The organism is Saccharothrix carnea, from assembly GCF_003014735.1.
Classification (GTDB): domain Bacteria; phylum Actinomycetota; class Actinomycetes; order Mycobacteriales; family Pseudonocardiaceae; genus Actinosynnema; species Actinosynnema carneum.
Window position 1 is genome coordinate 517,113 of record NZ_PYAX01000004.1, and the last position, 57,671, is coordinate 574,783.

At 72.0% G+C, this 57,671-nt stretch carries 51 protein-coding genes (2 of these 51 cut by a window edge); 27 read left to right on the forward strand and 24 right to left on the reverse strand.

What is annotated here, in order from left to right:
• From B0I31_RS13945 to B0I31_RS13970, 6 genes are all read left to right on the forward strand, one after another.
• Positions 1-538 carry the 3' end of a vWA domain-containing protein gene (locus B0I31_RS13945; RefSeq protein ID WP_245949878.1) on the forward strand. Its footprint begins 1,085 nt before the window's first position, so 538 of the gene's 1,623 nt are visible here — the last part of the coding sequence; the start codon falls outside the window, past its left edge; it ends in the stop codon at positions 536-538.
• A gap of 52 nt (positions 539-590) precedes the next feature.
• Positions 591-1,319: an SDR family NAD(P)-dependent oxidoreductase gene (locus tag B0I31_RS13950; protein ID WP_106615769.1), complete on the forward strand. Its 729-nt coding sequence runs from the start codon at positions 591-593 to the stop codon at positions 1,317-1,319.
• A 124-nt stretch (positions 1,320-1,443) separates the two neighbouring features.
• A complete protein-coding gene (locus B0I31_RS13955) occupies positions 1,444-1,818 on the forward strand; it encodes an SSI family serine proteinase inhibitor (RefSeq protein ID WP_181320157.1) in 375 nt (124 codons plus the stop codon).
• A gap of 190 nt (positions 1,819-2,008) precedes the next feature.
• A complete protein-coding gene (locus B0I31_RS13960; protein ID WP_106615771.1) occupies positions 2,009-2,695 on the forward strand; it encodes a hypothetical protein in 687 nt (228 codons plus the stop codon).
• Positions 2,682-3,167, forward strand: a complete 486-nt coding sequence (locus tag B0I31_RS13965) for a phage holin family protein (RefSeq protein WP_245949879.1) — start codon at positions 2,682-2,684, stop codon at positions 3,165-3,167. Before B0I31_RS13960 ends, B0I31_RS13965 begins: the two co-directional genes overlap by 14 nt.
• On the forward strand, positions 3,143-3,841 hold the full coding sequence (locus B0I31_RS13970; protein WP_106615773.1) for a DUF3618 domain-containing protein: 699 nt from the start codon (positions 3,143-3,145) through the stop codon (positions 3,839-3,841). Before B0I31_RS13965 ends, B0I31_RS13970 begins: the two co-directional genes overlap by 25 nt.
• A 54-nt stretch (positions 3,842-3,895) precedes the next feature.
• Here the strand turns inward: B0I31_RS13970 and B0I31_RS13975 are convergent, their stop codons facing one another.
• Positions 3,896-4,201 carry a hypothetical protein gene (locus B0I31_RS13975; protein WP_106615774.1) on the reverse strand — a complete coding sequence of 102 codons (306 nt, stop codon included), beginning with the start codon at positions 4,199-4,201 and terminating at the stop codon, positions 3,896-3,898.
• Positions 4,202-4,407: 206 nt separating this feature from the next.
• Here B0I31_RS13975 and B0I31_RS13980 point away from each other — a divergent pair, with 206 nt between their 5' ends.
• Positions 4,408-5,610 (forward strand): helix-turn-helix domain-containing protein, encoded by a 1,203-nt coding sequence (locus tag B0I31_RS13980; RefSeq protein ID WP_106615775.1) that lies wholly within the window; start codon positions 4,408-4,410, stop codon positions 5,608-5,610.
• Position 5,611: 1 nt separating this feature from the next.
• Here the strand turns inward: B0I31_RS13980 and pcaC are convergent, their stop codons facing one another.
• The 7 genes from pcaC to B0I31_RS14015 are packed head-to-tail and all read right to left on the reverse strand — an operon-like array spanning position 5,612 to position 10,964.
• Positions 5,612-5,980: a 4-carboxymuconolactone decarboxylase gene (pcaC, locus tag B0I31_RS13985; RefSeq protein WP_281262295.1), complete on the reverse strand. Its 369-nt coding sequence runs from the start codon at positions 5,978-5,980 to the stop codon at positions 5,612-5,614.
• Positions 5,977-6,726, reverse strand: coding sequence for a 3-oxoadipate enol-lactonase (gene pcaD, locus B0I31_RS13990; RefSeq protein ID WP_106615776.1), 750 nt, complete (start codon positions 6,724-6,726; stop codon positions 5,977-5,979). The genes pcaC and pcaD overlap by 4 nt, the downstream gene beginning before the upstream one ends.
• Complete coding sequence (pcaB, locus tag B0I31_RS13995; protein WP_181320158.1) at positions 6,723-8,096, reverse strand: 3-carboxy-cis,cis-muconate cycloisomerase; 1,374 nt, start codon at positions 8,094-8,096, stop codon at positions 6,723-6,725. Before pcaB ends, pcaD begins: the two co-directional genes overlap by 4 nt.
• Positions 8,071-8,688, reverse strand: a complete 618-nt coding sequence (locus B0I31_RS14000) for a protocatechuate 3,4-dioxygenase subunit alpha (RefSeq protein ID WP_106615777.1) — start codon at positions 8,686-8,688, stop codon at positions 8,071-8,073. The genes pcaB and B0I31_RS14000 overlap by 26 nt, the downstream gene beginning before the upstream one ends.
• A complete protein-coding gene (pcaH, locus tag B0I31_RS14005) occupies positions 8,681-9,388 on the reverse strand; it encodes a protocatechuate 3,4-dioxygenase subunit beta (protein WP_106615778.1) in 708 nt (235 codons plus the stop codon). The genes B0I31_RS14000 and pcaH overlap by 8 nt, the downstream gene beginning before the upstream one ends.
• A 38-nt stretch (positions 9,389-9,426) precedes the next feature.
• Positions 9,427-10,149, reverse strand: coding sequence for a CoA-transferase subunit beta (locus B0I31_RS14010; RefSeq protein ID WP_106615954.1), 723 nt, complete (start codon positions 10,147-10,149; stop codon positions 9,427-9,429).
• 17 nt (positions 10,150-10,166) lie between these two features.
• On the reverse strand, positions 10,167-10,964 hold the full coding sequence (locus B0I31_RS14015; protein ID WP_106615779.1) for a CoA transferase subunit A: 798 nt from the start codon (positions 10,962-10,964) through the stop codon (positions 10,167-10,169).
• Between the two features lie 187 nt (positions 10,965-11,151).
• On the opposite strand from B0I31_RS14015, the gene B0I31_RS14020 reads away from it, so the two are divergent.
• The 4 genes from B0I31_RS14020 (at position 11,152) to B0I31_RS14035 (ending at position 15,736) form a co-directional block, all read left to right on the forward strand.
• Entirely contained in the window at positions 11,152-12,723 is a 1,572-nt protein-coding gene (locus B0I31_RS14020) for a DUF4331 domain-containing protein (RefSeq protein ID WP_106615780.1), read from the forward strand.
• A gap of 84 nt (positions 12,724-12,807) precedes the next feature.
• A complete protein-coding gene (locus tag B0I31_RS42570; RefSeq protein ID WP_106615955.1) occupies positions 12,808-14,049 on the forward strand; it encodes a tetratricopeptide repeat protein in 1,242 nt (413 codons plus the stop codon).
• A gap of 26 nt (positions 14,050-14,075) precedes the next feature.
• Entirely contained in the window at positions 14,076-15,356 is a 1,281-nt protein-coding gene (locus tag B0I31_RS14030) for a High-affinity nickel-transporter (protein WP_106615781.1), read from the forward strand.
• A gap of 14 nt (positions 15,357-15,370) precedes the next feature.
• The gene (locus B0I31_RS14035) at positions 15,371-15,736 is read left to right on the forward strand and encodes a hypothetical protein (protein WP_106615782.1); all 366 of its coding nucleotides are present in this window, start codon (positions 15,371-15,373) and stop codon (positions 15,734-15,736) included.
• Here the strand turns inward: B0I31_RS14035 and B0I31_RS14040 are convergent.
• Together B0I31_RS14040 and B0I31_RS14045 are read right to left on the reverse strand one after the other, a co-directional pair.
• Positions 15,718-16,398 carry a maleylpyruvate isomerase family mycothiol-dependent enzyme gene (locus B0I31_RS14040; protein WP_245949880.1) on the reverse strand — a complete coding sequence of 227 codons (681 nt, stop codon included), beginning with the start codon at positions 16,396-16,398 and terminating at the stop codon, positions 15,718-15,720. The two genes, B0I31_RS14035 and B0I31_RS14040, sit on opposite strands and share 19 nt — an antisense overlap.
• A 73-nt stretch (positions 16,399-16,471) precedes the next feature.
• Positions 16,472-17,869 (reverse strand): PP2C family protein-serine/threonine phosphatase, encoded by a 1,398-nt coding sequence (locus B0I31_RS14045; protein ID WP_106615784.1) that lies wholly within the window; start codon positions 17,867-17,869, stop codon positions 16,472-16,474.
• Positions 17,870-17,965: 96 nt separating this feature from the next.
• Between B0I31_RS14045 and B0I31_RS14050 the strand changes: the two genes are divergently transcribed.
• The gene (locus B0I31_RS14050; RefSeq protein ID WP_106615785.1) at positions 17,966-22,423 is read left to right on the forward strand and encodes a hybrid sensor histidine kinase/response regulator; all 4,458 of its coding nucleotides are present in this window, start codon (positions 17,966-17,968) and stop codon (positions 22,421-22,423) included.
• A 103-nt stretch (positions 22,424-22,526) separates the two neighbouring features.
• Here the strand turns inward: B0I31_RS14050 and B0I31_RS14055 are convergent, their stop codons facing one another.
• Both B0I31_RS14055 and B0I31_RS14060 read right to left on the reverse strand, forming a co-directional pair.
• Positions 22,527-23,390, reverse strand: coding sequence for an aminoglycoside phosphotransferase family protein (locus tag B0I31_RS14055; protein WP_106615786.1), 864 nt, complete (start codon positions 23,388-23,390; stop codon positions 22,527-22,529).
• Complete coding sequence (locus B0I31_RS14060; RefSeq protein ID WP_106615787.1) at positions 23,387-23,710, reverse strand: STAS domain-containing protein; 324 nt, start codon at positions 23,708-23,710, stop codon at positions 23,387-23,389. Before B0I31_RS14060 ends, B0I31_RS14055 begins: the two co-directional genes overlap by 4 nt.
• 146 nt (positions 23,711-23,856) lie before the next feature.
• Here B0I31_RS14060 and B0I31_RS14065 point away from each other — a divergent pair, with 146 nt between their 5' ends.
• Positions 23,857-24,243 carry an ATP-binding protein gene (locus B0I31_RS14065; RefSeq protein WP_106615788.1) on the forward strand — a complete coding sequence of 129 codons (387 nt, stop codon included), beginning with the start codon at positions 23,857-23,859 and terminating at the stop codon, positions 24,241-24,243.
• Positions 24,244-24,402: 159 nt separating this feature from the next.
• Positions 24,403-24,639, forward strand: a complete 237-nt coding sequence (locus tag B0I31_RS14070; protein WP_106615789.1) for a hypothetical protein — start codon at positions 24,403-24,405, stop codon at positions 24,637-24,639.
• 54 nt (positions 24,640-24,693) lie between these two features.
• On the opposite strand, the gene B0I31_RS14075 is transcribed toward B0I31_RS14070, so the two are convergent.
• Together B0I31_RS14075 and B0I31_RS14080 are read right to left on the reverse strand one after the other, a co-directional pair.
• Complete coding sequence (locus B0I31_RS14075) at positions 24,694-24,894, reverse strand: antitoxin (RefSeq protein WP_106615790.1); 201 nt, start codon at positions 24,892-24,894, stop codon at positions 24,694-24,696.
• Between the two features lie 505 nt (positions 24,895-25,399).
• Positions 25,400-25,696 (reverse strand): hypothetical protein, encoded by a 297-nt coding sequence (locus tag B0I31_RS14080; protein ID WP_146173842.1) that lies wholly within the window; start codon positions 25,694-25,696, stop codon positions 25,400-25,402.
• Positions 25,697-26,037: 341 nt separating this feature from the next.
• Here B0I31_RS14080 and B0I31_RS14085 point away from each other — a divergent pair, with 341 nt between their 5' ends.
• Together B0I31_RS14085 and B0I31_RS14090 are read left to right on the forward strand one after the other, a co-directional pair.
• Complete coding sequence (locus B0I31_RS14085; RefSeq protein WP_425444361.1) at positions 26,038-26,871, forward strand: peptidoglycan-binding domain-containing protein; 834 nt, start codon at positions 26,038-26,040, stop codon at positions 26,869-26,871.
• Between the two features lie 86 nt (positions 26,872-26,957).
• Positions 26,958-27,929, forward strand: coding sequence for a pirin family protein (locus B0I31_RS14090; RefSeq protein WP_106615792.1), 972 nt, complete (start codon positions 26,958-26,960; stop codon positions 27,927-27,929).
• 36 nt (positions 27,930-27,965) lie between these two features.
• Here the strand turns inward: B0I31_RS14090 and B0I31_RS14095 are convergent, their stop codons facing one another.
• On the reverse strand, positions 27,966-28,298 hold the full coding sequence (locus B0I31_RS14095) for a YnfA family protein (RefSeq protein WP_106615793.1): 333 nt from the start codon (positions 28,296-28,298) through the stop codon (positions 27,966-27,968).
• A gap of 97 nt (positions 28,299-28,395) precedes the next feature.
• On the opposite strand from B0I31_RS14095, the gene B0I31_RS14100 reads away from it, so the two are divergent.
• From B0I31_RS14100 to B0I31_RS14115, 4 genes are read left to right on the forward strand one after another with little or no spacing between them, the layout of a single operon-like run.
• On the forward strand, positions 28,396-29,205 hold the full coding sequence (locus tag B0I31_RS14100; RefSeq protein WP_106615794.1) for a class I SAM-dependent methyltransferase: 810 nt from the start codon (positions 28,396-28,398) through the stop codon (positions 29,203-29,205).
• A 9-nt stretch (positions 29,206-29,214) separates the two neighbouring features.
• The gene (locus B0I31_RS14105) at positions 29,215-29,424 is read left to right on the forward strand and encodes a hypothetical protein (protein WP_106615795.1); all 210 of its coding nucleotides are present in this window, start codon (positions 29,215-29,217) and stop codon (positions 29,422-29,424) included.
• Complete coding sequence (locus B0I31_RS14110; protein WP_106615796.1) at positions 29,393-30,013, forward strand: TetR/AcrR family transcriptional regulator; 621 nt, start codon at positions 29,393-29,395, stop codon at positions 30,011-30,013. The genes B0I31_RS14105 and B0I31_RS14110 overlap by 32 nt, the downstream gene beginning before the upstream one ends.
• Positions 30,014-30,035: 22 nt before the next feature.
• Complete coding sequence (locus B0I31_RS14115) at positions 30,036-32,075, forward strand: ATP-binding protein (protein WP_106615797.1); 2,040 nt, start codon at positions 30,036-30,038, stop codon at positions 32,073-32,075.
• Between the two features lie 218 nt (positions 32,076-32,293).
• Here B0I31_RS14115 and B0I31_RS14120 read toward each other — a convergent pair whose 3' ends face one another.
• From B0I31_RS14120 to B0I31_RS14130, 3 genes are all read right to left on the reverse strand, one after another.
• Positions 32,294-33,784 (reverse strand): extracellular solute-binding protein, encoded by a 1,491-nt coding sequence (locus B0I31_RS14120; RefSeq protein WP_181320159.1) that lies wholly within the window; start codon positions 33,782-33,784, stop codon positions 32,294-32,296.
• A 174-nt stretch (positions 33,785-33,958) separates the two neighbouring features.
• Positions 33,959-35,032, reverse strand: coding sequence for an acetate/propionate family kinase (locus tag B0I31_RS14125; protein ID WP_106615799.1), 1,074 nt, complete (start codon positions 35,030-35,032; stop codon positions 33,959-33,961).
• Position 35,033: 1 nt separating this feature from the next.
• A complete protein-coding gene (locus B0I31_RS14130) occupies positions 35,034-37,367 on the reverse strand; it encodes a phosphoketolase family protein (RefSeq protein WP_106615800.1) in 2,334 nt (777 codons plus the stop codon).
• 340 nt (positions 37,368-37,707) lie between these two features.
• On the opposite strand from B0I31_RS14130, the gene B0I31_RS14135 reads away from it, so the two are divergent.
• On the forward strand, positions 37,708-40,059 hold the full coding sequence (locus B0I31_RS14135) for an HAD-IC family P-type ATPase (protein WP_106615801.1): 2,352 nt from the start codon (positions 37,708-37,710) through the stop codon (positions 40,057-40,059).
• Here the strand turns inward: B0I31_RS14135 and B0I31_RS14140 are convergent, their stop codons facing one another.
• Positions 40,060-42,144 carry a tetratricopeptide repeat protein gene (locus B0I31_RS14140; protein WP_181320160.1) on the reverse strand — a complete coding sequence of 695 codons (2,085 nt, stop codon included), beginning with the start codon at positions 42,142-42,144 and terminating at the stop codon, positions 40,060-40,062. It lies immediately after the preceding gene.
• A gap of 58 nt (positions 42,145-42,202) precedes the next feature.
• Positions 42,203-42,709 (reverse strand): DinB family protein, encoded by a 507-nt coding sequence (locus B0I31_RS14145; protein WP_106615803.1) that lies wholly within the window; start codon positions 42,707-42,709, stop codon positions 42,203-42,205.
• Positions 42,710-42,852: 143 nt separating this feature from the next.
• Here B0I31_RS14145 and B0I31_RS14150 point away from each other — a divergent pair, with 143 nt between their 5' ends.
• The 3 genes from B0I31_RS14150 (at position 42,853) to B0I31_RS14165 (ending at position 48,696) form a co-directional block, all read left to right on the forward strand.
• On the forward strand, positions 42,853-43,983 hold the full coding sequence (locus tag B0I31_RS14150) for an alkaline phosphatase family protein (RefSeq protein WP_106615804.1): 1,131 nt from the start codon (positions 42,853-42,855) through the stop codon (positions 43,981-43,983).
• A 174-nt stretch (positions 43,984-44,157) separates the two neighbouring features.
• Entirely contained in the window at positions 44,158-48,000 is a 3,843-nt protein-coding gene (locus B0I31_RS14160; RefSeq protein WP_245949882.1) for a DEAD/DEAH box helicase, read from the forward strand.
• Between the two features lie 99 nt (positions 48,001-48,099).
• Positions 48,100-48,696, forward strand: coding sequence for an acetoacetate decarboxylase family protein (locus B0I31_RS14165; protein WP_106615805.1), 597 nt, complete (start codon positions 48,100-48,102; stop codon positions 48,694-48,696).
• Between the two features lie 36 nt (positions 48,697-48,732).
• On the opposite strand, the gene B0I31_RS14170 is transcribed toward B0I31_RS14165, so the two are convergent.
• Entirely contained in the window at positions 48,733-49,932 is a 1,200-nt protein-coding gene (locus B0I31_RS14170) for a cysteine desulfurase-like protein (protein ID WP_106615806.1), read from the reverse strand.
• Between the two features lie 198 nt (positions 49,933-50,130).
• Between B0I31_RS14170 and B0I31_RS14175 the strand changes: the two genes are divergently transcribed.
• Entirely contained in the window at positions 50,131-51,720 is a 1,590-nt protein-coding gene (locus tag B0I31_RS14175; RefSeq protein ID WP_106615807.1) for a beta-1,3-glucanase family protein, read from the forward strand.
• Positions 51,721-52,087: 367 nt separating this feature from the next.
• Here the strand turns inward: B0I31_RS14175 and B0I31_RS14180 are convergent, their stop codons facing one another.
• Positions 52,088-52,717, reverse strand: coding sequence for a dienelactone hydrolase family protein (locus B0I31_RS14180; RefSeq protein WP_106615958.1), 630 nt, complete (start codon positions 52,715-52,717; stop codon positions 52,088-52,090).
• A gap of 135 nt (positions 52,718-52,852) precedes the next feature.
• On the opposite strand from B0I31_RS14180, the gene B0I31_RS14185 reads away from it, so the two are divergent.
• Entirely contained in the window at positions 52,853-53,110 is a 258-nt protein-coding gene (locus B0I31_RS14185) for a hypothetical protein (RefSeq protein WP_106615808.1), read from the forward strand.
• 73 nt (positions 53,111-53,183) lie between these two features.
• Positions 53,184-55,712 (forward strand): ABC transporter substrate-binding protein, encoded by a 2,529-nt coding sequence (locus B0I31_RS14190; RefSeq protein WP_146173843.1) that lies wholly within the window; start codon positions 53,184-53,186, stop codon positions 55,710-55,712.
• Here the strand turns inward: B0I31_RS14190 and B0I31_RS14195 are convergent.
• Entirely contained in the window at positions 55,709-56,677 is a 969-nt protein-coding gene (locus tag B0I31_RS14195) for a squalene cyclase (protein WP_106615810.1), read from the reverse strand. The genes B0I31_RS14190 and B0I31_RS14195 overlap by 4 nt on opposite strands.
• 58 nt (positions 56,678-56,735) lie before the next feature.
• Positions 56,736-57,671, reverse strand: partial view of an aminotransferase-like domain-containing protein gene (locus B0I31_RS14200; RefSeq protein WP_106615811.1) — the 3' portion only. It continues 369 nt past the right edge of the window; only the last 936 of its 1,305 coding nucleotides appear in the window; its start codon lies off the right edge, out of view; it ends in the stop codon at positions 56,736-56,738.

Genomic DNA, 57,671 nt, shown 5'->3' on the forward strand with positions numbered 1-57,671 from the left:
CTGGGACGCCCGGCTGGCGCGGTGGTTCGAGGAGCACGTGCCGGCGGTCGAACGCCGTCGCACGTACGCCCGCGCGTCACGCCGCCAGTCCGCCACCCCGCACATCCCGCGCCCGGGGTGGGTGCGGCCGGAGGAGGTCGAGCGGCGGGCGACGTTCGGCGTGGTGCTGGACACCTCGGGTTCGATGGATCCCCAGCTGCTCGGCAAGGCGTTGGGCGCCATCGCGTCGTACGCCCTGTCCCGGGACGTCCCGGCGGCACGGGTGGTGTTCTGCGACGCGGTGGCCTACGACGCGGGGTACGTGCGGGTGGAGCAGATCGCCGGCCGGGTGCGCGTGCGCGGCCGGGGCGGCACGGTCCTGCAGCCGGGCGTCGACCTGCTGGAGCGTGCCGACGACTTCCCCGGCGACGGCCCGATCCTGGTCATCACCGATGGGCAGTGCGATTACGTCCGGGTGCGCCGCGAACACGCGTTCCTGGTCCCGAAAGGCGCGCGCCTGCCGTTCCGGCCCCGCGGACCCGTGTTCCGGATGAGCTGACCGGCTCGTCAGAGCGCTACTCTCCGCGCCTGTGACAGCACTCCTCGCAGGCATGGTCGCTCTGGTCACCGGTGCCGGTGGGCTCGTCGGGCGCGGGATCGCGACGAGGTTCGCCCAGGCAGGTGCCGCCGTGGCCGTCCACAGTCGACACACCGACGTGACGGACCTGGTCGCCGCCATCACGGCGGGCGGTGGCCGGGCGATCGCGTTGCGCGCCGACCTCTCCGACGAGGACGAGTGCCACCGGCTGGTCGAGGACGCGGCCGAGTGGACCGGGCGGTTGGACGCCGTGGTGAACAACGCGGGCGTGCAGCCGGTCCAGGGCCTGGCCGGCATGACGGCCGCGCAGTGGCGCGAGGTGGTGGACGTCAACCTCACCAGCGCGTTCTCCTGCACCCAGGCCGCGGCCGACGTGCTGCCGGCCGGTGGGTCGGTCACCCACATCGCCTCGATCGAGGGCACGCACCCGGCCGCCGGCCACGCGCACTACAGCGCGTCCAAGGCAGCCCTGATCATGCACGCGCGGTCGGCCGCGCTGGAGTACGGGCCGCGTGGCCTCCGGGTCAACACCGTCTCACCCGGCCTCGTCGACCGGCCCGGGTTGGCCGACGACTGGCCCGAAGGGGTCGCCCGGTGGACGGCGGCCGCTCCGCTGGGGCGGCTCGGTCGACCCGAGGACGTTGGTGACGCCTGCGTTTTCCTCGCCTCGCCGATGGCCTCGTGGATCACCGGAAACGACCTGGTGGTGGACGGCGGCATCTCCGCGCGACCCACTTGGTGAGCAATTCCGACCCTGGTGGAAACGTTAATTCACAGATTACGACATCCCGGTGAGATGGGAAATCGGCCGAATAGCGACCGCCCGATCAGGTCACCCCGGTGCCATGCGACGAACACGAACCCTCATGGCGTCCTTGTTCGCATCAGGCCTGTTGGCCGCTCCGCTGATCGCCGCCGGCACGGCGTCCGCCGCGCCGCCGGAGACCGATCTCGTGCTGGCGGTCCACCAGGAGGAAACCGGGGTCCAGACCACCCGGCTGACCTGCGATCCGGCCGCGGGAGACCACCGGGCGGCGCAGCTGGCGTGCGGCGAGATCGAGGCGGCCGACGGTGACTTCACGCAGTTGCCCGGCACCGAGCCGCAGGTGTGCACGTTCGACTACCGACCGGTGACCGCGATCGCGTTCGGCTCCTGGCGCGGTGAGCCCGTGCGCTACGTCCAGGAATTCCCGAACCGGTGCGTGATGGAGCAGGAGACCGGCGCCGTTTTCTCGTTCTGACCGTTTCCCACCACAACCGACGACCCCGCGGCCGATCCCCGGTCGCGGGGTCGTCGCGCATTTCCCACCATTCGGCGGCGACACGCGTACCACGGCCGTGCACGGAGATGGTTGTTGTTGCGAAGGAGGTTAACCGTCCGCCACGGGGGTAGCTCGGTAGGCGAGAGCACTCGACCGTGAGGAGTCCGTCGTGGACGAGAACCAGGTGGGTGCGGTCCGCGAGACCGCCGGACAGGAGGGCACCGCCGTGGCGCAGCACGCCATGCAGGCCGCCGGAGAGGTGCGTTCGACCGCACGTGAGCAGGTCGGACAGGTGGCCCACGAGGCGACGGGCCAGGCCAAGCACGTGGTGCACGACATGCGTGAACGGGTCGCGTCCGAGGCCGAGGAGCAGGCGCGGAAGGTGTCGCGGCAGATCGACCGGATCGCCGACGAGCTGGGCACGATGGCCGATGGCTCGGGCCCCGACTCGCTGACCGCGGGCGCGTTGCGCCAGGTCTCCGACGCCGGTCGGCAGGCGGCGCGCTACCTCGACGAACGCGGTGCGCGCGGGCTGCTCGACTCGGCGCAGGACTTCGCCCGGCGCAAGCCGGGGACGTTCCTGATCGGCGCTGCGGTGGCCGGTTTCCTGGTCGCCCGTGCCGCGAAGAGCATGAGCGGGTCCGACCAGCCGCGCCAGGCCCAGCCGCAGCGCGGCTACACCGACCAGACGCCGACGACGCCGGTGACCACGCCGTCCGCGGTGCCGACCCCGTCGCCCACGCCGATGGCGCAGCCCGCGTACGGCACGGTGGCACCGCAGGCCCCGTCACAGCACCCGACACCGTCGCCGCGCACCCCGTACCAGTCGGAGGGAGCGCCGTATGTCCAGCGCTGAGGCCCGGATGACGGGGGCGCACGTGCCGGAGAGCCGGGTGCCGACCGGAGCCGTGCCGGGCGGTGGCGTGTCGGGCGGTGCCGTGCCGGCCGACGACCAGGCCTCGCTGGGTCAGCTCGTCGGTGAGCTGACCGAGGACCTGTCGCGGCTGATGCGCCAGGAGCTGGAGTTGGCCAAGGCCGAGATCCGCGAGGAGGCGTCCAAGGCCGGCAAGGCGGCCGGGATGCTGGGCGCGGCCGGGTTCGCCGGGTACATGACCGCGGTCCTGCTGAGCCTGGCGCTGGCATTCGCGCTGGCCACGTTCATGGGCCTGGGTTGGGCGACGCTCGTCGTCGCCGTGCTGTGGGGCATCGCCGGCTTCGCCCTGTTCTCCGCCGGCCGGTCACGGCTGCGCAAGGTGAACCCCAAGCCGGAGCGCACCATCGAGACGTTGAAGGAGGACGCGGAATGGGCCCGTCACCCGACCAAATAAGGCACGACATCGACCGGACACGCGCGGAACTGGTGGCGGACGCCAACCGGATCGTCGACCACACCAGGCCGCGCAACATCGCACAACGCCGGGTTGACCGGGTCCGTCACCGGATGAGCACGTTGAAGGAGCGAGTCATGGGCACGGTTCCGGAGACCGCCTCGACCGTGCAGGACCGCACGGCGGGCATGGCGTCCACCGTGGGCGAGAAGGCGCAGGGCGCCGCTGCCACGGTCAGCGACAAGGCCCAGCAGACCGCGTCGGTGGTCGGCGAGAAGGCGCTGGAGGCCGCGCACGCCGTTCAGCAAGCGCCTGAGCAGGCTCGACAACAGGCCCGCGGCAACCCGTTGGCGGCGGGCCTGATCGCGTTCGGCGCGGGTGCGCTGGTCGCCACCCTGATTCCGGCGACCAGGGCCGAGCAGGACGCCGTGCGGCAGCTCAGCGAACGCGCGAGCGGCGCCATCGAACCGGTGAAGGAGGCCCTCACCGAGTCCGCGCAGAAGCTGAAGGACGACGCGAGCACCGCCGTGGGCGAGGCCGCGGAGCAGGTCAAGCAGGTCGCCCAGGAGGCCAAGCAGACCACCGTGGAACAGGCCAAGGGCTCCGCCCAGGAACTGGGCCAACACGCCCGCGAATCCAGCCAACAGGTGAAATCCGAAGTCCGCAACCAGTAACCGACACGCCGGCGGCGCCGACCCTGACGGGCTCGGCGCCGCCGGCGTGCGTTCTCAGCCTTGCCGCGAGGTGGCATCGTCCAGCCACACCAGGTGCACCTGCCGGACCCCAGCCGACCGCGAACTGATCTCGAACAACACCCTCGCGCTCTCGGCACTCTCGGAGCTCAAGCGGAACCCGCCCTCCACCGAGTCGACCTCGACCCGATCGGCGAATGCCAACCCGTAGCCAGCGGCACGGAGCTCACCCTCGCCGCACTCCTCGACCACGGCCAACCTCCGCGGCGCGTCCTCTTCGGCCACTTCTCGCAGCAACATGGCGAACACGTCGTCCTGGCCCACGTCCGTCGACTCGTTCACACACCCTCCAAGTTCTCCTACCTTGTCGCTCGGCACAGTTGTTCCTTCCACTCGGCTTGTCGCGGACGGTGTTCTGTCTTGATCAAGAGTGGGATCACGGTGGCCCGTGCGACAGCGCCAGGACGTTCCCCGGCGTGGCCGGTCTGTGGCAGCGGTACGCTTGACCAGCGATGACAGTCAGCGGGTCAACGCCAGGAGGTCACTCGATGGCAGTACGGCGAACCGGTTTCACCCGCGCCCGGAAGGCGGCCGGTTTCACCCAGGAGTCGTTCGCCGAAGCCATGAACGTCGACCGCTCGACCGTTGCCCGTTGGGAAACGGGGGCACGTGAACCCCTGCCCTACCAGCGGCCGAAGCTGGCCCGCCTGCTCAAGATCAGCGGGGACGAGCTGGACGAACTACTGTCCCCCGTCGCCGCACCGACCGCAGTCGTTCAGCCTTGGGCCGCGCCCTCGACCGCCCACGACGACGAGGAAGACGCGCTCGAACTCGTGCGCCGGATCAACGCGAGCGACGTCGGCTGGGAAACGTTGGAGCGGCTGGAAGCGGCCGTCGACGAGATGGCGATCGCGTACCCGCAGACGCCGCCCGCCGCACTGCTCGGCCGGATTCGCCGACACCTGGGGTACGTCGCCCGGCTGCTCGACGCGCGCAAGACGCTCGCGGAACACCAGCGGCTGCTTGTCGTCGGCGGGTGGTTGTCGTTGCTCGGGGCCACGGTGCACATCGACCTCAACCAGGCGACGGCGGCGAAAGCGCGGCTCAAGACCGCCGAAAGCCTGGCCGCGCACACCGGTCACGACGAGATCCGGGCCTGGGTCCACGAGACGGAGGCGTGGCGCAAGCTGACGGACGGCCACCACGCCGAGGCGTTGGAGCTGTCACGCACGGCCAAAGCCATCGCGCCCGCCGGTGGCTCGGCCGCGATCCAGGCGGCAGCCCAGGAAGGTCGGGCCTTGGCACGCCTGGGCCAGCGGCGTGAGGCATACGCGGCGATCCAGGAGGTGCAGCGGCTTGCCGGAGGCTTGACCAGGCCGGATCGCCCCGAGCACCACTACCGCTACGACCCCGACAAAGCCGTGGCGTACACGGCGACGACGCTGGCGTGGATCGGTGACCCGGCGGCCGAGGGGTATGCGCGCGAGATCATCCGCAGGCTCGGCGGCGGAGACGATCCGGCCACGTGGCCGCGTCGGGTGGCCTCGGCGAACATCGACCTCTCACTGGCGCTGCTGGTCGACGGCCGGCTGGATGAGGCGTGCGGCCACACCATGCGCGCCATCACGTCCGGTCGCGTGGTGCCGTCCAACCGGTGGCGGGCGGCCGAAGTCGTCCACGCCGTCGAAGCCGGTGGCCTGCCCGAAGCCGTGGACTTGCGGGAGGCGTACGAGGAGATGGCGAAGCGGTAGGTCAGTCCGAGGCCAGGATCGGTCGGGCCACGGCGAAAGCGCGGTTCGCGGCGGGTAGGCCCGCGTAGATTCCCACCTGCAGCAGCACTTCCTTGATCTCGTCGGCCGTCACGCCGTTGCGCAGGGCGGCGCGCACGTGCATCGCCAACTCGTGCTCCTGCCCGAGAGCGGCCAGCATCGCCAGCGTGACGCAGGACCTCACCCGCCGGTCGAGGCCGGGCCTGGTCCACACCTCGCCCCACGCGTAACGGGTGATGAAGTCCTGGAAGTCGGCGGTGAACGCGTCGGTGTCCGCCACCGCGCGGTCGACGTGCTCGTCACCGAGCACCTCCCGCCGCACGCGCATGCCGTCCTCGAAGGAAGAGCTCACAGGTGCGCCTCCAGGATCGCCGACACCTCGTCGGCCGCCTCCACGTTCGCCAGGTGCGCCCCCGGCACGAGGTGGAACGACGCGCCGGGGATCCCGGCGGCGATCAACCGACCGCACTCCGGCGGCGTGGCCTCGTCGGACGTGCCCGCGATGACCGCCGTCGGGGCCTCGATCACCGGCAGCACGGACCGCAGGTCCATCGCCGCCAACGCCTCGCAGCACCCGGCGTACCCCTCATCGTCCACTGAGGACAGACCCGCCTCGAACGCGGCCACCACCTCGGGCGACCGCGAGCGGAACGCCGGGGTGAACCAGCGGCCGACCGCGGTGGACCCGAGGGAACCGGTGCCGGTCGACCGCACGGCCGCGGCGCGGTCCAGCCACGGCTGCGCGGTCGGGAACCCGGCCGACGTGCAGCACAGCACCAGCCGCTCGATCCGCTCGGGCGCGTGCCCGGCGAGCCACATGCCGACCATCCCGCCCATCGACACACCGCAGTACGACACGCGGGCCAGGCCCAACGCGTCCAGCAGCTCCAGCACGTCGTCGGCGAGGTCGTCGATCCGGTACGGGCCGGGAACCGCGGCACTGCCGCCGTGACCCCGGTGGTCGTAGCGCAACACCCGGAACCGCCGGTGCAGCACGGGCAACTGCCGGTCCCACAACGCGGTCGTGGTGCCGAGCGAGTTGCCCAGCACGACGACCGGCGCGTCCGGCGGCCCGCTCAACTCGTAGTGCGGCTTCACGGCCGGCCCCTCCCCCGGTGCGCCGCGAGGGCGCGGTCGGTGAACTCGCCCGCGCTGCCGGTGTACCCGGCCGGGTCGAGCGCATCGTCTATCTCCTTCTCCGACAACCCGATCCGCAGGTCGGCCAGCAGCGCCGCGCGCAGCGGCTGCCCGGCCGCCACCGCGGTCCGGCACACCTCGGCCACCAGGTCCTGCGCCTCGGCCCGGCCGATCCTCCTCGCCAGCCGCACGGCCACGTTCTCGGCCATCAACAGCCCACCGGTCAGGTCCAGGTTGCGCCGCATCCGCTCGGGGTCGACGCGCAGTCGCGACAGCAGCTCACGGGTACCGCGCACGGCACCGCCCACCAGCCGCAGCAGCTCGGTGACGGTCTGCCACTCGCTGTGCCACCCGCCCGCCGCGCGTTCGTGCTCCTGCGCCATCGCCGACAGCACCGTGGCCACCAGCCCCGGCACGCGGCGGGTGCCCGCGGTCACCAGCACCGCGCGCACCGGGTTGTGCTTGTGCGGCATCGCCGACGACGTGCCGCCGTCGCCCTCGGCCACCTCGGCGACCTCGGTCTGCGCGAGCAGCACCACGTCCTGCGCGATCTTGGCCAGCACCCCGGACGCCTCGCCGAGCGCGCTCGCCAGCTCGGCCACCCGCGTGCGGTTCGTGTGCCACGGGATCAGCGGCGCGACCAGGCCGAGCTGGGCGGCCAGCTGCCCGGTCAGGTCGACGCCCGAGCGCACCGCTGCCTGCGTGCCCGCCGCGCCGCCGAACTGCACCGCCAGCCGTTGCGTGCGCACGCGGGTCAGCGCGTCCTCGGCCTCGTCCACCGCGACCAGCCAGCCTGCGCACTTGAGCCCGAACGTCGTCGGCAGCGCGTGCTGGGTCAGCGTGCGGCCGGCGATCAGCGTGTCCCGGTGCCGCTGGGCGAGCCGTTCGCACTCGGCGGCCACGCCGCGCAGCCCCGCCATGATCGGCCCGAGCGCGCGGAATGCGACCAGCGACAACGCGGTGTCCATCACGTCCTGGCTGGTGGCGCCGTTGTGCACGGCCGCGCGTCCCTCGGCGGTGACGTGCGCGCCGATCGCCCGGACCAGCGGCACGACCGGTGTGCCCGAGGTGAGCGCGCTCTCGCCGAGGACGACCGGGTCGTAGTTGCCGACGTCGATGGCCGTCACCACCATCCGGGCGGCCTCCTCGGACACCAGGCCCGCCCTCGCCTGCACGATCGCCAGGGCGCGCTCGAAGTCCAGCATGGCCCGCAGCCACGCCCGGTCGCAGGTCTCGTCGTCCACGTCCGGGTCGGTGAACAGCGTGCCCCACAGCGAGCGCGGCGCGCCGGACCGGCCGCCGTGCTCAGAGGTCGAAGAAGACGGTTTCATGCTCCCCTTGCAGGTGGATGTCGAAGCGGTAGCCCGGCGGCTCGCTCCGGGCGATGAGCGTGGCCCGCCTGGCCGGGTCGATCGAGGTGAGCACCGGGTCCTCGGTGTTGGCCTCCTCGTCGGGGAAGTAGATCCGGGTGACCAGTCGCACCAGCATGCCCCGGCAGAACACCGACACGTTCAGGTGGGGTGCCTCCGTGCCGTTCCCGCTGTTCCCGTCGCTGTTCCCGCTGTTCCCGCCGCCGTTCCCCGCTGAACGGCCCCCGACCGCGGGCAGCGGACCGGGCTTGACGGTCAGCAGCGAGTACCGGCCCCCGGGGTCCGTGGCGCTGCGGCCGAAGCCGCGGAAATCCTTCCACCGCACCGCGCCGCGCGGGTCGTCGGGGTGGTCGAACCGGCCGTCCGGGTCGGCCTGCCACGTCTCGACCACCGCGTCCGGCACCGGCACGCCCGCGCCGTCGTACACCGTGCCGCCGATCCGGAACGCGCCGGGCGTGCCCTCGGGCACCACGAACGGCCCGTCCTCCCACACCAGCCCGAACGAGAAGAACGGACCGACTGTTTGCGACGGCGTCGTCTGGAGTTCACTCATCGTCGTCCTCCTCTTCCAGCGGCGTGGGGTTCTTGCCCCGCAGCACGATGTCCCACCGGTAGCCCAGCGCCCACTCGGGCACGGTCGTGCCCAGGTCGAACCGGGCCACCATCGCCGCGCGGGCCTTCGGGTCGCGGACCGAGTTGAAGATCGGGTCCTGGTCGAACAGCGGGTCGCCCGGGAAGTACATCTGGGTGATCAACCGCTGGGTGAACGCGGTGCCGAACAGCGAGAAGTGGATGTGCGCGGGCCGCCAGGCGTTGTCGTGGTTGCGCCACGGGTACGCGCCGGGGTGGATCGTGGTGAACGAGTAGCGGCCCTCGGCGTCGGTGATCGTGCGGCCCACGCCGGTGAAGTGGGGGTCCAGCGGCGCGGGGTGGCGGTCGGCGTCGTGCCGGTACCGGCCGCCCGCGTTGGCCTGCCACACCTCCAGCAGGGTGCCCGCGACCGGACGACCGTCGCCGTCGAGCACGCGCCCGGAGACGATGATCCGCTGGCCCTGCGGCTCGCCGTCGTGGCCGAGGGTCAGGTCGTTGTCGTGCGGACCGACGCGGCCCTCGCCGAGCAGCGGCCCGGTGATCTCGCCCAGGCGCTGCGGCAGCAGCACGAACGGCCGGTGCGGCGCCCGCAGCACGTTGGACCGGTACTCGGGGAAGCTCACGGGCGGGTGCGACGGCGTGTCGGAACGGTAGGTCGGCACCGAGGTTTCTCCTGTTCGTCGTGCCGAGGGGGAACGGGCTAGCGGGTCAGCTCGCGCAGCACCGCGAGTTCGCGGTCGGTCGGCGGTTCGCCCCGGCCGAGGTCGTCGGCGACCTTCAGGTCCCAGCCGGTGCGCTCGCGCGCGGTCGCCAGGTCCACGCCGGGGTGCAACGCGGTCAGCACCAGCTCACGGGTGTCCGGGTCGGGCCGCAGCACGCCCAGGTCGGTGATCACCAACCGCGGCCCGGCGCCGGTCAGCCCCAGCTCCTCCCGCTCACCGGGCCCGGACCCGAAGCCGAACGAGGTGACGAAGTCGACCCGCTCCACGAACGCCCGCCTGGTCTGCCGCACCACCACGACGACCTCGCGGCACGACGCGGCGATCTCGGGCGCGCCGCCCGCGCCGGGCAGCCGCACGCCGGGGTTGCGGTAGTCGCCGCCGATCACGGTGGTGTTGATGTTGCCGAACCGGTCCAGCTGGGCCGCGCCGAGGAAGCCGACGTCGATCCGGCCGGGCTGCAGCCAGTAGTTGAAGATCTCCGGCACGCCCACCACGCTGACCGCCGTGTCGGCCAGCACCCCGTCGCCGATCGACAGCGGCAGCCGGTCCGGTTTCGCGCCGATCGTGCCGGACTCGTACACCAGCACCAGGTCGGGCGCGTGCGTGCGGCGGGCCAGGTTGGCCGCGGTGCTGGGCAGCCCGATGCCGACGAAGCACACCGCGCCGTCGCGCAACGCCCGTGCCGCCGCGACCGTCATCATCTCGTCCGACGTGTAGGTCACGCGATGCTCTCCAACCACTGCGCGAACTCGTCCCGGTCCCGGCTGATCGCGTCCCACGCCACGTAGAAGTCGTTGTCGCGCACCGAGTAGTCGTGCGCGTAGGACGGGTGCGCCCCACCCGGCACCTCGGCGACGTAGTCCACCACCCACGACGGCAGCACCACCGCGCCCGGCCGCGGCTCCAGCTCGTCCACGACCTCCTCGACGGTGACCAGCGAGCGGGTCGCGGCCAGCACCGCCTCCTTCTGCACGCCCGTGATGCCCCACAGCTGCACGTTCCCGTGCCGGTCGGCGCGCTGGGCGTGCACGACGGCGGCGTCCAGCTCCAGCGCGGCCACGGCGGTCAGCACTTCGCCGGTGAACGGGCACGTCACCGACGCGATGTTGGCGGTCTGGGCGGGCAGGTCGGTGCCGGTGTAGCCGCGCAGCACGGCGAACGGCAGCCCGGACGCCGCCGCGACGTACCGGTTGGCCATGCCCGCGTGGCTGTGCTCCTCCAGCTCCAGCGGCCTCGGCCAGCCGTGCTGCACGGCGTCGCGGAACCGGTGCAGCGAACCGACACCGGGGTTGCCGCCCCACGAGAACACCAGCTTGCGCGCGCAGCCCGCGCCGATGAGCTGGTCGTACAGCACGTCGGGTGTCATCCGGACCAGGGTCAGCCCACGCCTGCCCTGCCGGATCACCTCGTGCCCCGCGGCGAACGGGATCAGGTGCGTGAACCCCTCGAACGCCACGGTGTCGCCGTCGCGCACGACCTGCGCGACGGCCTCCGCGAGGGGTGCGATGGTGGCCACTCCGACCTCCCGTTCCGATCGGCCGTGCACCGGCTCTGACGTGCGGCGAACGCTAGGTAGGCGGTCCGGAGCGGGTCAACGGGATCTTCCACTCACCGGAAGCCGCGAACCCCTACCTTCTGAACCGGACGTGCCCGCCGGCCGAATTGCCTGGTGTCAGCTCGTGCGTCCGATGGAGGGATCGAGCATGTCCACACCGCTCACCGGCCGACGCGCCGCCAAGGCGTGCGCCGCGTTGGCCGCGGTCGGCGCCACGGCCCTGGCCACCGGCCTGCTCGGCGCCTCCGGTGCGGGCGCGTCGAGCCACCGCGAGGCGCCGCTGATCGCGGGCGACCCGGCGGTCGACAACACCGACGTCTACGCGTTCGTCAGCCCCGACCACCCGGACACCGTGACGCTGATCGCGAACTTCTCCCCGTTCCAGGAGCCGAACGGAGGCCCGAACTTCTACCCGTTCGCCACCGACGCGCGTTACGACCTGAACGTCGACAACGACGGCGACGCCCGCGCGGACATCACCTACCGGTTCACGTTCCAGAACGACGACCGGCGCGGCAAGTCGACGTTCCTGTACAACAACGGCGCGGTGACGTCGTTGGACGACGAGAACCTGCTGTTCCGGCAGACCTACACGCTGGAGCTGGTGGACGGGCGCGGCGCGTCCACGAAGCTGGTGCGGAGGGGCAGGGTCGCGCCGTCCAACACCGGGCCGAAGTCGATGCCGGACTACCGCGCGTTGCGCGACCAGGCGATCACGCCGATCCAGGGCGGTGCCAAGGCCTACGTCGGGCAGGCCGACGACCCGTTCTTCCTGGACCTGCGGGTGTTCGACCTGCTCTACGGCGCGGACCTGTCCGAGGTCGGGCAGGACACGCTGCGCGGCTACAACGCCAACACGATCGCGTTGCAGGTGCCGAAGGCGTGGCTGGCGTTGAAGGGCGACCCGAAGCGCAACCCGGTGATCGGGGTGTGGGGCGACACCGAGCGCCGGTCGATGGAGCTGAGCCCCGGGCGCTACCGGGCGCACGGCGACTGGGTGCAGGTGTCCCGGCTGGGCAACCCGCTGGTCAACGAGGTGGTGGTGCCCGCGGGGCTGAAGGACAAGTTCAACTCGCTCACGCCCGACCAGGACGGCGAGGTCGAGGAGCTGGTGGACCGGGTGACGAACCCGGAGCTGCCCACGCTGGTGGAGGCGATCTACCGGGTGCCCGCGCCGAAGGGTCGGCGTGACGACCTGGTGGAGATCTTCCTGACCGGCATCACGACCGAGCTCGGCGGTCCGATCAAGGCGGACCTCAACTCGCAGGTCGTCAACGCCGACGTGGACGAGCGGAGGTTCGTGCCTTCGGAGCAGCTGCGGTTGAACATGTCCGTGGCGCCGGCGGCCGAGCCGAGCCGCCTCGGTGTGCTGGGCCGGGACAACCAGGGTTTCCCGAACGGGCGCAGGCTGGCCGACGACGTGCTGGACATCGGCTTGCAGGCGTTGGAGGGCGCGGCGGTGACCGGCGTGGTCGAGGCGCTGGCCGCCGGTGACGAGGTCGACGCGAACGAGAACGCGTTCGAGAAGGCCTTCCCGTACGTGGCGCTGCCGAACAACACCGCGGTCAACGCCGGCGGTGCGGAGGTCGCGATCAAGCCGACCGCGGGTGGCGGTGTGCCGACCGCGCCCCTGTTGAGCGGACTGCTCGCCATCCTGCTGATCGGCGCCGGGGCCTGGGTCCTGCGCCACCGCGGTCGGCAGGACTCCCCGACCGAGTAGTCCTCGTCCCCCTTGGAGGGTCCCCCGCCCTCCAAGGGGGGCATCTCCCTCGTCGGAAGGTCCGCCGTGATCAGGCTCGTCGCCGTGACCGCTGTCGTGGGCGGTATCGCGTTGCTCAGCACGGCCGTGTCGGCACTGTCCACTTCGGACTCGACTGCTCCGTCCGGCGCGGTGGCGGAGGCCGCCACGCACCGGACCGTCTCGGCGTTGCAGGACAAGCTGCGCCGCACGCCGTCCGACGCGGGCGCGTGGGCCGCGTTGGGCTCGGCTTACGTGGAGCAGGCCCGGATCACCGGTGACCCGTCGTACTACGCGAAGGCGCGCGGTGCGCTGGACACTTCGGTGCGGCACCAGCCGGAGGGGAACGGGTTCGCGTCGATCGGGTTGGGCGCGTTGGCGAACGCGCGGCACGATTTCGCGGCGGGCCTGGAGCACGCTTCGCGGGCGCGGGAGTCGTTGCCGGACACGGCCGAGGTGTACGGGGTGCTGGCGGACGCGTTGACGCAGCTCGGCCTGGCGGGTGAGGCCACGGCGGCGGTGCAGCGGATGCTCGACTTGGAGCCCGGTGTGCCGTCGTTCACGCGGGCGGCCTACGACTTGGAGCAACGCGGGGATGTGGCGGGGGCACGTGAGGCGTTCGAGCGGGCGCTGGGTGCGGCGGCGGCTGCGGCGGACGTGGTGTTCTGCCGGTATCGGTTGGGTGAGCTGGCGTTCGACCGCGGTGATTTGGACGAGGCGCTGGCGCAGTACGAGCAGGGGTTGGTGGTCGACCCGCGGGACGTGATGTTGTTGCGGGGCAAGGCGAAGGTGACGTTCGCGCGCGGGTCGGTGGACGAGGCGTCGCGGTTGTTCGCGGAGCTGGTGCGGCGCAGGCCGTTGCCGGAACTCGTGCACGAGTACGCGAACCTGTTGCGTGCGGCGGGAGGTGACGCGGCGCCGCAGTTCGCCGTGCTGGAGCGGCAGTTCGCGTTGGTGCCGGACGACTTGGCGGCGTCGGTGGTGGCGGCGGACCGGGGTGACGCGGCTTCGGCGTTGCGGCTGGCGGAGGCCGAGTGGGGACGGCGGCGGCACGTGCTGGTGGCGGACGCGGTGGCTTGGGCGTTGCACCTGAACGGCCGGCACGAGGAGGCGTTGGCGTTCGCCGATCGCGCCGTGTCGTCGGGGTGGCGCAACGCCGTGTTCCTGTACCACCGCGGGATGATCCTGGCCGCGCTGGGCCGTTCCGCCGAGGCCGTTGCAGTACTGGACGAAACGTTGCAGATCAATCCGCACTTCTCCTTCGTGGACGCCCCTCGTGCACGTGCGACGTTGGAAGGTCTGCGGTGAGGCTCATCGCTGCGGTTCTTCTCGCAATGTTGCTGTTTCCAGTGCACGCCACCGCGCACCCGTTGGGCAGCTTCACGGTCAACCACTACCACGGGATCACCGTGCACCCGGACCGCGTGATCGTGCGGGCGGTGGTGGACACGGCGGAGATCCCGACGTTGCAGGAACGGCCGGCGGAGGTGGGTGATTACGCGGCGCGGGAGTGCGCGGCGTTGGCGCGGGCCACGGTGGTGGAGGTGGACGGCCGAGGTGTGCCGGTGGAGGTGCGGTCGAGTGCCGTGGAGTTCCCGCCCGGTGACGCGGGCCTGCCCACCACTCGGCTGACGTGCGTGGTGGAGGCCGGGGCGTCCGGGGCGACGGTGGCGGTGCGCGCGGGTTACCGGGACGACCGCGTCGGCTGGCGGGAGATGACGGCTGTCGGTGCCGGTGTCGCGCTGCTCGACCCGCCGGTGCCGGGGGTGAGCGTGACGGGTGAACTGCGGGAGTACCCGGACGACCTGCTGTCGGACCCGTTGGACGTGCGTTCGGTGGTGCTGCGGGTCGGTGCCGGGTCGTCCTCGCCGGCGGGCGGTGCCGCGGAGGTGGGTGGGTCGTCGTTGCCGGGTGTGGCTGCGCGGGCGTTCACGTCGTTGGCCGGGGTCGGGGACCTGACGCCGTTGGTCGGGGTGTTGGCGGTGCTGTTGTCGCTGGTGCTGGGTGCTTCGCACGCGGCGTTGCCGGGGCACGGCAAGACCGTGATCGCGGCTTGCCTGGCGGGCCGGGCGGGGACGCCTCGGGACGCGCTGGTGGTGGGTGCGACGGTGACGTTGACGCACACCGCCGGGGTCCTGGCGTTGGGGCTGCTGATCAGCGCGACCAGTGCGGTGGCGGGCGAGGCGGTGCTGCGGTGGCTGGGCCTGGTGAGCGGACTGCTGGTGACCGTGATCGGCGCCACTCTCTTGCGCGCATCCCTGCACCACCGCCGGCCTGCCCCCGCCGGCCATGGGCATGGCCACGGTGTGGGGCGGGTCGGGCTGGTCGGGCTGGGGGTGGCCGGTGGGCTGGTGCCCAGTCCGTCCGCGCTGGTCGTCCTGCTCGGCGCGGTCGCCTTGGGGCGGACCTGGTTCGGGGTGCTGTTGGTCCTCGGTTACGGCCTGGGCATGGCCGCCACGCTGACCGCGGTCGGCCTGCTCCTGGTCCGGTTGCGGGATCGCCTGGTGGCCGCCGAACGCCTGCGCGACCGCTTCACCGCCCTGCCCACCGTCACCGCGGCCCTCGTGTCGATCGTCGGAGCGGGACTGGCCTTGCGGGCGGTACTGGGGTGGTGAGTAAGTTGCGCACTGTGACGACGCCGGTGGTACGCGTGATCGAGTGGTCGGGCAAGTCCTGGGACGGCCCGTCCGAGACAGCCCTGCACGACCTGCTCGCCGACCTGGACCTGACCCATCGACACCTGGTCGTGGAACGGCTCGACCTGGAGCCCGCCGGGCAGCACTTCATGCGGGTGCACCTGAACGACGACCTCAGCCACCTCGTGGAGTACCGCGACGGGGAACGCCGGTTCCAGGCGCAGGTGCCCCTCCAGCCCGACGTGATCGGCGTCGGACCGGTCGCGGCGGTCCTCGCGGACTGGGCGTTCGGCCGCCAGGGGTGGCGCGAGGCCCTGCACTGGGTGCCGCTGTCGCTGGATCAGCCCGCCAAGTCCTGACGGCTCGCCGGGTACGACGGCCACGGCCCCAGTTCGGGCAGCGGCACGGCGGAGGTGGGCGGCTCGTCGGGCACCCGGCCGGCGAGCCAGGCGGCGAGGTCGCGCACCCCGCCGACCACCTCCGTGCCCGTGCCCCACGTCCGCGGCGAGTCGGTCGCCCGCAGGGAAACGCCCTCGGGCAGCCTCGGCCGCAGCACGCCGATGGTGTGGACGGCGAACTCCGCGCTCCACTCCCCCGGCCGAACGCCGAGGTCGAGGTCGAGCAGGTGGATCCACACCTCGCGCCAGCGGGTGAACACCGGCGGCACGGGATCGGGCGCGTCGGCGGGCTCCGACCAGTCCCGGATCCCCGCCCACGCCCGTTCCAGGCGCTCGTTGTGCTCGGCGGTCGCGGCCCGGTGCCCGTCCGCGCCACGGGACGCGGTGGCCTCGATGATCGCGTCCCGCTCACCGGGTGCCCACATCTCGACGTGCTCGCCACGTGACGCGTGCCCGACCACCCGGCTGCGGGCACGGGCCGCGTCGGCGAGGTGCGCCAGCACGTGCCCCCGCGTCCAGCCGGGCAACAGCGACGGCTCCGCGACCTGTTCGTCGGTGAGGTCGGCGATCACGTCGAGCAGCCGGCGGTGGGCGTGTGCGACCGCGTCCAAAGGTGGCTTCACGTCACCTGATCCTAGGGACCGGAGACGTCCGGCGGTCCGCACTCGGGCAGACCGCGGCGGTCGCCGGCGCTGTCTAAGGTGCCGCCTGGAGCACCAAGAGGGTCAGGTCGTCGTGCTCCGCCGAACCCAGCCAGTCGAACACCACGCGCCGCAGGTGGTCGGACACCGCGTCGGCCGACAGCCCGGTGCAGTCGGCCAGCGCCGCCTTCAGCCGCACGTCGCCGAACAGCTCCTGCCGGTCGTCGTACTTGCGCGCCTCGGTCAGCCCGTCGCTGTAGAGCAGCAACGTCTCCCCCGGCGCGAGCGCGACGGTCGTCTGGTTGAACCGCACCTCCGGCAGCACGCCGACGATCCCGCCGTGCACCGCCACCTCGTCCACCCGCCCGTCGGCACGCAGCACCAGCGGCGCGGGGTGGCCGCCCGCGGCCAGGGTCAGCCGCAGCCCACCGGCCTGCACGGGCACCATCGCGCCGACCACGAGCGTGGTGAACAGCCGGCTGCCCGCGGCCCGCAGGGCGGCGTTGAGCAGGTGCAACAACTGCGCGGGCCGCTGCTCGACCACGAGCAGGGCGTGCAGGCTCTGCCGCACCCGGCCGCTGTGCGCCGCCGCTTCCAGCCCGTTGCCCGCCACGTCGCCGAGCACGAACGCCGCGCTGCCGTCCTCACGCGGGTGCACGTCGTAGAAGTCGCCGCCCACCAGCACCTGCCGGTGCGCGGGCTCGTACACGCCGGCCAGGCGGACACCCGGCACCTCGGGCAGCGGGGTGGGCAGCAGGTTGGCCCGCAGCGCCTCCACGGTCTTGCGCTGCTCGCCGAACCGGGTGCTCACCTCGACCGCCGCCGCGGCCCGTTCCGCGAACCGCTTGAGCAGGTCGACGCGCCACGTGCCGCCGAAGCACACCAGCGCGCCACCCTCGGTCAGCGGCACGGCCACGCCCACCCCGGACGCGCCCCACGGGCCGTCTCCCAGTTCGGTCAGCTCGGCGTGCTCGACCCGCCGTTCCAGCACGGCGGTGAAGCCGGGCGCGGTTCCCGCGACCTGACGTGTGGTGCGGGCCACCGCGACGTCACCGGCGGGGGTGCGCCGCCACCACTCCAGCCGGCCGCGCAGGCCCGGCAGCACGACGACGGTGTGCTCGGCGGGCGCCAGCTCGACCACCGTGCGCAGGGCGTCCGCACGGTCCGTGATCGACGCCAGGCGGTGCGCGGCGTCGTCGAGGTAGTCGTCCACACCCCGGTACCAGGCGACCCACCCGCCGCCGAGGTCCTGCCGACGCGCGCCGCGGCCGTCGTCCGGCAGCGCGGAACCCGTCCGCGCCTGCGTGAACAGCACGGATGCGAGAGAGTTGACCAACCGGACGACGCCTTCCGGGTCCAGCACGACGACGGCCTCGTGGAAGCCGTCGACCACACGACGCCACGCGTCGAGGTCGAGGCCCGTGTCGGCGCCTTGCCGGTAGCCCTGGGCCATCACGGCTCCTGTGTGTCGGGTTCGACCCAACCTATCGGACAAGTTGCCTCCAACAGTGGCAGGCTTGGCGCAGTTCCGCTGACATCGGAGGCTCGTGTGACGACCGCCCAGGACGACACGGACGTGACCCTGGCCCGACTGCTGACCGCGATGCGGGAGATGAAGGACGGCAACTTCCGCCGTCGCCTCGTCGTGCCCACACGGGGCGGGCACCGCGACGGGGTGACCGCGGAGTTGGCCGAGGCCTTCAACGAGATCGCCGAGCGCAACCAGTGGCTGGTCGGCGAGCTGGTGCGGGTGCGCCAGTCGGTCGGCCAGGAGGGCAGGCTGGGCGAGCGGCTGGCACCGAGCACCGCCACCGGTGGCTGGGCGACGGCCGCGGACGCGGTGAACGGGCTGATCGACGACCTGACCCGGCCGACCGCCGAGCTGAGCCGCGTGCTCGCCGCGGTCGCCGAGGGTGACCTGTCGCAGGAGATCGTGGTCGACGCGCGCGGTGAGGTCGCCGCGCTGGTCGAGAGCTTCAACTCGATGACGGCGACGCTGCGCACGTTCGCGGGCGAGGTCACCCGGGTGGCGCGCGAGATCGGCACGGACGGGCGGCTGGGCGGCACGGCGGTCGTGCCCGGCGTGGCCGGCACGTGGAAGGACCTGACCGACTCGGTCAACTTCATGTCCGACAACCTGACCAAGCAGGTGCGTGACATCGCGCAGGTGGCCACGGCGGTGGCCCAGGGCGACCTGTCGCAGAAGATCACCGTGACGGTGGCGGGCGAGATGTTGGAGCTGAAGGACACCGTCAACACGATGGTCGACCAGCTGTCCTCGTTCGCCGACGAGGTCACGCGCGTGGCGCGCGAGGTCGGCACGGACGGGCGGCTGGGCGGTCAGGCCCAGGTGCCCGGGGTCGCCGGCACCTGGCGCGACCTGACCGACAACGTCAACTTCATGGCGAACAACCTGACCTCGCAGGTCCGCAACATCGCGCAGGTGGCGACGGCGGTCGCCCAGGGCGACCTGTCGCAGAAGATCACGGTAGACGCGCGGGGCGAGATCCTGGAGCTCAAGTCGACCATCAACACGATGGTCGACCAGCTGTCCTCCTTCGCCGACGAAGTCACGCGAGTCGCGCGAGAAGTCGGCACGGACGGACGGCTGGGCGGTCAGGCCCAGGTGCCCGGGGTCGCCGGCACCTGGCGCGACCTGACCGACTCGGTGAACTTCATGGCCGGCAACCTCACGTCCCAGGTCCGCAACATCGCGCAGGTGACGACGGCGGTCGCCCAGGGCGACCTGTCGCAGAAGATCGACGTGGACGCGCGGGGCGAGATCCTCCAGCTCAAGACCACGATCAACACGATGGTGGACCAGCTGTCGTCGTTCGCGGCCGAGGTCACGCGCGTCGCGCGAGAAGTCGGCAGCGATGGGCGGCTGGGCGGTCAGGCCCAGGTGCCCGGGGTCGCCGGCACCTGGCGGGACCTGACCGACTCGGTGAACTTCATGGCGGGCAACCTGACCTCGCAGGTCCGCAACATCGCGCAGGTGGCGACGGCGGTGGCGCGGGGTGACCTGTCGCAGAAGATCACGGTCAACGCGCGGGGCGAGATCCTGGAGCTGAAGGACACCATCAACACGATGGTCGACCAGCTGTCCTCGTTCGCCGACGAAGTCACGCGAGTCGCGCGAGAAGTCGGCACGGACGGGCGGCTGGGCGGTCAGGCCCAGGTGCCCGGGGTCGCCGGCACCTGGCGCGACCTGACCGACTCGGTGAACTTCATGGCCAACAACCTGACGGCCCAGGTCCGGTCGATCGCGCAGGTCACGACGGCCGTGGCGGGCGGCGACCTGTCGCAGAAGATCACCGTGGACGCGCGGGGCGAGATCCTGGAGCTCAAGTCGACCATCAACACGATGGTCGACCAGCTGTCTTCCTTCGCCGACGAAGTCACGCGAGTCGCGCGAGAAGTCGGCACGGACGGACGGCTGGGCGGTCAGGCGCGGGTGCCGGGGGTGGCCGGCACGTGGAAGGACCTCACCGACAACGTCAACGTCATGGCCGACAACCTGTCCACGCAGGTCAGGTCCATCGCGGCGGTGGCGACGGCGGTCGCGGGCGGTGACCTGTCCAAGAAGATCGCGGTCGAGGCCAAGGGCGAGGTCGCGGCGCTGGCCAACACCATCAACGGCATGGTGGACACGCTGCGCGCGTTCGCCGACGAGGTCACCCGCGTGTCCCGCGAGGTCGGCACCGAGGGCATCCTCGGTGGTCAGGCCCGCGTGCCGAACGTGGCGGGCACCTGGAAGGACCTCACCGAGAACGTCAACTTCATGGCGAACAACCTCACCTCGCAGGTCCGCAACATCGCCCAGGTGACGACCGCGGTGGCGTTGGGCGACCTGTCGAAGAAGATCGACGTCGACGCGCGCGGCGAGATCCTGGAGCTGAAGACGACCATCAACACGATGGTCGACCAGCTGTCCTCGTTCGCCCAGGAGGTCACGCGCGTCGCGCGGGAGGTCGGCACCGAGGGCAAGCTCGGCGGCCAGGCCGAGGTGGAAGGCGTCTCGGGCACCTGGAAGCGGCTGACCGAGAACGTCAACGAGCTGGCCGGGAACCTGACCCGGCAGGTGCGCGCGATCGCCGTGGTGGCGACGGCGGTGACCGCGGGCGACCTGACCCGGCAGATCACCGTGGACGCGTCCGGCGAGGTCGCGGACCTCAAGGACAACATCAACCGGATGATCGGCAACCTGAGGGCGTCCACCCGCGCCAACCAGGAGCAGGACTGGCTGAAGACGAACCTGGCCAGGCTGTCCGGCCAGATGCAGGGGCACCGCGACCTCAACGCCATGGCGTCGCTGGTGATCAGCGAGCTGACGCCGCTGGTGTCGGCGCAGCACGGCGCGTTCTTCCTGGTGGACCCCGAGTCCAACGCCCTGGGCCTGACCGCGGCCTACGGGTACGCGCCGCGCGGCGGGCGGCCCACCCGGTTCATGCGCGGTGAGTCGTTGATCGGGCAGGTCGCGGTGGAGAAGAAGACGCTGCTGGTCACCGACGTGCCGCCGGGGTACATCGAGATCGGCTCGGGGCTCGGGTCGGCGCCGCCCGCGAACCTGGTGATCCTGCCGATCGTGTTCCAGGGCGAGATCCTCGGCGTGATCGAGCTGGGCTCGTTCGGCGAGTTCACCGCGGTGCACCTGGACCTGCTGGACCAGCTCAAGGAGAACATCGGCGTCAACCTGAACACGATGCTGGCCAACGCGCGGACCGACAGCCTGCTGGTGGAGTCGCAGCGGCTGACCGAGGAGCTGCGGGCCGGCTCGGTCGAGCTGGAGGCGCGGGCGCGGCAGCTGTCGTCGGCGTCGAAGTACAAGTCGGAGTTCATGGCGAACATGTCGCACGAGCTGCGCACGCCGTTGAACAGCCTGCTGATCCTGGCGAAGCTGCTGGCCGACAACCTGGACGGCAACCTCAACCCGAAGCAGGTCGAGTTCGCCAAGACGATCCACTCGTCGGGTACCGATCTGCTGCAGCTGATCGACGACATCCTGGACCTGACCAAGGTCGAGGCCGGGCACATGCAGGTGCAGACGGACCCGGTGCACGTGTCGGACGTGGTCGCCTACGTCGAGGCGATGACCACGCCGCTGGCCGCGGAGAAGGGGTTGGCGTTCGAGGTCGTGGTGGAGCCGGACATGCCGTCCACCCTGCACACCGACGAGCACCGGTTGCAGCAGATCCTGCGCAACCTGCTGTCGAACGCGGTCAAGTTCACCCACGACGGCGAGATCAAGCTGCGGATCCGGGCGGTCGACGGCTCGGTCGCGTTCGACGTGCAGGACACCGGCATCGGCATCCCGTCCGACAAGCTGTCGGTGATCTTCGAGGCGTTCCAGCAGGCGGACGGCACGACGTCGCGGAAGTACGGCGGGACCGGGCTCGGGCTGTCGATCAGCCGTGAGCTGGCGGCGTTGCTGGACGGCCGGCTGGACGTGCGTTCCGAGCCGGGCCTCGGCTCGACGTTCACGCTGTACCTGCCGCTGGGCGAGCAGGGCATCGTCCCGCCGGTCGCGGTGGAGCCGGAGGTCGTGCCGGAGCTGCTGACGCCGTCGGACGAGTCGGCGCAGTCGGTGGTGGCGCCGTCCGACCTGCCGCCGGCGCCGATGCGGTTCCACGGCGAGAAGGTGCTGATCGTCGACGACGACCTGCGCAACGTGTTCGCGCTGACGAGCGTGCTGGAGCTGCACGGGCTGCAGGTGATCTACGCGGACAACGGGATCACCGGTGTGCGGGCGTTGGAGCAGTACGACGACGTGACGCTGGTGTTGATGGACATCATGATGCCGGAGCTGGACGGCAACGCGACCATGGCGGCCATCCGGGCTATGTCGCGGTACGCGGACCTGCCGGTGATCGCCGTGACGGCGAAGGCGATGAAGGGTGATCGGGAGAAGTCGCTGGCTTCGGGGGCGACGGATTACGTGACCAAGCCGGTGGACACCGAACACCTGCTCCGCCTGATCGCCTTCTACCTGGGCGTCGAACAGGACTGACCCGCGTGTCCTACGTTCAGGACCCGCGAGTCGAACGTTCAGAGCCCGCGTGTCGAACGGTCGGAGCCCATGAGTTCTGCGTTCAGGTCCCCTGGGTTCTGGTTCAGGTCAGGGCGGTGACGAGGCGGTGGCAGCGGTGGGGGTCTTCGGTCAGGCCGGCGTCCAGGCCCCATAGCCAGTAGTCGATGGCGCGGAAGACGACCCAGTTGCGGGCGTGGTGGAGGGGGATGTCGGCGGTTTCGGCGATGATGGTCAGGTGGGCCGCGATGGCGGTGGGGGTGGGCATTTCGTCGAGTCTGGTCCAGAGGACTCTGGCCAGGTCGTAGGCGATGTCGCCGCGCAGCAGGATCGGGTCGACGGTCAGCCAGGGTTCGCGGTTGCCGCGCAGTACCTGGGCCGAGTGCAGGTCGCCGTTGACGGCGAGGGTGGACGTGGTGGTGACCAAGGTCTCCGCGGCCTCCTCCCCCGCACGGAGGAAGGCGCGGTCGAAGGGGTGGGCTTGGCGCAGCCAGTCGGCTTCCAGGCTGTCCGCACGGGCGAGGGCCAGGTCCGCCGTGGAACGGGCCGTTGGCGGCGCGGGTACGGCCAGTCGTCGGGCCATCGCGCCCAGTACGGCCATCGCTTCTTCTGACGGCAGGTCGAGGGCGCTGTGGTGCATGTCCAGGCGTTCCAGCAGCAGGGCGCCGGCGGCGGGGTCGGCGTCGAGCAGGTGGACGGTTCCCCGGCCTTGCCAGAAGCGCAGTGCCTCGATGTGCGCGGTCACGTCTTCGCTCGGTGCGTTGAAGCGCAGGACGAGCGGGGTGTCGTCGCGGACCACCGGGATCACCAGGGCGTGCGAGCCGTGCGTCACCGGGCCGTCCGGGCGGAGGTGCCAGGCTGCCAGGTGGTGCTCGATGGCGGCGGGCAGGGTGGCCAGCCAGCCCGGGTCACGCGGTATGGGTGAGTTCCGGAACGTCTCGGGGATCACGTCGTGGCGGACTCGACGGTGTCGTGGATGTGCATGACCTCGGTCAACTCGGTCAGCCGGAACAGCTTGTGCACCGATGGCTGCATGCACGCCATCCGGAACTGCCCGCCCGCGCCGTCCAGCCTGCGGTGCCAGTCGAGCATCAGGGACAGGCCCGTGGTGTCCATGAACGGCACACCGCTCAGGTCCACCACCACGTGGGCGCCCGCGCTCTCCTCGAGGCGGTCGGACAGCACGGGGACGGTGTCCGCGTCCAGCTCGCCCGACACCGCGACGACCGTCCAGTCGCCCCGCACCTCACTGCGCACCTGCAACTCCATGAGGCACGAGCCTAGCCACCGGACGGGCCGAATGCCGAGACCGAGTCGACACCGGGGTGCCGCGGACACCGATCGGCACGACCGCCCGGTGCCACGACCGGAGGATGTGCGACGATGCGGTAACGGCCGATCAACGGGGAGCGGATGTGCGCAACGAGCCAGCGGCGCCGGTGGCCGTGACGCTGCCCGCCTCAGCGGGCTCATCGGCGCGTGCCCGACAGGTGGTGGGTGACGCGGCGGCGGCGTGGGGGCTGTCGGCCGACGCCGCCGACGACGCCGCCCTGGTGGTGACCGAACTGGTGTCCAACGCCGTCGACCACGCGACCGGTCCGGTGGGGCTGACCGTCTCGCGGACGGAGTCCGGCCTGCGGATCGAGGTGGCCGACCAGTCGTCCGCGCCACCCCAGCCCAGACCGGTGCAGGTCGAGTCGGCACGGGGGCGCGGGCTGATCATCGTGGCGGCCCTGAGCCGGGCGTGGGGCTCCGAGCCGACCGCCGACGGCAAGGTCGTGTGGGCCGAGCTCGACAGCTGAGCGCGCCCCGACCGGGCAGGGACCGGCCGAGGCGCGCCGTTCCACTTTCGGGTGACAGCCGGTCGGGAACAATCCGGGTTTCGATCCGTAGGGGTACGGCACTTGCGTTCAGGCGGGGCAAAACGGGTATCCGGGGAGCGCTGACAACGAGGAGGTCATGTGTCCACCACGACGGAAGCCGGTCAGGTGACCGGGACGCAGGACAAGGACTACAACATCATCTGGTTCGTCGAGGCGTGCCTGAGCAACGCGCTGCGGCTGGAGAGCTACATCGCCGACGCCGAACGGGCGGGCGACCGCGAGCTGGCGGACTTCTTCCGCCGCGCGCAGGGTGAGAGCCGCAAGGGCGCCGAGCAGGGCAAGCAGCTGCTCGCGTCGCGCCTCGGCAAGTCGTAGCACGCGCGCAAGGGCCGCCCTCATCGGACGAGGGCGGCCCTCGGTCGCTGCGGGCTACTGCTGTTCGCGGAATCGGTCCAGACCCTCCTTGGCCTTGTCCGCCCCGGTCTGGATGTGCTCGGAGTGCTGACCACCGGTCCGCTCGTCGATGACCTGGCCGGCCTTGTCGATGCCCTGGTCCGCCTTGTCGCCGTGCTGGCCGAGAGCGTCCTTGGCCTTGTCCTTCAGCTCGTCGAACTTGTCGCCAATGCCCATCTGCGCTCGAACCTCCTCCGGGTGTCCCTCGTGGACACTCCGAAGGGTGGGCTACCCGTGGGGCGGTGCGGTTGATGCGCGTTGGCCGACAACTCACCCGGACGAGTTAGGTCGATCGTCAACGAGGTCACGGAGACAAGCGGACAGCCGCGAGCACGCGGCAGGAGGGTCGGAGCACGGTGTGGTGATGCGTCCAGCGGCACCACGGCTCCCGCGAACCGGCCGTCGCCCACGGAGAGCAGCGCCTGCCGCCCGCGGTGTCAGCGGCACGGTCACCGCGCCGACTGCCTGGATCAGGAGTCCGCCCGGCTGCGGGCGTTGCCGCCGGACGTCGTCGGCACCGTCCAATTGCGACACTCACACCGCGCCTGGCGCGGATGTTGTGGCACATCGACGATTCGTGTGACGGTTCACCGCGCACCCGACCCGCGTCACCGGCCCGGTGGCCGCACTCCGGGCACGACGTCGTGGTGGCGGCCGGTACGACGAATGCCGGTACGCGTGATCACTCACGCGCCGGGTAGGTGGCGTCCTGGTAGGCGTGACCGGGCACGCTGTGCTCGGCGGCGCGCTGGTCCTGGGCCCGTTCGTTGCGGGTGCGCACCGGTGCGTCGTCCGCGGGCGGGTCGGGCAGGCCGAGCATGGACAGCAGTTCGGCGCAGTCGTTCGCGTCGACGGAGTTGTCCAGGACGGTGCGCGCGGCCTGGTTGCGCTGGATGGTCTCGGCCCTGTCGGCCGCGGCCCGCGCGTCGGCGAAACCCACCGCGGCGCCCTGTGATCGACCAGGTCTGGTCTGCGTCATGACGACCCCGCCTCCCCTGCCGGCAGGGCCGCACCACGCGCTTGGTGGATCGGACCGGCGTGCCTGCGGGCCTTGGGGGTAGATGATGTGAACGGATGGTCCGGCGACAAGCCGGTGCTCCCGTCCCCGGCCCCGGAGTGCGGCCGGACTGGGTCGGGGACCGCGCCGACCGAGTGCCGACAGCTCGTGCCCCAACTCGGAAGACTCTACTCCACGCTCCTCCGTCGGACGAAGCGCGCCCGTGTCCGTCAATGTTCAACCAACTACGGACACCTGTTGCCAAGAACCGCCGGTCCGCGCTTGACTGGCCCCGGTTCGTCGGGTGTCGACCGGAGGTGGACGTGGTCAACGTCAGAGTCGCCGCAGTGGCCGGTGTGCTGATCGGGTTGGTGGGCCTCGGCGTTCCCGCCGCCGCCGCGCCGCAGGCCGTGGCACTGCCCGTGGTGGACATGGAAGCCGTGCTCAAGGCCGCGCAGATCGACCCGCGCCGGGCCGACTCGGCGATCACGCCGGGCAGCGGCGACAGCGTGCGGCTGGTGGAGCGCGCGCTCGCCGCCAAGGGGCACCTGGCCTCGACCTACGTCGACGGGCACTTCGGCACCCGCACGATCGACGCCTACGCGGCCTACCAGCGCTCGCTGGGCTACACCGGGCTCGACGCGTCCGGCATGCCCGGGCCGACGTCGTTGCGGCTGCTCGGCGAGACGACCTACACCGTCACCCGCGTGGTGTCGGCGGGCAGTCGGGTGACCTACCACAGCGCCCTGATGAACACCCGCACCAAGGCCATGCTGGTCGAGGCGGAACGGCTGCTGGGCCGGTCGCTGGGCATCACCCAGGGCTCGTACAACCCCGGCGGCGTGCCCGGCTCGGCGGGCACGCACGACGGCGGCGGAGCGCTGGACATCTCGGTGTCCGGCATGACCGCCACCACCCGCACGACCGTGGCCCGGGTGCTGCGCCAGGTCGGGTTCGCGGCCTGGATCCGCACCCCGGCGCAGGGCTTCGACTACCACATCCACGCAATCGCCCTGGGCGACCCGGACCTGTCCACCGGCGCCCGCAACCAGGCCGGTGACTACTACCTGGGTTTCAACGGCCTGGCCAACCGGGGACCGGACGACGGGCCGGTCGTGACGCCCAAGCGGACCTGGGAGGAGTACTCGCGGCTCTAGAGCCGCGAGGCGCCTTGCCGAGGCGGGGAAGATGCTCGGTCGCGGCTCTAGGATGGGCTGATGGCCGTCGTCCGAGCGGGGTCGCGATGAGCAACGTGGAGACCCACCCGTCCGAGCTGATCTGCGAGAGCACCTCCGGCGTCGCCGCGGTCGAGGTGCTCGAACCCCGTGACGTCCCGTTGGGCGGGCCGCGGGCGATGACCGTGCGGCGCACGTTGCCGCAGCGGTCGCGGTCGCTGATCGGGGCGTGGTGCTTCGCCGACCACTACGGTCCCGACGACGTGTCGGTCAGCGGCGGTATGGACGTCGCACCGCACCCGCACACCGGCCTGCAGACCGCGAGCTGGCTGTTCAGCGGCGAGATCGAGCACCGCGACAGCCTCGGCGTGCACGCGATGGTGCGGCCGGGCGAGCTGAACCTGATGACGGCCGGGCACGGCATCTGCCACTCCGAGGTGTCGACCCCGGACACGACCGTCCTGCACGGCGTGCAGCTGTGGATCGCGCTACCCGACGCCCACCGCGACGCACCGCGCGACTTCCAGCACCACGTGCCCGAGGTGGCGGCGCTGGACGGCGCCACCGCCCGGGTCTTCCTGGGCACGGTGGCCGGCCATACGTCTCCGGTGCGCACGTTCACGCCGCTGCTGGGCGCGGAACTCGTGCTGGAACCGGGCGCGCGGCTGGCGCTCGACGTGGACCCGGCGTTCGAGCACGGCGTGCTGGTCGACATCGGCGCGGTGGACCTCGACGGCACCGCACTGGCCCACGGCACCCTCGGCTACGTCGGCCTCGGCGCCACCACCCTGCACCTGACCAACACCACCGACAGCCCGGCCCGCGTCGTCCTGCTGGGCGGCGAACCGCTGGGCGAGGACCTGGTGATGTGGTGGAACTTCGTCGGCCGCACCCACGACGAAATCGCCGCCTACCGCGACCAGTGGCAACAACAATCGGACCGCTTCGGCCAAGTCACCGGCTACCCCGGCCACCACCTCCCCGCCCCACCACTCCCGATGGGCCGCCTCCGCCCCCGCGGCAACCCACCACCGGCCTGACCGGAACGGGCTTCACCGCGCCGACGCCCTCCGGCCTCACGGGCGCGGTGCGTACATGATCACGGCCACGCCGACCAGGCAGATCGCGGCGCCGAGGTAGTCCCACCGGTCGGGGCGGAACTTGTCCACGACGACGCCCCAGGCGAGCGAACCGGCCACGAACACCCCGCCGTACGCGGCCAGGATGCGGCCGAAGTGGGCGTCCGGTTGCAACGTCGCCACGAAGCCGTACAGGCCGAGGGCCGCCACACCCGCGCCGATCCACAGCAGGCCGCGGTGCTCGCGGACGCCTTGCCAGACCAGCCACGCGCCGCCGATCTCCGCGAACGCGGCCAACGCGAACAGCACCAGCGAGCGGACCACGGCCATGATCGCGACGATAGCCGCGCGTCCGTCCTTGACAACACCCGGGCGCGAAGTGAACAGTTGTTCATGAACAGGCGTTCACAACGACGGGAGCGACACCGTGCCGGACATCGTCAACACCCACCAGTTCGAGGCGTGGAACGGCTACGAGGGCGAGCACTGGGCCGAGCACCACGACCGCTACGACGCCGTGAACAGCGGTTTCAACGACACGCTGCTCACCGCGGCCGCCATCGGGCCGCAGGACCGGGTGCTCGACCTCGGCTGCGGCAACGGGAGGATCAGCCGGCTGGCGGCCCGCCGCGCCGCCCACGTCACCGGCATCGACCTGTCCGGCCCGATGCTGGCCCGCGCCCGGATGACCGCGGTGGGCGCGCCGAACATGACGTTCGTGCAGGGCGACGCGCAGGTGTTCCCGTTCCCGCCGCACGCGTTCGACGTGGCGGTCAGCCGGTTCGGGGTCATGTTCTTCGCCGACCCGGTGGCGGCGTTCACCAACGTCCGCGGCGCGCTGCGGCCGGGCGGGCGGCTGGTGTTCCTGTCCATGCGGGACCTGGGCGACCTGGCCGGGGTGTTCGCCGCGTTCGGCACCTCGCCGACGTCCACGTCCACCGAGACGGGGCCGTTGTCGCTGTCCGACCCGGCCGTGATCGACCGGGTGCTCACCGGCGCGGGCTTCACCGACGTCACGGCCGAGGCGGTGGACGCGGAGCAGGTGTGGGGCAGCGACGTGGCCGACGCGACGGAGTTCCTCATGGGCTGGGGCCCGGTGCGGTTCGCGCTGCGTGACGCCTCGCCGTCGACCGTGGACCGCGTCCGTGACTCGGTGGCCGCCGCGCTCGCCCCGCACGCCGACGGTGACGCGGTGCGGCTGCGCGGTGCCGCCCGGCTGGTCACGGCGAGGGCCTGACGTGCGGCGGTGGTGATCTTCGGCGGGCACGGCACGGTCGGCCGGGAGGCGGCGGCCATGCTGTCACCGTCGTACGACCGGCTGCCCACGCTGCCGCCCGGCGTGTGGCACGTGGACCAGGTCGGTTCCCCGACCGAAGCGGCGGGCCACGGCTTCCGCCTCCACCTACCGCCTACGATGCAACACGATGGCACCGCGACGAGCAGCAGCACTGCGTGACGGCGACGTGAGCCTGCGCGACCACCTGATCGCCGCGACCACCCGCCTGATCGCCGAACGCGGCACGGCCGGCCTCACGGTCCGCGACATCGCCCGCGCGGCCGACGTCGCGGTCGGCGTGCTCTACAACCACTTCGCGGACAAGGAGGAACTGCTCGCGCTGGCCCTCCACCAGCACGTCCGCGACGTGGAGCGCCGCATCGGCCGCCCGGGCACCGAGGGCACGCCGGCGGAGAACCTGCACGCCTTCGTCACCCACGCGCTGGCCGCGCACACCGCGTTCCTGCCCGCGTTCGCCGGCCTGATCGGCCAACCCGAGGTGTTCGCCCGCTTCGACGCCCTGCCCAACCCGATGGCCGGCGGACGCGGCCTGCACACCGCCCTGGCCGACTACCTGCGCACCGAACAGGCCAACGGCCGCGTCACCGCCGACACCGACCCGGACGCCGTGGCCACGCTCGTCGTGGGCGCGTGCCACGAACTGGTCCTCCCCCACGTCTTCCGGGGCCGGTCGGAGCCACCGGACGTGCCGCCGGGTCGCGTCGAGGCCCTGGTCGCCACCGTGCTGCACGGCATCACACCGCGCTAGAACTGCTGGTACACCTGGTGGCATGACCGAAGATCCGGTGCGCAACCTGGTGGACGGACAAGTCGTCGGCAACATCGTGCAGGCCCGCAACGCGACCGTGATCTCGTCGCAGGCACGGCCGATCGCGGTCGCCGGACTGCCACCGCCCGCCGTGTTCATCGGCCGCGAGGGCGAACTGACCCGACTGGCTTCCTCGCTGGAACCGAGGTCCGACGACACGGTGCCCGCTTGGGCCATCGGCGGCCTGCCGGGTGTGGGCAAGACGGCGTTGGCCGTGTTCGCGGCGCACCGGGCCGTCGCCGCCGGGTGGTTCCCCGGCGGAGTGGTCATGATCGACCTGCGTGGCTACGACCAACCCAACCAGCGAATCACGCCGTCGACCGCGTTGGGAGGGCTGCTCGGCGCACTGGGCGTGGCGAGCGAGCACATCCCGCCGGACCAGGCAGATCGGGTCAGGCTGTGGCGGTCGCTGCTCGCCGACCGCGAGCGCATGCTGGTCGTCGCGGACAACGTCTCCGGCACCGACCAGGTCATCCCGCTCCTGCCGGGCGACTCCCGACACCGGGTGCTGATCACCAGCAGGCACCGGCTCGCCGGCCTCGACCACACCCGCCTGCTCGACCTGGACGTCCTTAACGTGCCGGACGCGGTGCGGATGCTCGTCGCGGTGCTCGGCATCGGCAACCCCGACGACACCCGGGTGGCCGACGACAAGGCGGCGTCCGAACGGGTCGCCCGTCTGTGCGGAGGTCTGCCGTTGGCGGTCCGGGTGGCGGCCGCCATGCTCGTCGCCGATCCGGAGCGGACCGTCGCCGACCTGGCCGACGCACTCGCCGACGAACGACACCGCCTCCGCGAACTCGACTACGACGGCAACCTCGCCGTACGCGCCGCCTTCGACCTCTCCTACGCACTCCTCGACCCCGACCAGGCCAGACTGCTCCGACTCACCGCGCTGGACCCCGGACCGGACGTCGCCCTCGACACCATCACCGCCATCACCGACACCAACCGCGAGACAACCCGGCGGCTGATCCGACAACTGCGCGCGGCCCACCTCCTGCAACCCGGCCGGTCTCCCGACCGCTGGCGGATGCACGACCTCATGCGCCTCTACGCGGCGGACAAAGCGGACGCCGACCCCGAACGCGACCAGGCGATCGAGCGGATGCTCGACCACTACCTGGCCGAAGTGCACGCCTGCTCCGACCGCCACGGCCTCGTGCTGACGGGTGCGGTGGTGCAGGCAGTGGACGCCGACCGCGCAAACCTGATCTCGGCGATCGACCTGGCGCACAGAACCGGTCACCTCCACCACGTGGTCCAGTTGGCCAACGGCCTGGCGGCATACCTCGACCGGCGCAAGCTCTTGCACGAGTGGATCTCCATCGACCAGACGGCCCTGACCGCGGCCCGTCGCATCGACGACCCGGCGGGGGAAGCGGAACTCCTCGTCGGGCTCGGTTTCGCGCTGAGCCAACTCGGGCGCACCGCCACGGCGATGAAGTGCTTGCGCGAAGCACTGCCCCTGTTCCGCGAACTGGGCGACCGAGTGGGTTTCGGCGTGGCCCTCAACCGGCTCGGAGCGGTATACCGCCAGACCGACCGGCCGAGGTGGGCGGTGCGCTGCCACCTGTGGGCGCGTGACCTGTTCGTGGAGGCAGGCGTCACGAAGAGCCACGTCAGCGCGCTGCACAACCTCGCCGTGGTCCACCGGCAGCAGGGGGAGTTCGACCGCGCCGTCGTGCTGCACCAGGAGGTGGTGGCGCTGTGCCGGGAAGCGGACATGCCGCTGCTGCTAGGCCGGTCCTTCGACAACATCGGCGTCACCTACCGCGAGATGGGCCGGTTCGATGATGCGATCGAGTGCCACAACCACAACCTTCGCATCGCGGAGGAGCAGGCGGACACCCACGGCTACGCACGGACGTTGGTGAACCTCGCGGTGACCTACCGGGCGGCTGGGCGGGCTGACGACGCGGCGGCCTGCCAACGGCAGGCCGAGCGGATCTTCGAGGCGCTGCCGGGCGTCAACCCGTTCGGTCCGGCGTCGACCGGCTAGTGCCGCGACCGGCGACCTTGCCCCGAACCCAACAGTCGGACGGGCGCGTCGGGGTGCCGGCCCGACGTCCTCAGCCCGGTTCCTGGTGTCGCGAGGCGCCCCGCTGAGGCCGGGAGGACGTAACGGTCGCGGCACTAGGCACTCGTCGGGCCGCGTCACGTTCGACGCGGCCCGTCGCGGACAACGATGGCGAAGTCGAGTCGGTGACGCCGGGGCGCTCACTGGTTGAGGATCTTCGCCAACTGCTGCAGGGTTTCCGGCTTCAGCCGCCCGCTCCGGTCGTTGATCGCCTCGGCGACGCCGTCGCGGAACACCCTGCTGAACTCGACGTAGTGCCGCGTGACCGGGCGCAGGCGGGCGTTGTTGAGGGCCGTGCGCAGTTCCTGCAGCTCCCGACGTTCGGCGTTGTCGTACGCGGACTGCCTGGTCGGTGCGAACCCGCCGATCTCGGACAGGATCAGCTGGCTGGGCGCGCCGGTCAGGAACTCGATCAACGCCTGCGCGGCCCGCGGCTTGTCGGTGCCCGCCCTGATCGCCAGGTTCTGGCCGCCGAGCGCGCTCGCGGTCGGCAGTGCGGCGACGCGGAACTCGACCTGGTCGCGCAGCCCGTCCCGGGCGACCGGCCAGTTGCGCATGTAGAGGGTGCGTCCCTCGGCGAACGTGCGCACCGCGCCGTCATCCGTGGTCGACCGCACTTCGTCGGTCACCACGACGTTGTCGTCGTGCGCCGCGGCGGCCAGTCGTCCGAGGCCGATCTCGTCGTTGGCCCCGAGCTGCACGGTGGTCTTGTCCTCGTTCTGCGCGACGTCACCGTTCTCGCCGAACGTCTTGCCGCCCGCCGCCCACATCGCCTCCAACGCGGTGACGGTGAGGATCTCCTCGTTGGCCAGTGCCGCCGCGTTCGCCGCCTCGACACCGGGCGTGGCGGCTGCCGCGGCGGCGGCGTCCTCGCCGAAGTACTGCTCCCACTTCGTCGGCGGCTTGACCGCCTCGGGCAGATCGGTCCGGTAGTAGAGCAGGCCGACGTCGGTGTTGAGCGGCAGGCCCCACAGCTTCCCGTCGTGCACGCACGTGCCCAGCACCTTGGGCACGAAGTCGTCCAGCCCGGTCAACGTCGACCGGTCGAGCTCGCGGATGTAGCCCTCGTGCCTGAACTGCGCCATCCAGACGAGGTCGAGCACGTAGACGTCGGCCTCGTGCGCTCCGTCCGGTTTCGCGTCGTTGACCATGCGCGCGTTCTGCTGGTCTGGCTCGCCGGGCACCGCCACGATCTTGGCCTGGTTGGCAGGGTGCAGTTGGTTCCACTGCTTGATGAGCATCGTCCGGGGGTCGCTCGGGCTCTCGTCGAACGCCGTCATGATGATGAGCTCGCCCGCTTCCAGACCGGTGTCGGGCGGTGGCGACGGGCGCAGGGCGAGACCGGCGGCGACGATCGCGGCGATCGTCAGCGCGATCCCGATGCGCCGGGGCGTCTCGCTCAACCAGCCGCGGACGTCCTTGACCGTCTTGGCCAACGAGCGGTTCGCCGACCCGGGGTCGCGCCACACCTTGAGGATGGCCGCCAGCATCAGGTTGACGTACACACCGGAGAACAGCACCAGCACGGCGCTGAGCACGCCGCGCGTCACGGAACCGGGCGTCCACGACTTGTCCACCTCCGTGACCAGGATCGTGGAGACCATGGTCACGGCGATGCCGAGCAGCAACATGATCGCTATCAATACAATGCGAAATCGGGGACTCCACTGTCCCCCGGAATCGGTCATCCCCCACCCCTTCGCATGACGCGATGTGCCAAGTAACACCGGCTCCGCGGGGTGTGTCAATCCGCCATCAATGGCGAGGAATTTATTCTCGTTGCCGGGGAAACCGCATTGTGGCGGTCAGGAATCGGCCAGGGCCTCGCGCGTGCCGTGGGCGATCTCCAGGTCTTCCCGCGCGGTGACGACGAAGGTCCGGGCGCGCGCGTCCGGACCGGTGATCTCCGCGTCACCGTCGACGTGCTCGTTGCGCTCCGCGTCCACCATGACTCCGAGGAAGCCCAACCGCTCGGCCGCACGGCGGCGCACCGTGGCCGACTTCTCGCCGACACCGCCGGTGAACGCGAGCACGTCCAGCCCGCCCAGCGCGGCGGCCATCGAGGCGATGCCGCCGACCAGCCGGTGCGTGTAGACGTCCAGGGCCAGCAAGGCGTCCGGATCGCCGTCGACCGCCGCCGCGTCGATCTCGCGCAGGTCACCGGTGCCGGCCAGCGCGGTCAGGCCGGACTCCTTCTCCAGCGCCGTCGCGACCTCGTGCGGCGACAGGTTCTCGTGCTCCTCCAGCCACAGCACCAGGCCGGGGTCGACGGTGCCCGACCTGGTCGCCATCACCAGACCCTCCAAGGGGGTGAAGCCCATGGTGGTGTCGACGCTGCGGCCGTCCGCGATCGCTGTCAGGGACGCGCCCGCGCCCAGGTGGCAGCTGACGAGCCGCAGTCCGGGCGACACGAGTTCCGCGACCCGTCGCGCGCAGTAGGCGTGGGACAGGCCGTGGAAGCCGTAGCGGCGGATCGCGTACCGGTCCCGCCACTCCCGCGGCACGGCGTACGTGGCCGCCGCGGCGGGGATGGTGGTGTGGAACGCGGTGTCGAAGCACGCGACCGCCGGCACGTCGGGCAGCAGCCGGTGCACCGCGTCCAGGCCCGCCAACGACTTCGGCTGGTGCAGCGGCGCGAGCGCGGTCAGGTCGACCAGCGCCTGACGTACCAGGTCGTCCAGCACGACCGGCTCGGTGAACCGCGTGCCGCCGTGCACCACGCGGTGGCCGACGGCGTCCGGAGTCGGCCAGTCCGCCAGCACGTCGCCGAGCCGGTCCGGCTCCGGCTCGACGTCGGCGGAGCGCTCCACCTCGTCGTCGGCCGCCAGCAGCCGCAGCTTCAGGCTGGACGAGCCCGCGTTGACGACCAGGACCCGCACGTCAGCTCCACGTCCACCCGGCGATCGCCGGGTCGTCCTCGCCGTGCTCCCGCGTGTACTGGCGGGCGGCGAGCCGGGCGTCGGCCATGTGCTGCCGCAACGACGCCGCCGCGCCGCTCAGCGACGGCACCCGGTCGATCACGTCCATGACCAGGTGGAACCGGTCGAGGTCGTTGAGCATCACCATGTCGAACGGCGTGGTCGTCGTGCCCTCCTCCTTGTAGCCGCGCACGTGCAGGTTGACGTGGTTCGTGCGGCGGTAGGTGAGGCGGTGGATGAGCCACGGGTAGCCGTGGAACGCGAAGATCACCGGCTTGTCGGTGGTGAACAGCGCGTCGAAGTCGCGGTCCGACAGGCCGTGCGGGTGTTCGGTGTCCGGTTGCAGGCGCATGAGGTCGACGACGTTGACCACGCGCACCTTCAGGTCGGGCAGGTGGTGGCGCAGCAGCTTCGCGGCGGCCAGGGTCTCCAACGTCGGGATGTCGCCCGCGCAGGCCAGCACCACGTCCGGCTCGCCCTCGGTGGTGCCCGCCCAATCCCAGATGCCCACCCCGCGCGCGCAGTGCGCGACCGCGTCCGGCATAGCCAGGTACGTCAGCGCCGGTTGCTTGCCCGCCACGATCACGTTCACGTAGTGCTTGCTGCGCAGGCAGTGGTCCGCCACCGACAGCAGCGTGTTGGTGTCCGGCGGCAGGTACACGCGGACGATCTCGGCCTTCTTGTTCACCACGTGGTCGAGGAAACCGGGGTCCTGGTGGCTGAACCCGTTGTGGTCCTGCCGCCAGACGTGCGACGACAGCAGGTAGTTCAACGACGCCAGCGGTGCCCGCCACGGTATCGCGCGGGTCGTCTTGAGCCACTTGGCGTGCTGGTTGAGCATCGAGTCGACGATGTGGATGAACGCCTCGTAGCTGGTGAACAGGCCGTGCCTGCCGGTGAGCAGGTAGCCCTCCAGCCAGCCCTGGCACAGGTGCTCGGACAGCACTTCCAGCACCCGGCCGTCCGGTGCGAGGTGGTCGTCGCCGGGCACGGTGTCCGCGTTCCACTTGCGCTCCGTGACGTCGAACAGCGCCGACAGCCGGTTGGACGCGACCTCGTCCGGGCCCATGACCAGGAAGTTGTCCGGGTTGAGGCGCATCACGTCGCGCAGGAACGCGCCGAGCACCTTGGTGGCCTCGCTGCTCTCGACGGCGGGCTGCTCGACGGTGACCGCGTGGTCGCGGAAGTCGGGCATCCGCAGGTCCCGCAGGAGCCGTCCGCCGTTGGTGTGGGGGTTGGCGCTCATCCGCCGGTCGCCGGTCGGCGCCAGGGCCCGCAGGTGCGGCCGCAGCGTGCCGTTGTCGTCGAACAGCTCGTCGGGGCGGTAGCTGCGCAGCCACTCCTCCAGCTGCGCGCGGTGCCCGGCGTCGGTGCGGGTGGCGGCGAGCGGGACCTGGTGGGCGTGGAACGTGCCCTCGACCTGCCGGCCGTCCACCTCGCGCGGCCCGGTCCAGCCCTTCGGGGTGCGCAGCACGATCATCGGCCACGGCGGGCGTTGCCTGGACTGCTTCATCTCGGCGATGTCGTCCAGCACGGTGTCCAATGTGGACGCCAGCTGTTCGTGCACGGCCTTGGGCTCCTCGCCGACGACGAAGTGCGGCGTGTGCCCGTAGCCGCGCAGCAGCGAGGCCAGCTCGTCGTCCGGGATGCGGGCCAGCACGGTGGGGTTGGCGATCTTGTAGCCGTTGAGGTGCAGCACGGGCAGCACCACGCCGTCACGGGCCGGGTCGAGGAACTTGTTCGAGTGCCAACTGGCGGCCAGGGGCCCGGTCTCCGCCTCACCGTCCCCGACCACGCACAGCGCCAGGAGATCGGGATTGTCGAACACCGCCCCGTACGCGTGCAGGAGGGCGTAGCCGAGCTCGCCGCCTTCGTGGATCGAACCGGGTGTCTCCGGGGCGACGTGACTCGGGATGCCGCCGGGGAAGGAGAACTGGCGGAACAGCGCGCGCAGGCCGTCGAGGTCCTCGCCGATGCCCGAGTACACCTCGCTGTAGGTGCCCTCCAGGTAGGCGTTGGCCACCAACCCGGGACCGCCGTGACCCGGTCCGGTGACGTAGAGGGCGTTCAGGTCACGCTGCTTGATGGCCCGGTTCATGTGCGCGTAGAGCAGGTTGAGGCCGGGGGTCGTGCCCCAGTGGCCGAGCAGGCGCGGCTTGACGTGCTCGGGGCGGAGGGGTTCGCGCAGCAGGGGGTTGTCGAGCAGGTAGATCTGCCCAACGGAGAGGTAGTTGGCCGCACGCCAGTAGGCGTCCAGCAGGTCCAGGTCGTCCGTGAGGTGCTCGGTGGACGGCATGGCTCCGACGCTAGCTCTGATCCCCGCCCTCCGAAACTCGAACCACCGGCCGGGCCCGACGCGCGGTCCGGCCGGTGCGACTCACGACCCCGACGCGCCCGAGCCGACCGCCTTCGCCGCATGGGTGATCGCGTACGCGACCCCGCTTAGGGGATCCCTGTTCTTGATTCTGCCGGCTCGGTCTGACGCTTCCGGATCGCCGGCAAGTCGGCTGTGGATAACTCAGGCGGGGCGCCCACCGCTAGGCGGGCACCTGCGGCGCGGGCCAGGGCCGGCCGACTGCGGTGGTGGGCGGGCGGGAATTGGTGGGGCAGGTGACGATGAGGTGAGGGAGGTGGGGATGGCCGAGGTTGCCGGCGTGCGCGTGGAGCGGGCGGTCGGGTTGAGTTCGGCGGAGGTGGCGGAGCGGGTCGCGGATGGGCGGACCAATGCCGTTCGGTCCCGTACGAGCCGCAGTGCCGGGCAGATCGTCCGGGCGAACGTCATCACGCCGTTCAACGGTCTGCTGACCGCGCTCTTCCTCGTCATCCTGGCCACCGGGCGCTGGCAGAACGGCCTGTTCGGGCTGGTCGTCGTCGCCAACACGGCCATCGGCGTGATCCAGGAGCTGCGCGCCAAACGCACCCTCGACCGGCTCGCCGTGCTCAACGCGCCACACGCCCGGGTGACACGTGACGGTGTGACGTCCGAGATCGAGGTCGGTGACGTGGTGGCCGACGACCTGATCAGCCTGCGCACCGGCGACCAGGTGGTGGCGGACGGCGTGGTCACGGCGGCGGACGGGCTGGAGGTGGACGAGTCGCTGTTGACCGGCGAGTCCGATCCGGTGCACAAAACAGTCGGCGACGACGTGCGGTCGGGGTCGATCGTGGTCGCCGGGTCGGGTCGGTTCCAGGCCACGGCGGTCGGCGCGGACGCCTACGCGACCCGCCTCACCGCCGAGGCACGCCGGTTCACGGTGGTGCGGTCCGAACTGGTCGCGGGCACGAACAGGCTGCTGCGGTGGATCTCGCTGATGATGCTGGTGGTCGGCCCGCTGCTGCTGTGGAGCCAGCTGCGCAGCCCCGACACCGACGACTGGAGGGAAGCCCTGACCGGCGCGGTGGCGGCGCTGGTCGGCATGGTACCGGAAGGCCTCGTCCTGCTCACCAGCCTGGCGTTCATGGTGGCCGCGGTGACGTTGGCCCGGAAGCACACGCTGGTGCAGGAACTGCCCGCGGTGGAGGTGCTGGCCCGGGTCGACGTCGTCTGCCTGGACAAGACCGGCACGCTCACCCACGGTGACATCGTCTTCGACCAGCTCATCACCGACGACCCCCGGGACGACCTGCGCGAAGCCCTGGCGCTGCTGGCGACCGCACCGGACGCGAACGCCACCTCCGCCGCGTTGGCCGAGGAGTTCGCCTCGACCACGTGGCGGCGCACGGGCGGCGTGCCGTTCTCGTCAAGCCGGAAGTGGTCCTCTGTGGACACCGACGACCACGGCACGTGGGTGCTCGGCGCGCCGGAGATGGTGTTCCCAGGCGGAGGAGCGCTGTCCGGGCGCGCCGCCGCCATCGCCGCGCAGGGCCGACGCGTGCTGGTCCTCGCCTCCGCCCACTCCCCCGCCGCCGGCACGTCGCTGCCCACCGGCCTCGAAGAACGCGCGCTCGTCGTGCTCGCCGAACGGATCCGCGACGACGCCACCGACACGCTGCGGTACTTCGCCGAACAGGGCGTCACGCTGCGGGTCATCTCCGGCGACAACCCGCGCACCGTCGGCGCGGTCGCGGTGGAGGTCGGCGTGCCCGGGATCGCGGCGGCGGGCGAGGCGGTGGACGCCCGCACGTTGCCCGACGACCCGGATGCGCTCGCCGACGTGCTGGAGGAGTCCGCCGTGTACGGGAGGGTCACGCCGCAGCAGAAGCGGGCCATGGTGGGCGCGTTGCAGCGACGTGGGCACGTGGTGGCGATGACCGGTGACGGGGTGAACGACGCGATGGCGTTGAAGGACGCCGACATCGGCGTGGCGATGGGCAACGGTGCCGCCGCGACCAGGGCGGTGGCTCAGCTCGTGCTGCTGGACAGCCGGTTCGCGCACCTGCCGGACGTCGTCGCGGAGGGTCGGCGGGTGATCGCCAACATCGAGCGGGCGGCGAACCTGTTCGTGGTGAAGAACGTGTACTCGCTGGTGCTGGCGCTGGTCGTGCTGGCGAGCGGGATCGCCTACCCGTTGGCCCCGATCCAGCTCACCGTGATCTCGACGTTGACGATCGGCATCCCGGGTTTCGTGCTCGCCCTCGGCCCGAACCGGCGCCGGTACGTGCCAGGCTTCCTGGGACGGGTGCTGCGGCTGGCCGTGCCGACCGGTGTGGTGATCGGGCTGGCGGCGTTCGGGGGCGACCTGGCGATCCGGGCGCTCGACACGGGCGGTGGGCGGGTGGCTGGTCAGACGGTGGCGACGGTGGTGGTTCTGGTGGCGTCGTTGTGGACGTTGTCGCTGCTCGCGCGGCCGTTGACGGGGTGGAAGGTGGCGCTGCTGGCCGGCTTGGCGACGACGGCGGCGGTGATCCTGACCGTGCCCGTGCTGGCGACGGACGTGTTCCTGCTGGAGGTCACGCCGCAGCGGCTGCTGGTGGGTCTGACGGTCGGCGCGGTGGCGGCGGGCTCGGTGGAACTCGTCGGCCGGTCCGCGCTGGTGCGTGATGCCTGATCAGCCGGCCAGCCGCGCCCTGACCTGGTAGGCCTCCGCACTGCCGATGGTCTCGTAGATCGCCAACGCCTGCTCCCAGACAGCCTTCGCGCCGGTCGTGTCACCGGTCCGGTCGAGCACCTTGCCGAGGCAGTCCAGCCCCTTGGCCTCACCGGACAGGTTGCCGACTTCGCGATGTGCCTCGATGCACCGCCGGTAGTGCGCCACGGCCAGGTCCGACTGCCGCAGTCCTTCGTAGGTCGCCGCCAGGCTGTGGTGGGCGAACCCCTCGCCGTGCCGGTCGCCGGTGCGCTTGCGCAGGTCGAGCGAACGGCGCAGGTGGTCGAGCGACTCGTCCAGTCGCCCCAGGTCTCGGTAGACCGCGCCGAGCCGGTTGAGGGTGATGGCCTCCCCGCGCAGGTCCCGCGTGGCCCGCCGGATGGTCAGGGACCGGTGGAGGCAGTCGAGCGCTTCGTCGAACCGCGCGAGCCTGCGGTAGACCGACGACAGGTTCGCCAGCGCGCCGGCCTCGGTCAGCTGGTCGCCGATCTCCCGGCTGACCGCCAGCGCTTCTTGGTGGTGGTCGATCGCCCGGTCGTACCGCCCGGTGTCGTGGAAGGCGACACCGAGCCAGTTCAGGACATCCGCTTCGGCGTGCCGGTCCCCGGTGATCCGCGTGCTGGTCAGGCCGATCTCGAACACGGCGGTCCAGTCCGCCCAGAGCTTGCGCAGGTCGAAGAAGCTCCACAGCGCGGACGGGAAGCGGCCGGCGAGGTCGTGGTGCCCGGCGTCGGCGGCCAGGCGGACGGCGCCGACCAGGTTCGCCCGCTCGGCCTCGCACCACCGCATCGCCGCGGCGCGATCGGCGAAGTCCAGCGGCGTCACGTCCTCGGCCGGCAGCGGGGTCCGCCGGTACAGCGGCAAGAGGGTGCGGTCGGCGGCGAAGGCGGTGTGCAGGTACCACGCGAGCACCCGGCGGACCGCAGCCGCGCCTTCCTCCGGTGGTTGGTCGGCGTTGGCGCGTTCCACCGCGTAGGCGCGCAGCAGGTCGTGCACGCGGTAGCGGTCGCGGGCGGTCGGTTCGACCAGGTGGGCGGCGACGAGGGTGTCGACCACGCGGCGGGTGCTCGCGGCCGGCAGGTCCAACAGCACGGCCAGCGCGTCCAGCGACGCCTCCGACGTCACGTGCAGGCCGAACGCGCGGAACGCGGCGGCGGCGTCCGCCGGCAGCGCCCGGTACGACCAGGACAGCACCGCGCGCACGGCCGCGTTCGGGTCGTCACCGGACGACAGGAGGTCGAGGCGGTCCTGCTCGGCGGCGAGGTCGGCGGTGAGGTCGGCCAACGTGGTGAACGGTGCGTCGGCGCAGCGCTCGGCGGCGACCCGCAGTGCCAGCGGCAGGCGGGCGCACTGGTCGGCGAGGCGTGCGGCGGCGGCCGGATCGGCGTCGACGCGGTCGCCGCCCGCCGTGGCGCGCAGCAGGCTGATCGACTCGGCCGGTGACAGCACGTCCAGGCCGAGCCGACCGACGCCGTCGCGCGACACCAGGCCCGGCAGCCGGTTGCGACTGGTGACGAGAACGGTGACGGTGTCGGACGCGGCGAGCAGCGGGCGGGCCTGGTCGGCGGCGGAGACGTTGTCGACCAGCACGAGGAACCTGCGGCCGTCGGTCACCGACCTGTACAGCGCGGCCTTGTCCTCCGGGTCGACGGGCACGCGTTCCGGGTCGACGTCCAGCGCGTGCAGGAAGCCTTCCAGCGCCTGGTCGGCGGTGAGCGGACCGCGCGGCGAGTAGCCCCGCATGTCCACGTAGAGCTGCCCGTCCGGGAACCGGTCGCGGTGGCGGTGCGCCCACCGGACCGCCAAGGCGGTTTTGCCGACGCCCGCCGTGCCGGTGATCAGGGTGGCGGTGCCGGCCCGGGCGTCCAGCCGGCTGAGCGCGTCCTCGCGGCCGGTGAACCGGGACGTGTCCGGCGGGAGTTGCCGTGGCACCGGGCGTTGGGAGCGCGGCGCGTGGTGCAGGTGCACGCCGCCATGGACGGTGCCCGCCTGCACCGCCGATCCGCCTACTCCGCCCGCGATGACGTTCGGGTTGGGGACGTCCACCCGTCCATCCACCCCCGCCACGGAGCCGCGCGCACCGCAGTTCGGCGGAGAAGCGGCGTTACGCGCCCACCGTGCCGTCGATGCCCTCGCGCAGGAGGTCGGCGTGCCCGTTGTGCCGGGCGTACTCGTTGATCACGTGCAGCATGACCAGGCGCAGCGACACGTCCTCGCCCCAGCGCTCGTGGTAGCCGGTGACGTCGAGCGACTCGGCCTCGCGCTCGACGCGGCGGGCGTGCTCGACCTCGGTCTGCCAGGCCTCGAACGCCTCGGACCTGGTCGCGGCGGACGCGTCGTAGGCGACCTGGAAGTCGCCGTCCGGTGACCAGACCAGTGGGACGTCCTCGTGGTTGATCACGCGGCGGAACCAGGTGCGCTCGACCTCGGCCAGGTGCCGGACCAGGCCGAGCAGGGTCAGCGTGGACGGTGGCATGGAGCGGCGGCGCAGGTCCTCGGTGGACAGGCCGTCGCACTTCATCGCGAGGGTCGCGCGGTGGTAGTCGAGAAACGCGCGCAGCGTCTCCCGTTCGCCGGCGCGCAGGGGTGGGCCGATGCGTTCGGTGGTCATGGGTACATCGTCTCCCTTTCCCGGCCGGGCTTCGCGGACTCCGGTCTCCGCAGGTCCCGGTCTCCGCAGGTCCCGGTCTTCGCAGATCGCGGTCTTCGCGGGTCGCGGTCTTCGCGGGCTCCGGCGGGCTAGGGTCGGGTGCCATGGACCCGCTGGTGCCCCGGTACGGGGGCGGATCGCTCGCCGACGTCGTGCCGTCGTTGCTCTCCGGGCTGGGTGTGCCGGGGATGGTGGACGTGCTCGGTCTCGCCGGCCCGCCACGGGTGTGCGTGCTGCTCGTGGACGGTCTGGGGTGGCGGTTGTTGCGGGAGCACGAGGCGGACGCGCCGTTCCTGGCGTCGTTGGCGGGCTCGGCGATCACGGCCGGGTTCCCGTCGACCACGGCGACCAGCCTGGCCGCGTTGGGCACCGGGGTGCCGACCGGTGAGCACGGGCTGGTCGGGTACTCGTTCGCCGATGGTGGCGAGGTGCTGAACGCGTTGCGGTGGTCGCGGTACGGGGCGGGTTCGCACGTCGACTTGAGGGACGTGCTGGTGCCGGAGGACGTGCAGCCGCGGCGGACGGCGTTCGAGGTGGCGGCCGACGCGGGGGTGGCGGTGCGGCTCGTGCTGCCGCGTGATCAGAAGGGCAGCGGGCTGACGCGGGCCGTGCTGCGGGGTGGGCGGTTCCAGGGCGTGCTCGGGTTCGGTGACCTGGTGGCGCGGGTGGCGGAGGCGTTGCGGTCGGCGGAGCGGGTGCTCTGCTACGCCTACCACGCCGATCTGGACGCGCTCGGGCACGTGTACGGGCCGGGTAGTGAGGCGTGGCGGTGGCAGTTGCGGTTCGTCGACCGGTTGGCGGCGGCGGTGGCGGACGGGTTGCCGGCCGGTGCGGCGTTGGTGGTGACGGCGGATCACGGGATGGTGGCGGCGGACGACCGGGTCGACTTCGACACCGATGACGTGCTGCGGGACGGTGTTCGGCTGCTCGGCGGCGAGGCGCGGGTGCGGCACGTGTACACGGAGGCCGCGGAGGCGGTGCGGGCCCGGTGGGCGGAGCGGTTGGGCGACCGGGCGTGGATCGCGTCACGGGCGGAGGCCGTGGAGGCGGGGTGGTTCGGGCCTCGGGTGGATGCTCACGTGCTGCCGCGGATCGGTGACCTGGTCGTGGCGGCGAAGGGTTCGCTGGCGGTCGTGCGTTCGACGGTGGAGCCCGGACTGACTACCTTTGTCGGGCACCACGGGTCCCTGACGGAGGAGGAGCAGCACATCCCGATCTTGAACACGATCGGGTGATCATCGACCGAAAATGTACGGAAACACTGTTCTCGTACCTCGGTTGAATGAGACGGAGCGCCGACCACCCCGCTCCACCACCACAGGGGCCGCCCGGACGCGGTTCGGCATAGCATCACGTGTCGGCCGCCAGGGGGGTGCCGACGACCTGCGGCCGGGACGGGAGGGCGACGAGTGGAGCACGGGTCGCCCGTCGTGGACACGTCGGTCGCGGGCGTCGTGGAGGCCAGGTGGGGCGTCCGCCCGGAGCCCGCGATCGCCCGGTACGCGGAGCCCGGCTGGCAGCTGTCACCGGTGCCCATCGACCGCCGGTGCCCGAAGTGCGAGGGCGAACTGCACGGCCTGTACCGCGCCCACCCGGACCGCGGCAGGCAGCAGCTGCAGGCCGCCGTGGCCTGCCCCACGTGCCCGGCGTCGTTCACGCTGCGGGAGTTGAAGCTCGCGCAACGCTCGGTCCTCGGCGACCTCCGCCCGGACGCCGTGTCCCGCCGCCTCGCGGAGGACGCCCAACTGGAAGCCCTGGCCCGCAGCTCCCGCGCCGGCCGACGCACCGCAGCCACCTCGCCCGGCCCCGCGACCCGACCGCGGGCCGGAACCGGGGACCGGTTGTCGGGGCAGCCCGCTTCGGGACGACCCTCGTCGGGACGGCCCTCGTCGGGGCGGCGGTCGGAGCCGGAGGTTCGGGCCGACGCGAGCGCCGAGCCGGAACCGCGAACCGGGGCAGCCGCCGGCGCGCCGCCGTCGCGAATCGACGGCGAACCCGTGCCGGAGGCGGGCCACGAGGCGCAGTCGCGCGGCCGAACCAGCGCCGGTCGGCAGTCGCGGGTCACGGGCGGTCGCACGGCGGCGAAGGCACGGGCGGGCGCGGAGGTCGGGACGGGGCCGCGGATCGCGGCGGCCGGCGGCGGGCCGGCGGCCGAAGCGCGAACCGAAGCCGCCGAGCACGAGCCGCGGATCGCGGCGGCTAACGGTGGGTCGGGGGCCAAGGCGCGGGCCGGAACCGTCGAGCGCGAACCGCACGTCGCGGCGGCCGGCGGTGGGCCGGAAGCCAAGGCGCGGACCGGAACCGACGAGCGCGAACCACAGGTCGCGGCGGGCGGCGTGGGACGGCGAGCGCGGGCGGGCGAGGCGGAGGAGCAGGTCACGCCGGCGGTTGACGTGCCGGAGCACCAGCCGAGGCGGCGGGTGTCGACGGTGGCGATGGCGGCGCGGATTCGGTCCATCCTCAGTGGGTCCGAGGTGGCGCCGGTGGCTCGTTCGGTCGGGGTTCCGGTGTTGCCGCCCGCGTTGGCGGCGCTGGAGTCGCGGCCCGTGTGGTGGTGCAAGACGGTCGATCCCGGGTTCGAGGTGCCTGAGGTGCCGGCAGGGGTGGACGCAAGGGTCGTTTTGCCTGATTTGTCCGAATTCGACGGAGTGCGGGCGCGACTTGAGGAAGCCGGGGTGCCGTACCGAGCGGTGCGGCACTGGTTGGAGCAGGAGGAAGTGTCCGCGGCCGCCGCCACGGCGTGGCTGTCGGACGTCGGCGGAGTGGTGCCGGAGCGGTGCGAGTCGGTGGTCGGCGAAGGGGCACGGGCGGCGCGCCTGGCCTTCGAGGTGCTGTGGGACCTGCACGAACCGGCCGACGACGTGCCCGACCCGGTGCCGATCACGCGCTTCGTCCCGGACGACTGGGCGCGATTCCTGCCGTTCCCCGTCCTCAACCCCGCCCAAGCCCAAGCCGCGCCCCACCTGGTGGACGGCGATTCCCACGTCCTGATCACCGCACCGACCGGCGCGGGCAAGACGGCGATGGGCATGTTGGCCGTCCTGAAAGCGATCCTGCACGAAGGCCGCAAGGCCGCCTGGCTGGTACCCCAGCGCTCGCTGACCGACGAACTCGACCGCGAACTGGAAACGTGGCGCGACGAAGGCCTGCGCGTCGAACGCCTGTCCGGCGAGTACGCGGTGGACGTCGAAGCGGTCAAAGCGGCCGACCTGTGGGTCGCCACCACGGAGAAGTTCGAAGCGATCTGCCGCGCCGGCTCCCTGCAGGCCGCCCTCGGCGAGGTCGGTTGCCTGGTCGTGGACGAGATCCACCTGCTCGGCAGCCCCAACCGCGGCGCGCTGCTCGAAGCCCTGTTGGCCCGCGTCCGCGGCACCGACTCGCCGGTCCGCATCGTCGGCCTCTCGGCGACCGTCTCCAACGCCGCCGAAGTCGCCGAGTGGCTGGAGGCGGACCTGGTCGCCACGACCTGGCGTCCGTCCACGGTGACCTGGCAGCTGCCGACGATCCCCGCCGCCTCCGGCTTCACCGCGAACAACCGGCTGCGCGAACAGGTCGTGCTCGACCTGACCCACCGGCACACCGCCGAGGGCGGCAGCGTGCTGGTGTTCTGCGGCTCCAAGCGCAACGTCCGCTCCACCGCGATGGCGATCGCCGCCGACCGGGGCGCGCCCGTGCACACCGTCGCACCCGACGACGTCGACGGCCTCACCAAGGCGTGCGCGGAGGTCGGCGTCCGCCTGCACTACGCCGACTACGAGCACAAGCACGCCGCCGAACGGGCGTTCCGGGCACGTGAGGCGGACGTCCTGGTCGCCACGTCGACCGTCGCCGCGGGCGTGAACCTGCCCGCCCGGGCCGTGATCATCAGGGACGTCTCGATCGGCGGCGAACCGATCGACACCTCCACCGTGCTGCAGATGTTCGGCCGGGCGGGGCGCATCGGCGCGGGTGAGACCGAGGGCTGGTCGTACCTGATCGTCGACGAGACGCAACGCGCGGACTGGCAGACCAGGCTGGTGGCCGGGTACTCGGTCTACTCGCGGATCCGCGACTCGCTGCCCGACCACGTGCTGGCCGAGGTCCTGCAGGGCCGGATCGGCACGATGGACGACGCGCAGGCGTGGTGGGTGGAGACGCTGGCGCACGCGCAGGGCGACGACGACCTGGAGCCGGTGCAGGAAGCCGTGCAGTTCCTGGTGGACGAGGGTCACCTGACGTCCACCGACGGCCGTCTCGCCATCACCGAACTGGGTCGGCTGACCGCGCGCATGATGGTGTCCACCCACACCGGGCACCGGTTGCGCCGCACGCTCGGCCTGCTGCCCGTGCCGCGCGACCCGGACGAGGCGGAGAACGCGCTCAGCCTCGTGCTGTCGGTGGCGGTGCGCGACCTGGCGGGCATCCCGGTGCCGGAACCGGTGCGGCCGGCCGTGGCGACGGTGATCAAGGCGGGCGGCAAGACGTCGCAGATCACCAACACCACGTCGGTCAAGGGCCTGGGCTCGCAGACGACGACCGCGCCCGGCGACCTGGCGTGGGCGGCGCTGCTGCTCGCGGCACGGTCACCGCACCTGTTCGACTCGAAGCGGCGGGTCGCGGGCGGCATCCCGATGTCCACCCTGCACCCGGTGTACGAGCAGGCGCCGCGGTTCCTGGCGTGGCTGGCGGCGCAGGGCGTGCTGGGCACCGTGCACCCGTGGATCGCCGTGGTGGCCGCCGACCTGGACCACCGCGTCCGCTGGCGGAGCCTCGCGCCGGGCCGCGGTGCGGGCCGGTTGTTGTGGATGTGCGAGGAGATGGCCACCCGTGCGCACCTCAGGGACGTGGTGCCGGGCCTGTGGCGCTCGGCCGTCGCCCGTGGCGTCCGCTCGCCCGACTGGCCACCGGGACGTTCACCGGCGGGCTGCGTCCTCGACCACGCCGGCTACACCGCTCTGCTGCGGGAACGCACCACCAACCACACCGTGACCGCGCACGCCGACAACGCCACCGTCACCGGGGGCACGGGCACCGGCGCGACCGCGATCGCCTGGCGCGGCCGGACCTGGAGCACACCCACCACCGCCGCGACCATCGCGTACCCGTCATCGGACGACGACGACGAAACCGTGGGAGTAGCCGTGTTCACCCGCCGCGGCGACTACCGCGCCACCGGCTGGCTCGACGCCTACAGCAGCCTCGACACGACGACCACCGACCACACCCCACCGCCGCCCAAGCGCACCCGCCGCGGCCTGGGCAGCGCCCGGTGACGATCAGCCGAAGTGCACGTGTGCCACCCGGACTGCTGACGCGCGGGTGGTGCGGTCGTGGCCCGACAATGGTGTTCCGCGCCGTGGTGAGGACGTCCGATGGTGAGCTATCCGCCGGAACCGTGGGAGCTGCACGGCCGTGCGTGCGTGTCCGTGTGGCTGGTCCGGGCGGCGGCGCTGCCACGGCTGCCCGTGCGGCCGGTGACGGTGTTCGGGTGGGCCGTGGTCGGTACGGCGTTCGTGGACTACCGGCCGCCCGGCCTGGCGTACCACGAGCTGCTGGCCGCCGTGCTGGTGCGGCACGGCGCGCGGTTCGGGGTGTCGATCGCGCGGATCTGGGTGGACAGCGAGACCTCCCGGGCCGGTGGCCGTGAGCTGTGGGGCATTCCGAAGGAGCTCGCCGAGTTCGACCGTGGCCGCGACCTCGCCGCTCGTGACGCGCGCGGTCCCATCGCGTCGGTCCACGTCGGGGCGTCCCGGTCCGGCGTGCGGCTGCCGGTGGCGGGCTCGACGTGGCAGGCGTTCGGCGACGGCCTGGCGCGCACGCCCCTGCGCGCCACCGGACGGGTCGCCCCGGTCCGCGCGACCTGGCACGTCGACCCGTCCGGCCCGCTGGCGTGGCTGCTCCCCCGCCGACCGCTGATCAGCGTCGCCGTCCGGCGGATGCGGCTGCGTTTCGGCCCGCGCCGCCGTTAGGTGGTCTCGCTCCAACCGGACGGCCGCCGGTCGGCGCTACGCCGAACGCAGGAACGCGGCCAGCCCGTCGAGCAGCCGGTCCACCTCCGCCCCGGTCGAGTACGGCGCGAGCCCGATCCGCAGCCCGCCCGTGTCGCCCAGCCCCAACCACCGGGACGTCTCGACCGCGTAGAACGCTCCGGCCGGCGCGTTCACGCCCAACCCGGCCAGGTACCGGTAAGCGTCCGCCACCGCGTGGTCGGTGAACGTCACCAGCACGGTCGGAGTGCGCCGCCGGGCCCGTGACCACACGACCGTCCCGGGCAGCTCCGCGAGTCCCGACTCGACCTTCTCCCGCAACCGGTCCTCGTGCTCGCCCACCGTCGCCAACGACGCCACGACCCGTTCGCGACGAGAACCGGCGGAGGGCACCAGGTCGGCGATGAAGTCCACCGCCGCCGTGCAGCCGGCCAGCACCTCGTACGGCAACGTGCCCAGCTCGAACCGCTCCGGCACCGCGTCCGACGACGGCACCAGCTTGTCCGGCCGCAAGTCCGCCAACACCTCCGGCCGACCCGCCACCACACCGCAGTGCGGCCCGAAGAACTTGTACGGCGAGCACGCGAAGAAGTCCGCGCCGAGCGCCTCCACGTCGACCGGGTGGTGCGGGGTCAGGTGCACGCCGTCCACGAAGAACAGCGCACCGCGCTCGTGCGCCGCGGCCCCGATCTCGGCCACCGCCGGACGCGTGCCGATCAGGTTCGACGCCGCCGTGACGGCCACCAGCCGGGTGCGGTCCGACAGCACGTCGGCGACGTCGTCCAGCTCACCGGTCGCCGGGTCGAACCCGACCCACCGCACCACCGCGCCCACCGCCTCGGCCGCCTGCACCCACGGCCGGACGTTCGCGTCGTGGTCCAGCCTGGTCACCACCACCTCGTCACCGGGCTGCCACGTGCGCGCCAACGTGCGGGCGAGGTCGTAGGTCAGCTGCGTCATGCTGCGCCCGAACACGACACCTTCCGCCGGCGCGCCCAGCAGGTCGCCCAGGGCGCGGCGGGCGTCCAGCACGATCGCGTCGGCCGCGCGTTCGGCGGCGGTGACCACGCCGCGGTTGGCCAGGGGCGAGACCATCGCGTCGCGCACGGCGTCCGCGACGACGGCGGGCACCTGTGAGCCGCCCGGACCGTCGAAGTGGGCGGTGCCGGTGGCCAGGGACGGGAAGCGGGCGCGGACGGACTCGACGTCGTAGGTCATGGCACCACTCTGGCCCCCGATCCACATCGGACTCCAGTGGCGCGCGTCACGTTCCGCCCTTGACATTGGTCGAACCACCGCAGCAGGCTATGGAAGCGCTCTCACGGATCGCACCGGTCCGTCGGCGCTCGCCTTCCGGTCGCCCTGAAACCGACCGGGAGGTCGGAACAACCTGCCCTGCACCGAGGAGTCGCACCCATGCGCACCCTGACGAAGTGGTTGAGCGCCTTCGCCGCGCTCGCCACGTCCGCGTCACTGGCCGCCGCCACACCGGCCGCGGCGATCGGGCCGGACCTGCTGCCGCTCACCGTCACCAACAACAGCGGCCGCTCCGAGGCCGTCCACCTGTACGTCCTGGGCACCGACATCCGGCCGGGCGGCCGGCTCGGGTACGTCAACCAGTCCGGCGCGTTCACCCCGTGGCCCGCCGGCGCCAACCCGCCCGTGCCCGCGCCGGACGTGTCGATCGCGGGCCCGGCCAACGGCGGCAGCGTCACCCTGCGCGTGCCGCGGTTCATCTCCGGCCGCGTCTACATGTCGTTCGGGGAGAAGCTGAAGTTCTTCCTGACCCCGGACGGCCTCGTGCAACCCGCGCCGTGGTCGCCGAGCGACCCGAACCGGGACATCCTGTTCGACTGGAGCGAGTTCACCTACAACGACGCGGGCCTGTGGCTGAACAGCTCGCAGGTGGACATGTTCGCCGTGCCGCACGCGGTCACCGTGACGGGCGCGAGCGGCGTGACCAAGAAGACCGGCGAACTGGTCGCGAACGGCCGCGACAACGTGATCAACGGCGTGCGCAACCAGGCCGGCTGGGCGAACAGCGTCCGCACCCGCGCGGACGGCACGGTGGTGCGCGTGCTCGCGCCCGGCAAGGCGGCCGACGCGGGCCTGTTCGACCGCGCCTACCTCGACCCGTACATCACGCAGGCGTGGAACGCCTACACCACCAAGACGTTGACCGTGGTGCCGTTCGGCGACCGGCCGGACATCCGCTACTTCGGCCGCACGTCCGGCACGACCATGAACTTCACCAACTCCGCCGGTCAGCAGGTGGCGTCGTTCGCCAAGCCGACCACGTCGAACGTGTGGGGCTGCGACGGTGCCCTGCACGCGCCCAACGACCAGGTCGTCGGCCCGATCGCGCGCACCCTGTGCGCCGCCCTGCACCGCTCCACGCTCGGCCGGATCGACACCCAGCCCGGCGGCGGTCCCGCCGACTTCTACCAGGGGTCGCTGACCAACCACTACTCGCGGCTCGTGCACCAGAACATGGTGGACGGCAAGGCTTACGGGTTCGCGTTCGACGACGTGCAGGCGCAGGAGTCGTTGGTGCACGACGGCGACCCGCGTTCGGCGGGCATCATCCTGACCCCGTTCACCGGTGGCACCACTCCCCCTCCGCCGTCCGGCGGCATCGTCAGCGCGTGGCACGGCAAGTGCGTCGACGTGCCGAACTGGAACTTCGTCGACGGGCAGCGCCTGATCGTCTGGGACTGCACCGGTGGCACGAACCAGAAGTGGGAGTCGACCGGCGGCACGCTGCGCACGCAGAACAACATGTGCATGGACGTGGCCTGGGGCTCGACGGCGAACGGCGCACCGATCCAGATCGCGAGGTGCAGCGGCAACCCGGCCCAGCAGTTCGTCCTGACCGCCGCCGGCGACCTGGTCAACCCGCAGGCGAACAAGTGCGTGGACATCGCCGACTGGAACCCGGACAACGACGCGGTCCTGCAACTGTGGGACTGCGCCGGCACCGCGAACCAGAAGTGGCGGCGCGGCTAGCCCGGCGGTCGTGATCGAGCAACGGTCGGACGCGGTGCGGACATTCCCACCGCGCCGCGTCCGACTCGCGCCGGCACGCTCCCGGCCACGAGCCCTCCGGGCCTGGTAAAGTGCCTGGTAGGAGGCATCACCGTCCGACCTGCCCGGGCCGGACCAGGTCCCCCAATCGAGTGGTTCTCTAAGAGGCATCAACCAAAACGGCGTTATACGCAACCTGAAACGTCGGTTGAAACAACGAGGCCGGCAACCAACCCCCGCCCCCAACCCCGCCCGACCCGAACCCCGCCGACCTGAACCCCGCCGACCTGAACCCCGTTGCGCCGCGGCGAAGCCCGCCGCCCCGAAGCGCGAAGCGCGAAGCCGGAAGTCACAGGAAGTCGCGGAACCACGCCCCCGCCAGGCGGGCGACCTCCTCCAGCGCCCCGGGCTCCTCGAACAGGTGCGTCGCCCCCTCGACCACCTCCATCTGCCACAGCACCGACAACTGCTCCGCCGCCGCACGGTTCAGCGCCAGCACCTCCTCGTCGCGACCGCCGACCACCAGCAACGTCGGCGCGCGCACCCGGCCCAGCGCGCGTCCCGCCAGGTCCGGCCGCCCACCCCGCGACACCACGGCCCTCACCAGGTACGTCCCGGCCGCCGCGACCAGCGCCGCCGCCGCGCCCGTGCTCGCACCGAACAGCCCGATCGGCAGCCCCCGCGTCGCCGGCGCCCGCGACGCCCACTCCACCGACGCCGCCACCCGCTCCGCCAGCAGCCCGATGTCGAACCGCAGCCGCCGCGTGACGCGGTCCTCCCGCTCCTCGCGCTCGGTCAGCAGGTCGAGCAGCAGGGTCGCGTACCCGTCCCGGCGCAGCGATTCCGCCACGGCCCGGTTCCGCCCGCTGTGCCGCGAGCTGCCCGACCCGTGCGCGAACACCACCACACCGGCCGGGTCGGAGGGAACGCCGAGGTCAGCGGCCAGGTCTACGCCCCAGGCGTCGACCGACACCGCCATCGTGCCGCTCCTCGTCATGGCCTCCGGGTTCACCACCGCCAACACGCACAAACGAGCCGTGTCCCGAACGGGCTAACGGGTAACCCGTCTGTGTGCCGGTGCGGCCGTCCGCGTGCCGGTGCGGAAGGAGCGACCATGGCCGACGAACGCGCGCGACCCGCCCGCGGACCGATGTCCGAGCAGCAGGAGGAGCTGGAACCGGGATGGGGCACGATCCACCGCGGCCGCGCCCCCGAGAACGTCGGTCCGCAGTACACCGCACCCGGCGGCGACGGCAGCTTCATCGACGACGAGGCGACCGCCATCGCCGACGAAGCCGGATCGGACCACCTGCTCGGACCCGAGGACGCCGCCATGCACATCGAGGACGAGGACGGCCGCCCACTCGAATGACCTGATGAGGTGACGTTGTCCCGGTCGGGGGATTCTCCATCGGGGTTCGGGTGACCTGCCTAGCGTCCGAACCGTGTCCGAGAAAGAGATGCCCGCCAAACCCGACACCGCCGTCACCCTCACGCACCGGGCGATCGCCCTGCGCGCCACGGACCCGGCCGCGGCGCGGAACCTGCTCGGCGTGGCGCTCGCCGAGGACGACGAGTACGAACCCGCCTGGCGCTGGCTCGCCGAGCTCGTCACCGACGACGCCGAACGCCTCTTCTGCCTGAACCGGGCCTACGCGATCAAGGCCGACCGGGCCACCGACCGCGCCCGGAAAGCGCTGCGCGGCGTCCAGCCGACTCCCCCGCCCGAGGCGCGGGACGTGGTCGAGCCGCCGCGCCCCGACCCGGTCGACCCCACCCCGGCACGGCGCGGCAAGCCCAAGGTGCTGCTCGCGGCGGGCGCCGTGGTGCTGGTGGCGTTGACCGCGGTGGGCGTGTGGACGACGGTCGGCCAGGCCACCGGCACCCCGGTGCACATCGCCCTGGTCGCGGGCCTCACCGGGCGCGACCCGGCCACCGCCGCCGACCTCGAACGCGGCGTGCGGATGCGCCTGGACGAGATCAACGCCGACGGCGGCGTCGCCGGCCACCCGGTCGAGCTGCTGGTCTACGACGACGCCGACCAGGTCGACCAGGCCGAGCGGATCGCCGAGGAGATCGTCCGCGAGGACAGGGTGCTGTACGTGATCGGGCACGGCGTCACGTCCACTTCCCTCGCCGCCGCCCCGATCTACCGGGCCGCCGGCATCTCCGCCATCACCCCGTCCGCCGGCGGGTCGGGCCTCACCGACAGCAGCGACCACTACTTCCGCAGCATGTTCGGCGACCGCACGCAGGGCGACTTCCTCGCCGTCTACGCGGCCGAGGTGCTCGGCGCCGACAAGGTCGCGGTCATCCACGACGACCACGCCTCCGGCCGCTCCGCGCAGGCCGCGTTCGCCGAGTCCTACCGCCAGTTCGGCGAGGTCGTCGCCACCGTGCCCGTCACCGACGATCCGCGGGCCGCCATCGAGCGGGTGAAGGGTTTCGCCCCCGGTACCCCGGTCCTGCTCGCCACCGAGAGCCGCCACGGCGTCGCCCTGGTCAAGGGCTTGCGAGACGCCGGTGTCGACGCGCCCATCCTCGGCATCGCCAGCCTGGGCACCAAGTCGTTCCACGACGCGCTGGGCGGCGTCACCGAGAACCTGCACCTGGCCACCCCGATGGCGCACGACTCGCTGTCCGGCCCCGCGCTGAAGTGGGCCGAGGACTTCGAGCACCGGTACGGCGAGCCGCCGCGCTGGCACGCCGCCACGGCACGGCAGGCGCTCAACGTCGGCCTGCACGTCGTCACCACCCACCACCTCGGCCTGGACCCCGCGACCATCGCCGACGACCGCGAGCGGCTGCGTGACGGCCTGACCGCGATGAAGGACAAGAAGAACGCGTTCCCCGCCCTGCTCGGACCGCTGTACTTCACCCCCAGCGGCTCGGCCCAGATGCCGGTGTCGTTCGTGACCAGCGACGGCACCCGACTGGTGTCCACGCCCGTCCAGCTGACGATCTACGAGCCGCCGTCGCCCGAGGTGCTCGCCGCCGACCTGGCCAACGGCACGGTGATCGCCATCGGCGACCGGTACCTGACCCGCCGCCAGGTCGTGGCCACCGGCATCAACCTCAACGAGGTCCGCGACCTCGACACCCGTGACGGCACGTACTTCATGGACTTCTTCCTGTGGCTCAAGTACACCGGCCCGCACACGGCGGCGGACGTGCAGTTCGTCAACGCGGTCAAGCCGGACCTGAAGCTGGGCGAACCGCTGCGCGACGTGACCGACGAGAGCGGGACCTACCGGCTGTACCGGGTGGCCGACCGGTTCAAGAACGGCTTCGAGTTCCGCCGCTTCCCGTTCGACCGCCAACACCTGAAGGTGGTGCTGCAGAACCGGACCATGACCGCCGACGACGTCGTGTACGTGACGGACAAGGAGATCTTGAACCAGCCGCCCGAGCACCACCTGCGCAGCGGGGCGGACGCGGAGGCCACGATCAACGACATCCCGAACTGGCTGGCCACCTCGGCGCGGTTCTTCCAGCGGACGGTCGGCAGCAGTGACGCCCTGGGCGACGGTTCCGCGGCCGGCACGGCCGATGGCATCTACTACAGCCAGTACACCGGCGAGGTGGAGATCGTCCGCGACACGCTGCCGTTCCTGCTGAAGAACCTGTTGCCGTTGCTGCTGCTGATCAGCGTCACGTACCTGTCACTGTTCTTCAAGGGCTCCGAGAGCGCCGCACCGGTGTCGATGGGCGTGACCGCGATCCTCAGCACGGCCGTGCTGCTGAACAACGTGACCTCGCAGCTGCCCTCGGTCAGCTACACCGTGGCGCTGGAGTGGGGCTACTACGCGTTCATCCTGCTCGCCGCCGGGTGCGTGCTGATCGCCATGCTGCGCAAGCGGTTGTCGTCGGTGCGGCGTGACGACGCGGAACGGCGGCTGGCCAGGGCGGCGCGCGTCGGCTACCCGGCGTACCTGCTCGCGGTGGTGGCCACGTACCTGGCCGTGTTCGCCTAGGCGGCGTCCCACCAGTCCAGGACCCGCGTCCCGGACAGGGTCAGCCACTTCGAGGGCTCCCCCGCCGGCACGTCGACCTCGAACCACACGCGGCCGGGGTGGCGGCGGGCTTGGAGCCAGGTGCCGTCCGGCTGCCTCTCGGCGCGGATCAGCTCGATCGCGTCGGCCATCCGCGGGTCCGGCGGCGTGCCGTCGAGCAGGCTCGCCCGGCGGAAGTACTCGGCCGCGTTGAGCACGTTGTAGTACCAGCGGAACGGGTAGGAGAAGCGGTTCACCCACGGCGCCACGGGTTCGCCGGTGGACAGCCGGCGGAACAGGCCGCGTTCCAGCAAGTACTCCTCGCCGGCACGGCGGGCGGCACGCGTCGCGTCCGTGCCGCCGGTCGCGGCGTCGTGGTCGAGCAGGCCCTTGAGCGAGTTGAGCGTCGAGTGGAACGACGACCGCGTCGAGCCCTCGACCCACTCGCAGTTCCAGCCGCCGTCCGGCAGGCGGTGCTCGACGAACCAGTCCACGATGCCGGTGACGTCGGCGCCGAGCCACAGGCCGTTCTGGACCGTCCACGCGTTGATGCAGCAGTCGACCTCACCTCCCCAGTACGGCAGGTCGTCGTACTCCCAGCGGCAGTTCCGGTCGAGCAGCCCGGCCGTGTCGCGGTCGCGCAGGACCTTCGCGTCCAGGCCCCACTCGCGCAACGAGTTCAGCGTCCACGTCGTCGCCGTCCACGGCTGCCCGGCGCCCTCGACCGCTTCCGGGCCGTGGAAGTCGAAGCCCGCCGGGAAGAACGCGCCGCCCGCCCACTGGCCGTCCGGGTCCTGCAGGGCGAGCAGGCGTGCGCCGAAACCCTCGGTCGCGACCTTCGCCCGGGTCGCTTCCCAGACCTCGGGCGGTGCGTGGAGGAGATCGCGCTCGACCTGCCAGCGCAGTGCCGGATCGGAGTCGAGGAGCCAAGAGACCCTGGTCGCCATGGCGTGACTATAGTGCCGCGACCGGCCGCCTTCACCGCGTCTTGCGCCGGTCGCGGCACTAGTCGACCTGGTCGTCCTCCGGGCGGCCTTCGGCGAGTGCGGAGAGGACGTCCAGCGCGGCGGCCAGGGTGTCGGCGGGGGTGGAGGCGAGGGCCAGGCGGACGGCGTTCGGCGCGTGGCCGGGCACGACCGCGAACGCGGCGGCGGGCGTGACGGCGATACCGCGCCGGGCCGCGGCGGCCACGAACGTCTCGGCCCGCCACCGGTCCGGCAGCCGCCACCAGCAGTGGTAGGCGCCGGGGTCGGCGCGGATGTCGAATCCGGGCAGGCGTTCCCGCGCGAGTCGCTGCCGTGCCGCGGCGAGGGCACGTTTGCGGTCCACAATGGACTCGACGGTGCCGTCGGTGAGCCAGCCGGTGGCCGCCGCGAGCGCGAAGTGGCCCGCCACCCAGCCGCCGGAGCGCGCGGCGGCGGCGACCCGGTCGACCAGGTGTCCGGGTGGGACGGCGAACCCGACCGCCAGGCCGGGCGCGAGGCGTTTGGACAGGCTGTCGACGACGGTCGTGCGTTCGGGGGCGAGCGGGGGCAGGTCGGGGCCGAGGAAGGCGTAGATGGCGTCCTCGACCACCTGGAGGTCCAGGTCGCGGACGGTGTCGGCGAGTTCGGCGCGGCGGCGTTCGGGCATGGTGGTGCCGAGCGGGTTGTGCAGGGTCGGCTGGAGGTAGACGGCGCGGACGTCGGCGGCGCGGACGGCCTGCGGCAGCACGCCCTCGTCGTCCACGGCCAGCGGCACGAGCGTGACGCCGAGCCTGGCCGCGATCGCCTTCACCACCGGGTAGGTGACGGCCTCCACGCCGAGCCGCCCGCCGACCGGCACCAGCGCCGACACCACGGCCGCGATCGCCTGCTTGCCGTTGCCGGTGAACAGGACCCGGTCCTCGTCCGGCGTCCACCCGCCGCGGGCCAGCGTGCGGGCGACGGCGGCCCGTGCCTC

Coding starts and splice junctions, on each gene's coding strand:
- B0I31_RS14165 (WP_106615805.1), top strand. CDS start 48,100: ATGGTGAGCTATCCGCCGGAACCGTGGGAGCTGCACGGCCGTGCGTGC.
- B0I31_RS14145 (WP_106615803.1), bottom strand. CDS start 42,709: ATGACCACCGAACGCATCGGCCCACCCCTGCGCGCCGGCGAACGGGAG.
- B0I31_RS14180 (WP_106615958.1), bottom strand. CDS start 52,717: ATGGCGGTGTCGGTCGACGCCTGGGGCGTAGACCTGGCCGCTGACCTC.
- B0I31_RS14150 (WP_106615804.1), top strand. CDS start 42,853: ATGGACCCGCTGGTGCCCCGGTACGGGGGCGGATCGCTCGCCGACGTC.
- B0I31_RS14185 (WP_106615808.1), top strand. CDS start 52,853: ATGGCCGACGAACGCGCGCGACCCGCCCGCGGACCGATGTCCGAGCAG.
- B0I31_RS14195 (WP_106615810.1), bottom strand. CDS start 56,677: ATGGCGACCAGGGTCTCTTGGCTCCTCGACTCCGATCCGGCACTGCGC.
- B0I31_RS14110 (WP_106615796.1), top strand. CDS start 29,393: ATGGCACCGCGACGAGCAGCAGCACTGCGTGACGGCGACGTGAGCCTG.
- B0I31_RS14020 (WP_106615780.1), top strand. CDS start 11,152: ATGTCCACACCGCTCACCGGCCGACGCGCCGCCAAGGCGTGCGCCGCG.
- B0I31_RS14045 (WP_106615784.1), bottom strand. CDS start 17,869: ATGGCCCAGGGCTACCGGCAAGGCGCCGACACGGGCCTCGACCTCGAC.
- B0I31_RS14170 (WP_106615806.1), bottom strand. CDS start 49,932: ATGACCTACGACGTCGAGTCCGTCCGCGCCCGCTTCCCGTCCCTGGCC.
- B0I31_RS14135 (WP_106615801.1), top strand. CDS start 37,708: ATGGCCGAGGTTGCCGGCGTGCGCGTGGAGCGGGCGGTCGGGTTGAGT.
- B0I31_RS14060 (WP_106615787.1), bottom strand. CDS start 23,710: ATGGAGTTGCAGGTGCGCAGTGAGGTGCGGGGCGACTGGACGGTCGTC.
- B0I31_RS14130 (WP_106615800.1), bottom strand. CDS start 37,367: ATGCCGTCCACCGAGCACCTCACGGACGACCTGGACCTGCTGGACGCC.
- B0I31_RS14095 (WP_106615793.1), bottom strand. CDS start 28,298: ATGGCCGTGGTCCGCTCGCTGGTGCTGTTCGCGTTGGCCGCGTTCGCG.
- B0I31_RS14000 (WP_106615777.1), bottom strand. CDS start 8,688: ATGAGTGAACTCCAGACGACGCCGTCGCAAACAGTCGGTCCGTTCTTC.
- B0I31_RS14090 (WP_106615792.1), top strand. CDS start 26,958: ATGAGCAACGTGGAGACCCACCCGTCCGAGCTGATCTGCGAGAGCACC.
- B0I31_RS13950 (WP_106615769.1), top strand. CDS start 591: ATGGTCGCTCTGGTCACCGGTGCCGGTGGGCTCGTCGGGCGCGGGATC.
- B0I31_RS13980 (WP_106615775.1), top strand. CDS start 4,408: ATGGCAGTACGGCGAACCGGTTTCACCCGCGCCCGGAAGGCGGCCGGT.
- B0I31_RS14075 (WP_106615790.1), bottom strand. CDS start 24,894: ATGGGCATTGGCGACAAGTTCGACGAGCTGAAGGACAAGGCCAAGGAC.
- B0I31_RS14010 (WP_106615954.1), bottom strand. CDS start 10,149: ATGATGACGGTCGCGGCGGCACGGGCGTTGCGCGACGGCGCGGTGTGC.
- pcaB (WP_181320158.1), bottom strand. CDS start 8,096: ATGAAACCGTCTTCTTCGACCTCTGAGCACGGCGGCCGGTCCGGCGCG.
- B0I31_RS14120 (WP_181320159.1), bottom strand. CDS start 33,784: ATGTTGCTGCTCGGCATCGCCGTGACCATGGTCTCCACGATCCTGGTC.
- B0I31_RS14080 (WP_146173842.1), bottom strand. CDS start 25,696: ATGACGCAGACCAGACCTGGTCGATCACAGGGCGCCGCGGTGGGTTTC.
- B0I31_RS14030 (WP_106615781.1), top strand. CDS start 14,076: ATGTTGCTGTTTCCAGTGCACGCCACCGCGCACCCGTTGGGCAGCTTC.
- B0I31_RS13970 (WP_106615773.1), top strand. CDS start 3,143: ATGGGCCCGTCACCCGACCAAATAAGGCACGACATCGACCGGACACGC.
- B0I31_RS13955 (WP_181320157.1), top strand. CDS start 1,444: ATGGCGTCCTTGTTCGCATCAGGCCTGTTGGCCGCTCCGCTGATCGCC.
- B0I31_RS13965 (WP_245949879.1), top strand. CDS start 2,682: ATGTCCAGCGCTGAGGCCCGGATGACGGGGGCGCACGTGCCGGAGAGC.
- B0I31_RS14115 (WP_106615797.1), top strand. CDS start 30,036: ATGACCGAAGATCCGGTGCGCAACCTGGTGGACGGACAAGTCGTCGGC.
- B0I31_RS14175 (WP_106615807.1), top strand. CDS start 50,131: ATGCGCACCCTGACGAAGTGGTTGAGCGCCTTCGCCGCGCTCGCCACG.